This window comes from Enterobacter cloacae complex sp. SHL020 (assembly GCF_049236945.1).
GTDB lineage: Bacteria > Pseudomonadota > Gammaproteobacteria > Enterobacterales > Enterobacteriaceae > Enterobacter > Enterobacter dykesii.
In genome coordinates, this window is the sequence record NZ_JBMKJF010000010.1 from 1 (window position 1) to 55671 (window position 55671).

The 55671-nt window shown below is 57.2% G+C and carries 60 protein-coding genes and 1 pseudogene (1 of these 61 only partly in view); 26 read left to right on the forward strand and 35 right to left on the reverse strand.

The window, feature by feature from the left end:
- The 16 genes from ACOTZB_RS19165 to ACOTZB_RS19240 form a co-directional block, all read right to left on the reverse strand.
- Nucleotides 1-619 (reverse strand): phage tail protein (locus ACOTZB_RS19165; RefSeq protein WP_421628187.1); only part of this gene is annotated, 619 nt, incomplete at its 3' end.
- A complete protein-coding gene (locus tag ACOTZB_RS19170) occupies nt 616-1224 on the reverse strand; it encodes a phage tail protein I (protein ID WP_421628189.1) in 609 nt (202 codons plus the stop codon). The genes ACOTZB_RS19170 and ACOTZB_RS19165, both read right to left, overlap by 4 nt.
- Complete coding sequence (locus ACOTZB_RS19175; protein ID WP_421628190.1) at nt 1217-2125, reverse strand: baseplate assembly protein; 909 nt, start codon at nt 2123-2125, stop codon at nt 1217-1219. Before ACOTZB_RS19175 ends, ACOTZB_RS19170 begins: the two co-directional genes overlap by 8 nt.
- Before the next feature lie 5 nt (nt 2126-2130).
- Nucleotides 2131-2481 (reverse strand): GPW/gp25 family protein, encoded by a 351-nt coding sequence (locus ACOTZB_RS19180; protein WP_033146688.1) that lies wholly within the window; start codon nt 2479-2481, stop codon nt 2131-2133.
- Nucleotides 2478-3119 (reverse strand): phage baseplate assembly protein V, encoded by a 642-nt coding sequence (locus ACOTZB_RS19185; RefSeq protein WP_421628192.1) that lies wholly within the window; start codon nt 3117-3119, stop codon nt 2478-2480. The genes ACOTZB_RS19180 and ACOTZB_RS19185 overlap by 4 nt, the downstream gene beginning before the upstream one ends.
- A gap of 112 nt (nt 3120-3231) precedes the next feature.
- Complete coding sequence (locus tag ACOTZB_RS19190) at nt 3232-3699, reverse strand: phage tail protein (RefSeq protein WP_421628194.1); 468 nt, start codon at nt 3697-3699, stop codon at nt 3232-3234.
- Complete coding sequence (lysC, locus tag ACOTZB_RS19195) at nt 3662-3907, reverse strand: Rz1-like lysis system protein LysC (protein WP_421628196.1); 246 nt, start codon at nt 3905-3907, stop codon at nt 3662-3664. Before lysC ends, ACOTZB_RS19190 begins: the two co-directional genes overlap by 38 nt.
- Nucleotides 3795-4220, reverse strand: a complete 426-nt coding sequence (gene lysB / locus ACOTZB_RS19200; protein ID WP_421628197.1) for an Rz-like lysis system protein LysB — start codon at nt 4218-4220, stop codon at nt 3795-3797. Before lysB ends, lysC begins: the two co-directional genes overlap by 113 nt.
- Nucleotides 4217-4726 (reverse strand): lysozyme, encoded by a 510-nt coding sequence (locus ACOTZB_RS19205; protein WP_421628199.1) that lies wholly within the window; start codon nt 4724-4726, stop codon nt 4217-4219. The genes lysB and ACOTZB_RS19205 overlap by 4 nt, the downstream gene beginning before the upstream one ends.
- A complete protein-coding gene (locus ACOTZB_RS19210; RefSeq protein WP_029741404.1) occupies nt 4710-4931 on the reverse strand; it encodes an HP1 family phage holin in 222 nt (73 codons plus the stop codon). The genes ACOTZB_RS19205 and ACOTZB_RS19210 overlap by 17 nt, the downstream gene beginning before the upstream one ends.
- Entirely contained in the window at nt 4922-5125 is a 204-nt protein-coding gene (locus ACOTZB_RS19215; RefSeq protein WP_047652781.1) for a tail protein X, read from the reverse strand. The genes ACOTZB_RS19210 and ACOTZB_RS19215 overlap by 10 nt, the downstream gene beginning before the upstream one ends.
- 179 nt (nt 5126-5304) lie before the next feature.
- Nucleotides 5305-5745 (reverse strand): DinI-like family protein, encoded by a 441-nt coding sequence (locus ACOTZB_RS19220; RefSeq protein WP_033146693.1) that lies wholly within the window; start codon nt 5743-5745, stop codon nt 5305-5307.
- Nucleotides 5746-5854: 109 nt separating this feature from the next.
- Nucleotides 5855-8044 (reverse strand): replication endonuclease, encoded by a 2190-nt coding sequence (locus ACOTZB_RS19225; RefSeq protein WP_421628201.1) that lies wholly within the window; start codon nt 8042-8044, stop codon nt 5855-5857.
- A gap of 1 nt (nt 8045) precedes the next feature.
- Nucleotides 8046-8267, reverse strand: a complete 222-nt coding sequence (locus ACOTZB_RS19230) for a TraR/DksA family transcriptional regulator (RefSeq protein ID WP_023309251.1) — start codon at nt 8265-8267, stop codon at nt 8046-8048.
- Nucleotides 8267-8494, reverse strand: coding sequence for a DUF2732 family protein (locus ACOTZB_RS19235; RefSeq protein ID WP_029741400.1), 228 nt, complete (start codon nt 8492-8494; stop codon nt 8267-8269). Before ACOTZB_RS19235 ends, ACOTZB_RS19230 begins: the two co-directional genes overlap by 1 nt.
- 68 nt (nt 8495-8562) lie before the next feature.
- A complete protein-coding gene (locus ACOTZB_RS19240; RefSeq protein ID WP_421628202.1) occupies nt 8563-8901 on the reverse strand; it encodes a DUF5347 domain-containing protein in 339 nt (112 codons plus the stop codon).
- Nucleotides 8902-9129: 228 nt separating this feature from the next.
- Here ACOTZB_RS19240 and ACOTZB_RS19245 point away from each other — a divergent pair, with 228 nt between their 5' ends.
- From ACOTZB_RS19245 to ACOTZB_RS19265, 5 genes and pseudogenes are all read left to right on the forward strand, one after another.
- On the forward strand, nt 9130-9705 hold the full coding sequence (locus ACOTZB_RS19245) for a phage repressor protein CI (protein ID WP_421628204.1): 576 nt from the start codon (nt 9130-9132) through the stop codon (nt 9703-9705).
- Between the two features lie 484 nt (nt 9706-10189).
- A pseudogene (locus tag ACOTZB_RS19250) lies at nt 10190-10680 on the forward strand (Hcp family type VI secretion system effector).
- An 11-nt stretch (nt 10681-10691) separates the two neighbouring features.
- Nucleotides 10692-11162, forward strand: coding sequence for a L,D-transpeptidase family protein (locus ACOTZB_RS19255; RefSeq protein ID WP_421628205.1), 471 nt, complete (start codon nt 10692-10694; stop codon nt 11160-11162).
- Nucleotides 11159-11593 carry a hypothetical protein gene (locus ACOTZB_RS19260; protein WP_421628206.1) on the forward strand — a complete coding sequence of 145 codons (435 nt, stop codon included), beginning with the start codon at nt 11159-11161 and terminating at the stop codon, nt 11591-11593. The genes ACOTZB_RS19255 and ACOTZB_RS19260 overlap by 4 nt, the downstream gene beginning before the upstream one ends.
- Before the next feature lie 205 nt (nt 11594-11798).
- Nucleotides 11799-12968 carry a DNA repair protein gene (locus ACOTZB_RS19265; RefSeq protein WP_421628207.1) on the forward strand — a complete coding sequence of 390 codons (1170 nt, stop codon included), beginning with the start codon at nt 11799-11801 and terminating at the stop codon, nt 12966-12968.
- Here the strand turns inward: ACOTZB_RS19265 and ACOTZB_RS19270 are convergent, their stop codons facing one another.
- Complete coding sequence (locus tag ACOTZB_RS19270; protein ID WP_421628209.1) at nt 12969-13733, reverse strand: siderophore-interacting protein; 765 nt, start codon at nt 13731-13733, stop codon at nt 12969-12971.
- A 147-nt stretch (nt 13734-13880) separates the two neighbouring features.
- On the opposite strand from ACOTZB_RS19270, the gene ACOTZB_RS19275 reads away from it, so the two are divergent.
- Complete coding sequence (locus tag ACOTZB_RS19275) at nt 13881-14375, forward strand: PadR family transcriptional regulator (RefSeq protein ID WP_421628211.1); 495 nt, start codon at nt 13881-13883, stop codon at nt 14373-14375.
- Here the strand turns inward: ACOTZB_RS19275 and ACOTZB_RS19280 are convergent.
- Both ACOTZB_RS19280 and ACOTZB_RS19285 read right to left on the reverse strand, forming a co-directional pair.
- Complete coding sequence (locus ACOTZB_RS19280) at nt 14372-15931, reverse strand: methyl-accepting chemotaxis protein (RefSeq protein WP_421628212.1); 1560 nt, start codon at nt 15929-15931, stop codon at nt 14372-14374. The two genes, ACOTZB_RS19275 and ACOTZB_RS19280, sit on opposite strands and share 4 nt — an antisense overlap.
- 336 nt (nt 15932-16267) lie before the next feature.
- Nucleotides 16268-17788: a methyl-accepting chemotaxis protein gene (locus ACOTZB_RS19285; protein ID WP_193805608.1), complete on the reverse strand. Its 1521-nt coding sequence runs from the start codon at nt 17786-17788 to the stop codon at nt 16268-16270.
- Nucleotides 17789-18223: 435 nt separating this feature from the next.
- On the opposite strand from ACOTZB_RS19285, the gene ygjG reads away from it, so the two are divergent.
- Complete coding sequence (gene ygjG / locus ACOTZB_RS19290) at nt 18224-19603, forward strand: putrescine aminotransferase (protein ID WP_023309267.1); 1380 nt, start codon at nt 18224-18226, stop codon at nt 19601-19603.
- Nucleotides 19604-19683: 80 nt separating this feature from the next.
- On the opposite strand, the gene lsrG is transcribed toward ygjG, so the two are convergent.
- From lsrG to lsrA, 6 genes are read right to left on the reverse strand one after another with little or no spacing between them, the layout of a single operon-like run.
- On the reverse strand, nt 19684-19977 hold the full coding sequence (lsrG, locus tag ACOTZB_RS19295) for a (4S)-4-hydroxy-5-phosphonooxypentane-2,3-dione isomerase (protein ID WP_023333521.1): 294 nt from the start codon (nt 19975-19977) through the stop codon (nt 19684-19686).
- Complete coding sequence (gene lsrF, locus ACOTZB_RS19300) at nt 19974-20861, reverse strand: 3-hydroxy-5-phosphonooxypentane-2,4-dione thiolase (RefSeq protein ID WP_421628215.1); 888 nt, start codon at nt 20859-20861, stop codon at nt 19974-19976. Before lsrF ends, lsrG begins: the two co-directional genes overlap by 4 nt.
- An 11-nt stretch (nt 20862-20872) precedes the next feature.
- The gene (gene lsrB, locus ACOTZB_RS19305) at nt 20873-21874 is read right to left on the reverse strand and encodes an autoinducer 2 ABC transporter substrate-binding protein LsrB (protein WP_023333523.1); all 1002 of its coding nucleotides are present in this window, start codon (nt 21872-21874) and stop codon (nt 20873-20875) included.
- Between the two features lies 1 nt (nt 21875).
- The gene (gene lsrD / locus ACOTZB_RS19310; RefSeq protein ID WP_421628216.1) at nt 21876-22853 is read right to left on the reverse strand and encodes an autoinducer 2 ABC transporter permease LsrD; all 978 of its coding nucleotides are present in this window, start codon (nt 22851-22853) and stop codon (nt 21876-21878) included.
- Nucleotides 22854-23885, reverse strand: a complete 1032-nt coding sequence (gene lsrC / locus ACOTZB_RS19315; protein WP_047652764.1) for an autoinducer 2 ABC transporter permease LsrC — start codon at nt 23883-23885, stop codon at nt 22854-22856.
- On the reverse strand, nt 23882-25369 hold the full coding sequence (lsrA, locus tag ACOTZB_RS19320; RefSeq protein ID WP_421628293.1) for an autoinducer 2 ABC transporter ATP-binding protein LsrA: 1488 nt from the start codon (nt 25367-25369) through the stop codon (nt 23882-23884). Before lsrA ends, lsrC begins: the two co-directional genes overlap by 4 nt.
- A gap of 215 nt (nt 25370-25584) precedes the next feature.
- On the opposite strand from lsrA, the gene lsrR reads away from it, so the two are divergent.
- The 3 genes from lsrR (at nt 25585) to ACOTZB_RS19335 (ending at nt 30383) form a co-directional block, all read left to right on the forward strand.
- The gene (gene lsrR / locus ACOTZB_RS19325; RefSeq protein ID WP_010435856.1) at nt 25585-26553 is read left to right on the forward strand and encodes a transcriptional regulator LsrR; all 969 of its coding nucleotides are present in this window, start codon (nt 25585-25587) and stop codon (nt 26551-26553) included.
- A gap of 34 nt (nt 26554-26587) precedes the next feature.
- Nucleotides 26588-28183, forward strand: coding sequence for an autoinducer-2 kinase (gene lsrK / locus ACOTZB_RS19330; protein ID WP_421628217.1), 1596 nt, complete (start codon nt 26588-26590; stop codon nt 28181-28183).
- Between the two features lie 178 nt (nt 28184-28361).
- Entirely contained in the window at nt 28362-30383 is a 2022-nt protein-coding gene (locus ACOTZB_RS19335; RefSeq protein ID WP_421628219.1) for an FAD-dependent oxidoreductase, read from the forward strand.
- On the opposite strand, the gene rlmG is transcribed toward ACOTZB_RS19335, so the two are convergent.
- Nucleotides 30380-31516, reverse strand: coding sequence for a 23S rRNA (guanine(1835)-N(2))-methyltransferase RlmG (gene rlmG, locus ACOTZB_RS19340; RefSeq protein WP_337281249.1), 1137 nt, complete (start codon nt 31514-31516; stop codon nt 30380-30382). The genes ACOTZB_RS19335 and rlmG overlap by 4 nt on opposite strands.
- Before the next feature lie 83 nt (nt 31517-31599).
- Between rlmG and ACOTZB_RS19345 the strand changes: the two genes are divergently transcribed.
- The 4 genes from ACOTZB_RS19345 (at nt 31600) to sstT (ending at nt 35851) form a co-directional block, all read left to right on the forward strand.
- Nucleotides 31600-32103: a YgjP-like metallopeptidase domain-containing protein gene (locus ACOTZB_RS19345; RefSeq protein ID WP_126329223.1), complete on the forward strand. Its 504-nt coding sequence runs from the start codon at nt 31600-31602 to the stop codon at nt 32101-32103.
- 70 nt (nt 32104-32173) lie between these two features.
- Nucleotides 32174-33172 carry a Gfo/Idh/MocA family protein gene (locus tag ACOTZB_RS19350; RefSeq protein WP_211438634.1) on the forward strand — a complete coding sequence of 333 codons (999 nt, stop codon included), beginning with the start codon at nt 32174-32176 and terminating at the stop codon, nt 33170-33172.
- A 250-nt stretch (nt 33173-33422) separates the two neighbouring features.
- A complete protein-coding gene (locus ACOTZB_RS19355) occupies nt 33423-34391 on the forward strand; it encodes a TerC family protein (RefSeq protein ID WP_421628222.1) in 969 nt (322 codons plus the stop codon).
- A gap of 218 nt (nt 34392-34609) precedes the next feature.
- Nucleotides 34610-35851 (forward strand): serine/threonine transporter SstT, encoded by a 1242-nt coding sequence (sstT, locus tag ACOTZB_RS19360; RefSeq protein WP_047652756.1) that lies wholly within the window; start codon nt 34610-34612, stop codon nt 35849-35851.
- A 92-nt stretch (nt 35852-35943) separates the two neighbouring features.
- Here sstT and ACOTZB_RS19365 read toward each other — a convergent pair whose 3' ends face one another.
- Nucleotides 35944-37431: a UxaA family hydrolase gene (locus tag ACOTZB_RS19365; RefSeq protein WP_421628223.1), complete on the reverse strand. Its 1488-nt coding sequence runs from the start codon at nt 37429-37431 to the stop codon at nt 35944-35946.
- A gap of 17 nt (nt 37432-37448) precedes the next feature.
- Nucleotides 37449-38861, reverse strand: a complete 1413-nt coding sequence (gene uxaC, locus ACOTZB_RS19370) for a glucuronate isomerase (protein WP_421628225.1) — start codon at nt 38859-38861, stop codon at nt 37449-37451.
- A gap of 475 nt (nt 38862-39336) precedes the next feature.
- On the opposite strand from uxaC, the gene ACOTZB_RS19375 reads away from it, so the two are divergent.
- The 11 genes from ACOTZB_RS19375 (at nt 39337) to ACOTZB_RS19425 (ending at nt 46636) form a co-directional block, all read left to right on the forward strand.
- A complete protein-coding gene (locus ACOTZB_RS19375) occupies nt 39337-40635 on the forward strand; it encodes an MFS transporter (protein WP_023309287.1) in 1299 nt (432 codons plus the stop codon).
- Nucleotides 40636-40750: 115 nt separating this feature from the next.
- On the forward strand, nt 40751-41527 hold the full coding sequence (exuR, locus tag ACOTZB_RS19380) for a transcriptional regulator ExuR (protein WP_023309288.1): 777 nt from the start codon (nt 40751-40753) through the stop codon (nt 41525-41527).
- A 344-nt stretch (nt 41528-41871) separates the two neighbouring features.
- Nucleotides 41872-42534: a DedA family general envelope maintenance protein YqjA gene (yqjA, locus tag ACOTZB_RS19385; RefSeq protein WP_023309289.1), complete on the forward strand. Its 663-nt coding sequence runs from the start codon at nt 41872-41874 to the stop codon at nt 42532-42534.
- 2 nt (nt 42535-42536) lie between these two features.
- Nucleotides 42537-42920, forward strand: a complete 384-nt coding sequence (gene mzrA, locus ACOTZB_RS19390; RefSeq protein ID WP_048974671.1) for an EnvZ/OmpR regulon moderator MzrA — start codon at nt 42537-42539, stop codon at nt 42918-42920.
- A gap of 142 nt (nt 42921-43062) precedes the next feature.
- The gene (locus ACOTZB_RS19395; protein ID WP_008503142.1) at nt 43063-43431 is read left to right on the forward strand and encodes a DUF1090 domain-containing protein; all 369 of its coding nucleotides are present in this window, start codon (nt 43063-43065) and stop codon (nt 43429-43431) included.
- A gap of 31 nt (nt 43432-43462) precedes the next feature.
- Complete coding sequence (locus ACOTZB_RS19400; protein ID WP_008503141.1) at nt 43463-43768, forward strand: DUF883 family protein; 306 nt, start codon at nt 43463-43465, stop codon at nt 43766-43768.
- A gap of 1 nt (nt 43769) precedes the next feature.
- Complete coding sequence (locus ACOTZB_RS19405; protein ID WP_014885329.1) at nt 43770-44168, forward strand: phage holin family protein; 399 nt, start codon at nt 43770-43772, stop codon at nt 44166-44168.
- Nucleotides 44165-44461: a YqjK-like family protein gene (locus ACOTZB_RS19410; RefSeq protein WP_014885330.1), complete on the forward strand. Its 297-nt coding sequence runs from the start codon at nt 44165-44167 to the stop codon at nt 44459-44461. Before ACOTZB_RS19405 ends, ACOTZB_RS19410 begins: the two co-directional genes overlap by 4 nt.
- A 252-nt stretch (nt 44462-44713) precedes the next feature.
- Nucleotides 44714-45106 carry a DoxX family protein gene (locus ACOTZB_RS19415; protein WP_023294633.1) on the forward strand — a complete coding sequence of 131 codons (393 nt, stop codon included), beginning with the start codon at nt 44714-44716 and terminating at the stop codon, nt 45104-45106.
- A gap of 71 nt (nt 45107-45177) precedes the next feature.
- Nucleotides 45178-46164, forward strand: coding sequence for a glutathione S-transferase family protein (locus ACOTZB_RS19420; RefSeq protein ID WP_257831597.1), 987 nt, complete (start codon nt 45178-45180; stop codon nt 46162-46164).
- Between the two features lie 106 nt (nt 46165-46270).
- Complete coding sequence (locus tag ACOTZB_RS19425; protein ID WP_023615581.1) at nt 46271-46636, forward strand: DUF805 domain-containing protein; 366 nt, start codon at nt 46271-46273, stop codon at nt 46634-46636.
- A 41-nt stretch (nt 46637-46677) separates the two neighbouring features.
- On the opposite strand, the gene yhaJ is transcribed toward ACOTZB_RS19425, so the two are convergent.
- A complete protein-coding gene (gene yhaJ, locus ACOTZB_RS19430) occupies nt 46678-47580 on the reverse strand; it encodes a DNA-binding transcriptional regulator YhaJ (protein ID WP_008503135.1) in 903 nt (300 codons plus the stop codon).
- A gap of 104 nt (nt 47581-47684) precedes the next feature.
- On the opposite strand from yhaJ, the gene ACOTZB_RS19435 reads away from it, so the two are divergent.
- Nucleotides 47685-48386 (forward strand): pirin family protein, encoded by a 702-nt coding sequence (locus ACOTZB_RS19435; RefSeq protein WP_023309295.1) that lies wholly within the window; start codon nt 47685-47687, stop codon nt 48384-48386.
- A gap of 90 nt (nt 48387-48476) precedes the next feature.
- Here ACOTZB_RS19435 and ACOTZB_RS19440 read toward each other — a convergent pair whose 3' ends face one another.
- The 6 genes from ACOTZB_RS19440 to tdcA form a co-directional block, all read right to left on the reverse strand.
- Nucleotides 48477-48887 (reverse strand): Spy/CpxP family protein refolding chaperone, encoded by a 411-nt coding sequence (locus ACOTZB_RS19440; protein WP_023309296.1) that lies wholly within the window; start codon nt 48885-48887, stop codon nt 48477-48479.
- Nucleotides 48888-49036: 149 nt separating this feature from the next.
- Nucleotides 49037-51331: a formate C-acetyltransferase gene (gene pflB / locus ACOTZB_RS19445; protein WP_421628230.1), complete on the reverse strand. Its 2295-nt coding sequence runs from the start codon at nt 51329-51331 to the stop codon at nt 49037-49039.
- Nucleotides 51332-51346: 15 nt separating this feature from the next.
- The gene (gene tdcD / locus ACOTZB_RS19450; protein WP_421628295.1) at nt 51347-52555 is read right to left on the reverse strand and encodes a propionate kinase; all 1209 of its coding nucleotides are present in this window, start codon (nt 52553-52555) and stop codon (nt 51347-51349) included.
- Between the two features lie 30 nt (nt 52556-52585).
- Nucleotides 52586-53917 carry a threonine/serine transporter TdcC gene (tdcC, locus tag ACOTZB_RS19455; RefSeq protein ID WP_029739656.1) on the reverse strand — a complete coding sequence of 444 codons (1332 nt, stop codon included), beginning with the start codon at nt 53915-53917 and terminating at the stop codon, nt 52586-52588.
- A 9-nt stretch (nt 53918-53926) separates the two neighbouring features.
- Nucleotides 53927-54916: a bifunctional threonine ammonia-lyase/L-serine ammonia-lyase TdcB gene (gene tdcB / locus ACOTZB_RS19460; protein WP_193805586.1), complete on the reverse strand. Its 990-nt coding sequence runs from the start codon at nt 54914-54916 to the stop codon at nt 53927-53929.
- Nucleotides 54917-55016: 100 nt separating this feature from the next.
- Nucleotides 55017-55671, reverse strand: the 3' portion of a protein-coding gene (gene tdcA, locus ACOTZB_RS19465; RefSeq protein WP_047652748.1) for a transcriptional regulator TdcA. It continues 266 nt past the right edge of the window; the window shows 655 of its 921 coding nt (coding positions 267-921); its start codon lies beyond the right edge, outside the window; the stop codon is at nt 55017-55019.

Consider the following 55671-nt stretch of genomic DNA (forward strand, 5'->3'; position numbering starts at 1 on the left):
CTCCCAAACCAAGGTTTTTGAGAACCTCAGCGCTTAACCCCGCATCGGCAATTTCTTTTAACGCATTGGCGATTAAAGGGTACTGTTTATGCGGATTATCAGCAGCAATATGCTTTTTCATCTGATCATCAGCGTAGCCCTTTACCTCAATAACTTTATCGTCAACGTACTGACGCGTTGCCAGCACAACTGATGGATCAATTTTCAGAGAAATTGACGATGTGCTCGACACAATAAGAATCATGCGGATGGTCTGCGTGCGGCCACTGCCTTCCTGCAGCTGAGGCTTATATGTCTCCGGGCAGTTAGCCACGGCGATCAGAATGCCGTCTTCGTCATAGAGACCGATCTCTCGGATCCAGAAACCGCCCTCATTCTCGGGAATAATCTGTTCAGCGATGATCTGGCTGGTATTGTTTGGGTCAACAGCGAGCAGGTTCAGCGGCGCTATGCGTTTTTGGTTGACGAGCTTCGTCTGCGCCGGGTCTGGGGTTGGCAACGTTCCGTTGGCGTCGCCTACCGCCATTTGCGTCAGGTTGAGTTGCGTACCAAGTGCCGTCGCGTTAGCTAGCCGCGCAGCGCCCTGATTCGTCAGTATGGCAAAATATTTTGCGGTCATGCGTTCACTCTCAGGTTATCAATCAAATGGATGGCCGAGGCCGGGTAATAATCACCACCGACAATAAGTTCCTCAGTGGTATAGGGGTAAACAGCCAGCGCATCGCCGTGATAGCATCCTGCGCCAACATAAAACTCTCCCATTGAGCTCAGGCTGATAGCCAGCCCGGTCATATGTCTACTTGCCGGTTTGGCATCCTCAATGAGCCGTTCAAGCTCCTGATACATTTCGTCAGTGATGCCTTTATCAAGTACTCCGACAACCAGACGGAACGTGCCAGGCTCCTCACCGAGCTGCCACCACTCGCGCACCTCAATCAAGAAACCAAGCGGTTCCACCACACGACGCAATGCGCTGATGGTTCCTTTGTGCTGATGGACGAAAAATGAGGACATAATGACGCTGCGTTTGGTGCTCTCCGGCCACGCCTCATCCCAACGGTCTACCGACAGCGCCCATGCCAGGTAGGGAAGTAAATTCACCGGGCACGCGCTGGGGTTCCATAACGTGCGTAGCGGTACCGGCACACGCTCAATATTCGAGAGCGCAGCGGCAGCAGCGATTTCCAGCGGTGAGGACCCAACGGGTAATAGCCTTTCACTCATCCGACCCCCCGATCGCTATCTGATACGAGGTACAGTTCGAGGCCTGCGACTTACTCAGTACAATGTCAGAGTGGGGAGATTCCAGTTCAACGCGCTGCACGCCTTCAACGTGAAGTGCTGCATAAATGGCCGACAGGCGGATATCGCGTCCAAGGCGATGCTGTGCGCTGATATAATTTTGCAGCCTTTGCTCTGCAGCCTGCCTGATGGGTTCAGACTCTGGTCCGGGATAAACGTAGAGCGTTGCGTTTATCTTGTAAGGCACAATTTCTGCTGACTGGACCGTTACACGATCGCCGACCGGGCGGACGGTTTCAGCGTTAAGCGCTTTTTCAACAACCGCCAGTAGTTCAGGACGAGCGGTACCATCACCCTCACGGGATAACACCGAAATCGTCACGTATGCGGGCTGAGGGCTTTCAACCGAAACATCAGCGACCCGCCCGTCAGCACTTCGACCATGATATTCATAGGCTCCAACCGGCCCCGCGACGCTCAATCCTTCAAATGCCTGCTGCGCACGCAGCCGCAGGTCGGCATCAGACTCCATGACGGTAGCCGTCGGCGGAATGGTAGTGTCATCGCCCGGGGTGATGGTCAGGCGTTCGGTATTATTGTTTCCCGCAATAACGTCCAGATCGTGACCGGAAGAATAGGCCAGCGTCACGGCCAGCGCAGCCTCATTAACCCGCTGGCGCCAGATGACTTCCTGGTAGGCGTTCTCCTGCAGGAGCTTCACAATCGGCTCGGATTCCAGCGTCAGCGTCCGTGCAATCGCCTCTCGCTCCTCTTTCGGATAGAGGGAGACAAAGGTGGCCTTTCGTTCTGCCAACAGCGTTTCATAATCCACCTCCTCCACGACATCAGGCGCGGCGAGCTGGCTCAGATCAACAATAGCCATAGCGTTTAACTCAGTGAAATGGTGATAGAAAAGGATTGTCCGGATGTCGGGCGCGTGCCGGTGATATCGACATACAACGTCCCGTCGTTTTCCGAACGCTCGAAAGTGATGGCCGTCAGGCTTATTCGCGGCTCCCATTTCTGGATGGCGGAATAACAGGCGGCCATGATTTGCAGACGCAGCGCCGGGCTCTGCGGCCTGTCGATCATCGCCGCCAGCAGCGAGCCGTAATCCCGGCGCATGACCCGCGAGCCAATCGGCGTGACCAGAATGTCGCGCACGCTTTGCCGGATGTGTTCCGCCTCTGAAAGGCTAAGCCCGGTCTGCCTGTTCATTCCCCTGTAACGCACCGTCATTGTGTCCCCTTAGTCCAGCTTCCGCCGCTTTGCACACCGCCGTGCGCGTGGTTATCCACCTGCACCCCGTTGGAGGTGAATTTGCCGCCGGAATGCTCAATATTTCCGGCCATCACACCGCCCTTCTGCACTTCAAGAGAGGCGGTAATTAACCTGTTGGTACACACCACTTCAGGCGTATCCAGCGTGATGCGGGACGTTGACGTCACCCTCACCTCCGGCACGGTGGCGGTCAGCGATTCAGAGGCGGTAATGTCGGCCGTTTTAATGCCTGCAACCGTCAGCGCCCCGCTACCGGGTTCGTACTCGATGACCGCCCCGTCAGGAAACGAGACGTGGAACGCGTCAGGTGACCCGGACGGCGCCGGATGGTCGTCAGAGAAAATGCCGGGCAGCACAAAGGCGGTATCAAGCTCGCCGCCGATGGCCAGCAGCAGCACCTGCTCTCCCTCGGAAGGGGCCCACCACACGCGCGAACGTCCCGCGCGACAGGTGAGCCAGTTCAGCCAGGTGGTTTTCATCCCGCCGGTCTGGACACGACAAAGCCCTCTGTTGAGGTCAACATCGGTCACAACACCGATACGAATAAGATTGCGGATCGCGCGAGCGATGCCGTTCATGGAAGTTAATGTATTCATGAGAAGAGAATGCCGTTCAGGAGGAACGGCAGCAACGAGACGGGGTTTTCTGCGGGATGATACAACAAGCGGTCCAGACGGCAGGCGCCAGGCGGCCTTCAGCGCGGGGAAATTAGTCCTCCCACTGGCTGACGAGCTCGCCGTTGACGTACAGCGCCTTCGGCCGCGTGACGGGCTCCGGCAGCGGCGGCTCGGGGGAATACGTCGCGTGCAGAACACCCCGTTCCTTGGAAACAAGAATGCGCTCGGTTAATTGCATGCTGATGCTGATATCCATCGTATCGTCATCGTTTGAGACGATAGCGAAGCTGTATCCGTTTTTGCGTCCGTCATCGAGGGTAAAAATATCCGGCTGGTTTTCCCGCAGCCAGGCCAGCACCGGGACAAAAAATCCCTCGCTGTCGCCGGTGAAGCCGCTGACCTTCGCGTTCAGCGCATACCGTTTTTCAAAGGAGAGCGAGGAGGCCAGGCGGGCGTCTATATTGCCGCTGCCGACCGACATCTGCAGGCGCTCCGGGTTGGCATTCAGCTGGGGGATCGCGTCAATTAATGCCTGACGCAGGCTCTTGAGTTTGTGCATCGAGTTTATCCTGACAGTCTTTGATGGTTTCAACCTGCAGCGCGCAGGCGATAAGGGCGTATTCCAGCCTGCGAATATCCGCGCTGAGATCGCCGTTAGTGGCGGACTCGCTTCCCGGCATCGGGCAGCGGCTCACCTTCGGGCAGGCGTTGTAAACAATGGGCTGCGGAGGCGCAGGCGGTGCGGGTGTGCAGCCTGCGGACAGCATCAGGCAGCTGAGCGGTATACCAGCGGCGTAACGCTTCATTTTCATTGAGTAATCTCCCGATAGTCGCTTCCCGTCTTGCCCTCTCCTCGCCCGCGGTAACAAGCTCCTCACGGAGCCTGACCTGGGCGTTTTCATTTGCTTTGGCCATCCGCTGCGACAGGGACAGCTGCTGGTTAAGCGTGGCAAGGGCCGTTTTTTGCTCGCTGGCGACCCGGTTGGCCGTGGCTAAGGAACGGGACAGGTTCAGGTTGTCATGACGAAACCACAGCGCGATGGCCAGCAGTCCGGCCAGCGCCAGCATGAGCGTTCTCATGGCAGCCCCTTCATGCACCAGGCCTTCTCGCGGACGCGACGGTTTTCCAGCCCGGCATTTTTGACGCCGTTGACGTACACCCAGCGGATAAGCTGCCCGCATGCCTGCGGCCACTGTTTACGTTTGATAAAGGACACCAGCGTCGAACGGCAGGCAGCGCCTGCGCCGACATTAAAGGTAAAACTCACCAGCGCGTCATAGACCCGGGGCGGCATCTCCACCGGTGCACACGCCGCCAGACGCCGCTCAACGTTGAGCACATCAGCGACCAGATTTACCGCAGCCTCACGCTCGGTAATGTCCCGCGTCGGCAAAACGTTTGCCGTGTGGCCAATGCCGGACGTCCATACGCCGGCGCTACACCGGTAGGGCGAGAGGCGACATCCTTCGAGATCGGCAATCAACGCCAATCCTTCCGGGGACGTTTTCAGTAATCGAAAGTCAGGCATCAGCACCGCCAGGGCCAGCACGCCGGCGACGCTGCAACGCTTAATGATTGAGTTCACGAATGCTCTTCTTATCGAGGCCAAGAGACTGGAGATAGCGCCAGGTTTTTCGCTTAAACCAGTAATTCGTTAATGCGGTAAAAATGGCGCACAGACTCCCCACGTACAGCGCGACTTTTTCAGGAGACATCGCCCCGAACCAGGCCAGCGCCACGGCCAGCCAGTAGGCGATAAACGTGGTGATTTTCTCCAGGCTCAGTCCCATAGGTTTATGGATTCTTTTGTGGGGGCGCTATTTACCTCCGGCATCTCTACCGGCGTGCCGTGAGGCAAGATAACGCCTAACTCCGCGAGGCCAGGATTGGCCTTCAGAACGGCTTCAACGACGCCAGCCGTGCGCCCATAAAAGCGGGCGCAAACGGCATCAAGCGTGTCCCCCTGCATTGCATAGATTTTCATCAGACGCTCCCAACATCCGGTTTCCAGGTACTGTAGAGTTTCCCGGGCCAGCAGGCTTTTCGCTATCGCTGAGAGATGGACAATCGCGGGCACAACAGATCGTCCGCGCGCAGCGAAGCGTGGGTCAACGAAAGCGCAAAATCTGAATGAGGGTGTGGCGTTCGGGTAATAACGCTGGGCTAGCGCCAGCTCTCGTCTTCCCAGACTTCCCGGAGGATAGCGTCCAGCGCCTCGCGATCGGCTTCTTTTTCAAGCCCCTGGAGCTCGACCCCCGTCACCGATCCGATTTTCACGTTCACCCGCGATGACGGAAACAGGGAGCGTATTCTGCGGGTCAATTCGCACTGAAATGCCTCAACGACGGCATGATCGATCTGCTGATCTTTATCGAGAGTAATGTTCACCCGAACGTTGCCCTCTTTTTTGATTCGTTCCGGAACAGGCGATGCTGAGAACACAACGGTAAATGCGTTGTTCTTGATTAAATTTCCCCGCGCAATCTCAGCAATCAAATTCAGGGCAATCTCACGATCTCTTTCCTGACACGTTCCTTCCGTCGTCAGTCGCGCAATCAGCTCGACTCGTTCAATCATGACCTGCTCGTTCAACTCTCTGTCCACACAACCTCCACCACGAGATACTGTATAAACATACAGTAGCACGTATTCATAAAAAGAGTGAAGCGAAAAATCAGAACCCTTCACGGTATGTGCATGATATGGATGGAGATTAGCGGGTTCTCTGAGCGAAGAGATCCGTTAAATACCCAATACGTTCAAGGATTTTCCGCGCCTTTTGCTGGTAAGAACACGGTGCCGGAAATAGCGATCCGTCAGCTGCGCCCCTGCACCATTTATCGTTAAAGCGGCTGATGCCTCCCGCCATCAGATGCAGGGCTTCTGCCCGGCTGATGGCTATCCCGGTAGCGAGCCCTATCTCATCGATCACCTTCTCCGGTACCCCGTTCTGCGGGTCGCTCGCGTAGACGACGGACGCTGTAGCGCCAGGGCGGATGAATTTGATGCGTTCGGTTAACGCCCGCCTCGCACGCCGGCTAAGAGATTGAGAAAGATCGGTCAGCGTACAGTTATTGACAGAACTCCGAGAGGAGACAGGCACGTTCTTAATATCCGCGGCCCGCTTGGGGACAATTTTCCACTGCGTGAGTCGGGTTACAATCGGGCTGCCCGCGCCAACGGCGGAATCGTACACGCCGCGGATGCGGACCCTTTCCTCGCCGTACTGGTTAAACCCGGCGCGCGGCTCATACAGCGTGCGCACCTGTAAATCATCGCGACGTACAAACGGCCCGCCCTGCGCAGTAACGTAACCCGCCCAGTCCCCGGCGTCGGCAGCATCATGGACGGCGGCAAATTCAACGCTCAGACCGCGCGCGGCATCGGTATCCGCCAGACGTCGCAGCTCGCGGTAGACCGTTACCGGCGCGCCGCCGATGAACTGAAACTGGCGAATGTGCCAGCGTCCCGCCCAGGCCGACACGGCGGACGCTGTCTCCTTCAGCAGCCCGCCGCTTTCGTTATCGGTCTCGCCATCGAGCGCATAGCCGTCGATATTCTTTGAGATGTATTTGGCGATATAGCCGGTAGCGCTGCCTTTCTGAGGATCGATCGCGTCCGCGTGAAAGCGCGCCTGTCTGGCGCTTTCGCTCTGCAGCTCAACGGCATCCTCCTGCCGGGCATAATCCCCGATAATCCGGCGAACGCATTCGACGTCTTCCGGCAGCATAAACATCAGCATGTGCCAGTGGGGCGTACCGTCGTGATGGGGTTCCGCAACGCGGATACCAAAGATACGGCGCCCGTCCCGGTGCAGTTTTGCCCGGATACGCGCCCACAGGCGGGTAAAGTAGATTTGCGTATCCGCCGGGCTGGCCCCGTTCCACTTCGCGTTGGGGAAGCCTGATTTCAGCGTCGCGTGATACTGCGCGGGCGCGGTTAAGGTATAGAACTCGCCCACGTAGCCCAGCGCCTCACAGATATTTTCAAACCCGCGGATGCGGGTCATCAGTTCACAGCGACGTATCGCCGGGTTGGCCACCGAGCTGTCGTATTTTTCAATCAGGCTGATGCGGTTGCCCTCTTCATCTTCCAGCTCCATGCCCTTGAGAAATTCGCGCGTGCGGCGCTTCTGCTCGCGCCACTCGGTCACGCAGCGTTTGCTCGCATACGCCGCTCTCCGTTTGCTGACGTTGCCGAGGGCAATCTGCAGATGTTCGCGCCAGGCAGCCGCGACACGACGCAGGCGCCCGCGCCACCACGCCTCGGAAAACAAGCGGATCACCGCCGCGGCAACGTCATCTTTGTTGAAAAACGTCTTCGACACCCGCTCCCAGTGCGGAGGCGACACGTTGAACTGCCGGGCGATCAGTCCTGCGCGCTGATACCAGACGTACAGCGTCTGGTATTCGCCCATTTCAGCATCGTTAATATTCGCCAGCTCGCCGCGAATAAAGCTGGCGATATCTGCGGCCAGCAGGTCGATGTCCGCGCGGGACATATCCGGAAGGCGGTTATAGCGGGCAACCAGTTCGACCATCCGCGAGGCGAGGTATTGCAGAAGCTGAGTGTCGAAATGGCCGTCGAACACGGCCCTGGAGGCCTCGTCGTGCAGGCCTGTGCAGGCATAGCGATCGGAGACCCGCCGCAGGCGAGGTAACATCCTTTTGCAGAAGCGGATCAAAAAGGCGTTAGCCTGCGGGCTGCCCCGATGCTGTTCGAGGACGTCAACCGTGCGCCAAATTTCGAAGCGTACGCACTCAGGCTGCTGTGAGAGGGAAATTCTTGCCTGCTGCAGCGCCGCGAAAAGGCGATCGCGGCGCTGCTGTTGGGCATGGGTGAGATAAGGGCTGGCAACGGCCAACCGTGGGGCATTCCACGGATAAGCAAATGACGTAGCCAACTTATCCTCCCCGGACGTGTTTATTTTTCATCTCTGCAATCTCCTGGCAGGTTACGCACAGGGCTACGCCGGGCACCGCTATGCGGCGCGCCTCCGGTATCGGGGCCTCGCAGTCCTCGCAGAGGAAACGCGAAGGCGATACGGGTCGTCTGCGGGCGCGATTAATGTACCGCTCTCTGTCTTCCTGCTCGCGCGCCTGCGCAAGATCGATAAAATCGGCCATCAGTGCAGCTCCTGGGATTCGCGCTCGTAGCGGGCCGCCTCATGGCACAGCAGTTCGGCAACATCTTCTCCGCTCATGCCGGTTTTGTAGATATGGCTCGCCAGGGCCTCCAGACGAAGGGAGACCGCGAGGGCTCGCGCGCATCGTTCCTCTGTTTTTGCCTCTGCCAGCAGGCGCTTCAGTTCTTCACTTCCGGTTGGATAAGGGCGGTTTTCACTGTTTCGCATCACGCGTTCTCCTTAAATTCAGGCAAAAGGATGCCCGGCGGGTTTACGCCATTAGGTTTCTGGTTGGGTTATATCGGCATGGTCAGCCGTTCAGGGAATAAACTCACAACAGCACGAAAATGGTTCATGGCGTTAATCAGCGCCCTTTTCTCCTGTGTGGTTAGTTCACCGAGCTCGCACTCATGACGGGCGACGGGCAATCTCGCCAGGAAAAAGAGGGCGGCCAGCGCCCTGCTGTTCTCCTCAAAACAGGGATCGCGCCTATCGCGCATGTCTGCCATAAACCGCGCCAGCTCTTTTCCGCTATCGCTCCCGTATCGGGCGCGCAGTTCAGCGACGTGGTTAAGCCCGCTAAGACGCGCCCCCACGCTTAGTGGAACCCTTGCACGGGCAGCTTCTATCGCCATATCTCGCCTCGCGTAAATTCATGCACGCTAGTGCGCTGAAATCGGGCAGAGCACGGTTTTTTTCCGCCGTTTGATGATTGCGATTTCAGATGCCATGCTGCATGATTCCCATTTTGATAATGTCTGCAATCACTAGCCTCTGTTTGCCAACGTCTGCCGCTGATTGCCCGAATTTGCAATGATACTAATACCCAAATGAGTATTAGTAAACACCCAAAGGAATATATTTTGATTTTAGATTCTCAAGTGAATAATGAAGAGTTACTCGATAGAATCTGTCAGGTATATGGTTTCACCCAGAAAATCCAGCTGGCCCGGCACTTTAGTATCGCCGCCAGCTCGCTTCAGAACCGCTACGCGCGCGGTACCGTCTCTTACGACTTTGCGGTTCAGTGCGCGCTGGACACCGGTGCCAGCCTTCGCTGGCTGATGACCGGACAAGGAGCACAGTTTGAAGGTAACCCCGCGCCGGGCGATCCGGTTTCGGTTTCCACATTCACACTGAGTGATGGAAGGCTGGAAGAAAATACCACTTTGAGTATCGACTCTGGTTTCTTTAGCAAACCGCTGGCTCGCGGCATCGCCGTTCGGGCGGAGGGGAAGCTGCACTTTATTGAAAAAGAAGCATCGTTAACCGACGGCCTGTGGCTGGTTGAGATTGAAGGCACCGCCAGCATCCGCGACCTCACGCTGCTGCCGGGTAAAAAACTCCACGTGGCGGGCGGCAAGGTTCCGTTTGAATGCGGTATCGACGAGATAAAAACGGTGGGTCGCGTGGTGGGGATTTACAGCGAGGTTAATTGAGGGTGGGTCGTGAGAATCCTACCGGCGGTTGGATTTGAGAGCGCTATCCAAACCAATGACCAATTTTCGTAACTGCTATGAGAGTGTAAACGCCACAACATACACGTGAATTATAGGGTTATCTTGAAGGCATGAGCGTAGTTAATATTAACAAACAGAAAGTAGCAACATGGTTGAAGACATTCCCGGGTGCATTGAATGACTTAGGAGATGTCCCCAATATCAAGCGAGACAAATAGCGTTTTAAATAACATCCCGGCCTAATGGCCGGGTTAACATATCTGCTGTTTACGTTTAAACATTAGCGAGCCAGGCTTTCGTTAAACATTAACAGAGAGCGCAATACATTCGCCAGTCTAATAAAAACAACATTCCTCATACCATAAATTAATTACCGTATCCTAAAAAAAGAAAAAAGTTACAAATTAAAAAAAGATAATAATGTAACGTATAAATAATTTACAAGCCATTTGGAAACCAACTCATGCCAATTCCAGCTCATTTATTTCTGAAAGACGACGGCGGCGACCCATCAAAGGGTCATCTGATGTACAAAATCGCGAAGGCAGTATTGAAGTGATCACCTTTTCGCATGGCCTGCATATCCCTGTAGACGATAATACAGGAAAACAAACAGGAACACGTGTACACGGTGCTTTTACTATCGGGAAAGAGTTTGATAGCGCCTCGACCTACCTGTACAAAGCCGTATCTACCGGGCAGCTTCTGAAATCAGCGGAGATGAAATGGTACCGTATAAACGATGCAGGTCTGGAAGAGGAATATTTCAATATGTTTTTGGAAAACGTCAAAGTCGTTTCGGTTACACCGGTAATGGCGAACTGTAAAGATCCGCACACCCAGCATCTTAACCATATGGAAATCGTTGAACTACGCTACGAGAAAATCACCTGGAAATTTGTCGATGGCAATCTCATTCACTCTGATTCATGGAATGAAAGAACTACAGCCTAGCGGAGGCATTTATGGCCAGACTTACTTTTGATGGTTGTGCCCATATGCTTTCATTGCTAGGTAGTGATGGCTCTATTGTTGACACGTGGACCGCTTATAATAACGTCGATCGCAGAGCCACATTCAAACACATTAGTAACGGCACATATCAGATACAGGATAAATCAAAGCCACATTTACACCCAGGCGATAGTGAAGATGGTTCGTATGGGACTTATGGAATCATTCGATTTAGCTATCCTGGACACCCGGGAGTAGGTGTACATTCAGGTCAGGCGCATAGCCGTTATAAACCGGGGCCAGAACATCCGACGATGGGATGCATTCGAACTACTGATGAGGCGATGAAGAAAATAAAAGAGCACATGGCCAAATCCTCCCTTTCAACCATCACCGTATCAAATAACAGCGCCTGCTCGGCCATGAGTGCGACGCAGAAATTTGAAAATATCTATATCCCACCGGGAATGAACTTGATATGAAAACGATGCAGTTGTTTTTGATTATGTTAGTGATATCGCGCGTGGCTTATGCAAATGACTGTACTTCTGTTGAAGAAATGGACAGGGCAGATAACGCAGCCTCTGTCATTCAGGACTGGCAAGGCGTCCATTCTTTTTACAAAAATTACAGACAGTGTGATGAGGGATATATCGCAGAAGGGATATCAGCGACTATTGTCGGGCTGTTAGCCAACAACTGGAAGACCTCCCATCAACTCATGCAGCTATCTGTAAACGATCGCGCTTTTGAGTCATGGATGATTAATCACATCGATACTACCACGAACGATCGCGAGCTCGATAAAGTCGTGAGAAACACCGTGGATAGCTGTCCGGAAGGCGCTAAAGCGTTCTGCAATAAGATTGAGAATGCCGCACAAGGCGCGTTGAAGGAACTACAAAGCCAATAGCCAAGCGTGGTTTCACAGGTAGAGCAGGAAACGGAGCTATCCTCCCCCTCCACCTTACAGGCTCCAGCTCACTTCCCCACCTCACAAACTGCAAAACTAAAGAAATCCCCCATCGCGCCGATCATCATCCGTGTGTATTATTTCCTGTAGCTTTTACAACAACTAACCTTAACTCAAATACTTAAGCGCCAAAGCGAAAGGCATCATGAGCACACCGATCAAACGGCTAGAAATCATTAAAAATGCCATTGAACTGGAAGATGACGACATCATCCAAAGCCAGCTGACACGGCTGAAAAATGAAGCGTTTGACGATGAGCTACAGGCAATCGTCGTGGCGCTTGAAAAGAAGAACTACACCGCTGCGATGGCGGCAATTACCGCCTGGCTTCAGGGCCAGCGCGCCGTGACCCAGTGGCGCGATCCTCAGGTGGCCGCCAGCAAGCTGGAGCTGAAGGCGCTGGAAGAGCGTCTGCGCGATCTGATTGACCGCCGCAACGCCCGGGTGCAACAGCTTGATGAGTTCAACGATCTCTATTTTTCTCGCCTCGGGCCGCTGATGCAGCAGATCCTCGCCCTGCGTAAAACCCTGGCCGAGCTAAACCTGCGCCGTCAGCAGGCGGAAGCGCGTCGTCGCGAGGAAGATTACCGTCGCTGCCAGCGCTATATGGCGCAGGCGGTAGAGGTGCTGGCAACGCTCACCCAGCGCTGGCGCGATCTCCCGGCCGACTCCGTGCAGGCCGCTGAGGCGCGCAAGCATCTTGAACAGCAAAGCAATCTGATTGCCAACCTGCTGTCCGAAGCGCTGGAGCTGGAGAGCGGCTTAACGCGCGAAGAGGAGCCTGCGCGTCAGGCGCGCGACGACGCTAACGAAGAGTATGAAAAATATCGCGAGCAGCATCACGATGCCGAAGTGCGGCTGCGCAAGGGTAAGGATCTTTCGGAAGAGGATCGGAACGAGCTGAAGCGTCTCTGGCGGCAGGCGAGCAAGCTCTGCCACCCGGATCTGGTGGCGGACGATCTGAAAGAGGAAGCTAACGCGATGATGGTCCAGCTCAACCAGGCGAAGCAGCGTGGTGACGTTAAAACCATTCGCTCACTGGTGGCCCGCCTGCAGCAGGGCTTTGAGCCATTGATGGCAAGCGACAGGCTGAACGATCTGGAACGTATCCGCAAAAAAATGGCGCAGGTTCGCGAGCAGATAGACATTTTAGTGAACGAGCTGGCAGAGCTGGAGAAAGAGGAGTCCTGGCTTCTGGTCTCGTCGCTCAACAATATGGAAGCGTACTTCGCTCAGCAGGAGAAAGCGCTGCACGAGGTCCGCGCCTCGCTCGAACATCAGGTGAGCGAAGCGCAGCTGGATTCCGCCGCCTGATTATTTGGCGTGCCAGTATGCGCTGGCACGCACCAGTTGTGGGTCAATCGCGTCGGTTTCAAACTGACGGCTCAGCGTCTTCACCACCTTCCCTTCCCCGGTCAGCCAGATGAAGTAGTCTTCCCCTGGAACGGTCAGCGCCGCCAGATGGTCCGCTACCGCCTGCTCGCTGTGGCCTACAACCCAGGTGATGTTGAATTCGCTCAGGTGCGCCAGATAGTCCTTATAAGAGTCGTCCCCAACCGTCACTACCGCATGAATTTCCGGGCGAACCGGCAGTTTAGCAATGCTCTCTAAGCGTCGACGCAGCGCGGGCATGCCGGACTCGTCGCACACGTACAGCTGCCAGGCGTAATCTTCCGGCACCACCAGCGAACCGCGCGGGCCGCCGATGGTCAGCCTGTCCCCCGCTTTCGCCTCGACCGCCCAGCGGCTGGCAACGCCGCCGTCATGAATGAAGAAATCGAGTACCAGCTCTTGATTTTCCTCATCGTACAGAGGCGTATAGTCGCGCGCCTGAGGACGTACGCCGTCGCCCCAGTCGATGCCTTCATCGGTGACCACCGGCGGTACAAACACCGCACCCGGGGCCGGGAAAAAGACTTTGGTATGGTCGTCGAAACCGCGGGAGCTAAAGCCCTCCAGCGCCTCGCCGCCTAAAACAATGCGCTGGAAACCCACGCTGGCGCGCTCGACGCGGAGCACCGTCAGCTCGCGAAAGCGCAGGTCATTACGAACACGCTGTGGGTAACGGGTAGATGCCATTTTTAGCCCCTTCTCTGGTGAATACGATATATCTAAATCAATTTTCAAATGATAATGATTACTAATAAGGAAAAATGCAAGATCTTTTAGATTGCATCTGAATATATCTTAGATATAGTTTAGATATATCAAATTGAAGGAAGTATTATGCGACACGAACACGAGGGCGGCGGGCGCCGACCGCGATTTTTCGGCCACGGCGATCTGCGGCTGGTGATTCTGGATATCCTGACCCGCAGCGCGAGCCACGGCTACGAGCTGATCAAAGAGATCGAGAATCTGACTCAGGGGAATTACACCCCGAGCCCCGGAGTGATCTACCCGACCCTGGATTATCTTCAGGATCAGACGTTTATCACCATTACGGAAGAAGAGAACGGTCGTAAGACGATTAGGATTAACGCTGAAGGACAACGCTGGCTGGACGAGAACCGGGAGCAGCTGGAACAGATACAGGCACGTATCAAAGCGCGTTCCGTCGGTTTTCAGCTGCGCAAAAACCCGCAGATGAAGCGGGCGCTGGATAACTTCAAAGCGGTGTTAGACCTGAAGGTGAATCAGGGAGAGCTCAGCGACGCGCAGCTCAAGCAGATTATCGGCGTGATTGACCGCGCGGCGCTCGAGATCTCCCAGCTGGATTAAGCCGGAGCGTGCTCGGTCACGCGGAAGACGCGTACCAGCTCTTTCAGGTGCATCGCCTGTTCGTTAAGGGATGCTGCTGCAGCCACAGACTCCTCGACCAGCGCGGAGTTCTGCTGGGTGGTAGCATCAATCAGGCCAATCGCGCTGTTAATCTGCGAGATACCTTCCGTCTGCTCGTGGCTTGCCTGGCGGATTTCGCGCAGGATCACGTCCATCTCCTCCACGTTACCGACCATCCCGTTAATCAGCCCACTCGCTTTTTCAACCAGGTTCATCCCGTCCTGGGTCTGGCTGGTAGAGCTCTCAATCAGCTCGCGGATTTCGCTGGCAGACGACGCGCTCTTCTGGGCAAGCTGGCGAACTTCACCCGCCACCACCGCAAAGCCGCGACCGTGCTCGCCGGCGCGCGCCGCTTCCACCGCCGCGTTCAGCGCCAGAATATTGGTCTGGAAAGCAATGGCGTCGATCAGGTCGATAATGTCGGACATCCGGTTCGACGTCTCGTTAATCAGGCGCATTTTGCTGGTCACCTGCTTCATCATCTCGCCGTTGTTTTTAACCACCGTGGCCGCATCCGCCGAGAGGTTGGTCGCTTCCCCGGTATGCGAGGCGGTATTTTTCACCGTCGCGGTGATCTGCTCCATCGAGGCGGCGGTCTGTTCTACAGAACTTGCCTGCTCTTCCGTGCGCGCGGCCAGATCCTGGTTCCCGGCGACTATCTGCGCGGCTGCGCTGGAGATATTCTCCGAGCCGGTTTGCACCTGCTGCACGATGTCCAGCAGCCGCGTTTTCATCTCCATCAGCGCATGCAGCAGCAGACCCGTTTCGTCTTTACCGTGTGGCGTGATGCTGCCCGTCAGATCGCCCTCAGAAATGGCTTTTGCAAAATGCACCGCCTCGCCGAGCGGACGAGTGATAGCGCGCACAATAAACCAGCCGATCATGCTGCCTGCCGCAACGCTAAAGAGCGTGAGCAGGATCAGCAGCAGACGGTTAGACCTGAAATCCCCTTCCACCTGCGCGCCAGCGCTTTGCATCTCGCTGTTTTGAATGGTAATCAGCTCCTTCACCTTCGCTTTATAAGCCTGCTGCACGGCGAGGGTGGTGGTCATCATCTCCTGAATAGCACCCGCACGATTGTTGTTCTGCACCGCCTGCAAAATGCGGTAGCGCGAGTCCAGATACTGCTGGCGCACGCTGCGGATTTCCGCCAGCACCTGCTGAGACTTTTGATCCTGCAGCGCGTTGTTCAGCTCGCCCAGGATCACCGTGATGTGCTCGCTGATCTCTTTCAGGCGCTGCTGAGATTGCCCCGTATAGGTGCCCTGCTCGTCCAGCAGCATCAGCTGTTGAGTGCTAATAAATTCCTGGAAGTTATCGATTAACTGGTTCGCTTTTACCGTGGTCGGATAATCGCTGGTAATAATCGATTGCATCCCGTTATTAGCCCGGTTCAGGCTTATCAGAGACAGGCTCGCGCTGAGCGCCATCAGGACAATAAAGAACCCAAACGCCAGAAATAATTTCGTGCCGATCTTTACGTCATGTAAGAACATATTTTCTCCATCGATGTGATTATTTCTCAGACGATCGCTGTTATCGGTAACGATTTCGCTAACTTTATGAGTTTGATCGTTTTTTTATTTCATAACCGTCGCAATGGATAGGTATAGGCTATTAATATTGCTCCATCGATCGTTACCAGACCACCGGAGGGGTATTTTTCGAAATAGCGTTCTGGATAACTGACTTAGGCAGGGATAAATAACTGAGGTACTTTCTTTAGTTATTTAATATTAAATTAACAATAAAATACATTAATAGTCACAACCAGAAAATAAAAAGCCGTTTATTCCTTACGAAATAAACGGCTTTTTTAGAACATTACTGACTCAATGAAGCACAGTTACCGCATCCTTAAGGCGTCCGGCGCGGTGCTTCACCATCGCAGAAATGTGGGCGCTCTCTTCGACCAGGTCGGCGTTTTTCTGCGTGATGCTGTCGAGTTCGGCCACCGCGCGGGTCAACTCTGACAGCCCGGTTGCCTGCTCGGAGGTCGCGTGGCTGATCTGGGCGATAAGCTGCGTCACGTTTTTCACCTGCTCGACAATATCATCCATCGTGCGACCTGCGGCGTGAACCTGCTCAGAGCCGGACTGCACCTTGCTGGCGCTGGCATCAATGAGTTTACGAATATCATTGGCGGCACTGGCGCTTCGGCTGGCGAGATGGCGCACTTCGCCCGCGACCACGGCAAAACCTTTTCCCTGCTCTCCTGCCCTTGCCGCTTCAACCGCCGCGTTCAGCGCCAGAATATTGGTCTGGAAAGCGATATCGTTAATCAGGGAGGTAATCGAGCCAATTCGCTGCGTGCTGTCGGCTATGTCATCCATGGTTTTGACAACGGTCTGCATCGCGTTGCCCCCTTTCGTCGCCGCGCTGCTCGCGGCCACGGAGAGTTTATCCACCTCGGCGGCGGTTTCAGAGTTACTCTGAACGGAAGCGGCCATCTGGTTCATTGTCGCGACGGTCTGCTGCACGTTCGCCACGGTCTGACGCGTGCGATCGTTCAGGTCTTCATTTCCCTGCGCCAGCCTGTCGCTGCCGTCACGGACGCTTACCACCTGGCTCGACACGTCATTGATTAACCAGCGGCACATCAGGCCCAACTGCCCGACCGCGCGCAGCGTCAGCCCCAGCTCGTCGCTGCGTTTCAGATGCTGCACGCTGTTGCGCTCACCGGTTGCGACCTTCAGGGCCTGTCGCGCCACATTCTCTACCGGGCGGACAATCTGCAGCTCAAACAGCAGTGTCCCCAGCAGCATGACCAGAGCGGCTGCGGCGAGCGGCATCCACCCGGCGGAGGTCGCGATCAGCGTGGCGGCGAGAACGGCAAAAAGCGCCGCCATCACGCTGCGCACGCGCCAGCGCAGCGGCATAGCCGGCAGTTTGCCCAGCCAGCCTTTTCCAACCACCAGCCCTTTATGAATACGTTTCTTACAGCTTCCGTCGTTCAGCGCCCGGTAGAGCGGCTCCACGGCGGCAATCTCTTCCGCTGTGGCTTTGGTGCGAATGGACATATAGCCTGTCACCTGCCCCTGGCGCACCATCGGCACCGCATTCGCACGCACCCAGTAGTGGTCACCGTTTTTGCGCCGGTTTTTGACAATTCCGCTCCACGGCTCGCCCTGCTGCAGCGTGTACCACATATCGGCAAACGCGGCTTTTGGCATATCGGGGTGGCGCACCATATTGTGCGGCTGGCCCGTCAGCTCATCGAGCTGGTAGCCGCTCACCTGCACAAAGGTGTCGTTGGCGTGTGTGATGTAGCTGTGGACGTCTGTGGTAGACATTAAGGTGGTGTCATCGTCCAGAGGATATTCATTCTGGGTGACATAGGTTGGAGAGGACATCGTGGGCATCCCTTGCAGGTTATTTAAATGTTAATTTTGTGGGTCAATGTTTTTTCGGCGGTAAACAATTTATCTTTAGTTGTTAAACTTGATGAAGATCGCAGATTTCACTTAAACCATACTTTTTGTACGATTTTATAATTCATTGATTTCAAATACTTTCGCAAAGAAATTACCTATAAAGCATGACCAGTTAATGCCCACTTAAGTCGCAGCGAATGCACTTCTTTAGTGCAGCTGCGCTTTTCCGCCCTCATTTATCCTCTCTTCCCTGTACCGCTAAATCCCGTTTCGGTTGCTCCGGCATGATTAAATATTGTGCAACATTATTTTAACCTGGCGTTTATCCCGATTTTCGTTAAGTCATCTGAAGTGGCGTAATCCCTGCAATACTTAAACCAGTATCATGTGATACGCGATCCCCGGGAGCACATTTTGAACAGGTTACCTTCCAGCGCCTCGGCTCTTGCCTGTACCGCGCACGCACTGAATCTCATTGAGAAGCGAACGCTCGATCATGAGGAGATGAAACAACTTAACCGAGAGGTCATCGATTACTTTAAAGAGCACGTCAATCCAGGTTTTCTGGAGTATCGCAAATCTGTTACCGCCGGCGGGGATTACGGAGCCGTAGAGTGGCAAGCGGGGAGTCTTAACACGCTTGTCGACACCCAGGGACAGGAGTTTATCGATTGCCTGGGTGGTTTTGGTATCTTCAACGTGGGGCACCGTAATCCAGTTGTGGTTTCCGCCGTACAGAATCAACTTGCGAAACAACCTCTCCATAGCCAGGAACTGCTCGACCCGCTTCGCGCCATGCTCGCGAAAACGCTGGCGGCCTTAACGCCCGGCAAACTGAAGTACAGCTTCTTTAGCAACAGCGGCACGGAATCGGTCGAAGCGGCGATTAAACTCGCCAAAGCGTACCAGTCGCCGCGCGGGAAATTCACCTTTATCGCCACCAGCGGCGCGTTCCACGGTAAATCTCTGGGCGCACTGTCTGCTACCGCCAAATCCACCTTCCGCAAACCGTTTATGCCGCTGCTGCCGGGCTTCCGCCACGTGCCGTTCGGCGACATTAACGCCATGCGCACCGTGCTGAGTGAATGCCGTAAAACCGGCGATGACGTGGCGGCGGTGATCCTGGAGCCGATTCAGGGTGAAGGCGGCGTGATCCTCCCTCCGCAGGGCTACCTGCCTGCCGTGCGTCAGCTGTGCGATGAGTTTGGCGCGCTGCTGATCCTCGACGAAGTCCAGACCGGGATGGGGCGCACCGGCAAGATGTTTGCCTGCGAGCATGAAAACGTGCAGCCGGACATCCTGTGCCTGGCGAAGGCGCTCGGCGGCGGCGTGATGCCGATTGGCGCAACGGTGGCTACCGAAGAGGTCTTCTCGGTGCTGTTCGACAACCCGTTCCTGCATACCACCACCTTTGGCGGTAACCCGCTGGCCTGTGCGGCCGCGCTGGCAACTATCAACGTGCTGCTGGAGCAAAACCTGCCCGCGCAGGCGGAGCAGAAAGGCGACATGCTGCTGGACGGCTTCCGTCAGCTAGGCCGGGAGTATCCGGACCTGGTGCAGGATGCGCGTGGCAAAGGGATGCTGATGGCAATTGAGTTTGTCGATAACGAAACCGGCTACAGCTTCGCGAGCGAGATGTTCCGCCAGCGGGTGCTGGTGGCCGGGACGCTCAACAACTCGAAAACCATCCGCATTGAACCTCCGCTGACGCTGACGATTGAGCAGTGCGAGCAGGTGCTGAAAGCGGCGCGTAAAGCGCTGGCAGCTCTGCGAATAAGTGTGGAAGAGGCGTAATTCCTCGCGGTCATGAAAAACGCCGGGTGGCGCTACGCTTACCCGGCCTACAAAATCAACACAACCTCTTACCCGTACAGCTACTCCGGCAACAACCCAACAAAACTGCGTTTCTTACGCGGCTCCGACATCAGCTCTTCAAGCCTATCCACGCACGCCAGATAGTGCGGCGTTTGCTTGTGCGCCAGCACCGCCTCCTCGTCTTTATAGGCCTCGTAGATAAAGAACCGGGTTTTCACACGCGGGTCCTGCAATACGTCAAAGCGCAGGTTTCCCGGCTCCTTGATTGCCCCCTCGTGGTTGGCGCGAAACACCTCCAGAAACTCGTCCACCCGCTCGGGCTTGATGTTGATCTCCACCAGCGTCACGTTCATTTTGCTTCTCCCTGTTTCTCTTCCTGCCAGAACTGGAACGCATCGCGGGCGTTCCAGTTCTCGTGAACCACTTTCTTCACAGCCTTCAGCATGGCGAGCGGCGCGCTGGACTGGAAAATGTTGCGCCCCATGTCCACGCCGGACGCGCCCTGGTCAATCGCGCGCCAGCACATCTCCAGCGCCTCGTGCTCCGGCAGCTTTTTGCCCCCGGCGATCACAATCGGCACCGGACAGCTGGCGGTCACTTTTTCAAAGCCCTCGTCCACGTAGTAGGTTTTGACGAACTGCGCCCCCATTTCGGCGGCGATGCGGCTGGCGAGCGAGAAATAGCGCGCGTCGCGCGCCATCTCTTTCCCTACGCCCGTCACCGCCAGCGTCGGCATGCCGTAGCGCGCGCCCGCGTCCACCAGCTTGATGATGTTGTTGATCGACTGGTGCTCAAACTCGCTGCCGATATACACCTGCGCCGCCACCGCGCAGACGTTCAGGCGCAGCGCGTCCTCCATCGCCACCGCCACGCACTCGTTCGACAGCTCACCCAGAATCGAGTTACCGCCCGAGGCGCGCAGCACCACCGGTTTGTTCGTGGCGGCTGGCACCTGGCTTCTCAGGATACCGCGGGTGCACATCAGCACGTCGGTTTCGCTAAACAGCGGCGCGATGGAGAGATCGATACGCTCAAGGCCGGTGGTCGGCCCCTGAAAGTAGCCGTGGTCAAAGGCCAGCATCACCGTGCGGTTGCTCTGCGGGTTGAAGATGCGTGCCAGGCGGGACTGCATGCCCCAGTCCAGCGAGCCGCAGCCCTTCAAAGTGAAAGGCACATTCTGCTGCGGCGTGCCGATGCCAAAATCCTTGCCGTCTTTGATGTCGTCTAAATCAGCCATTTGCTCCCCCGTCAGAAATCGTATTTGCTGATGTTCTCTTTGGTGAACACCACGCGCTCCGGCAGCAGCACGATGCCGTTGCCCTTCGCCTCATACTGGTAGCCCTGCACGCTGTTCGGCTCGACCTTCAGCGCGCCGATATTTTTGACGTCCACGCTGTCGCCGACGTTAAGATCGCCTTTTTTCAGCAGGCGATCGGCGACATTGACCGCAATTTTGCCCTGTTGTACGACATCCCACAGGCCGAAGGCTTTTACCGTGCCGCGCTCAACGTACGGACGCATCACGTTCGGCGTGCTGAAGCCGACAATCGCCACCCCTTCCCGCTTCAGGTTTTCCGCCGCCTGCGCAGCTGCCGGCAGCGCGTTGGCGTCCGGGGCGATGATCGCATCCAGATCCGGATACGCTTTTAAGATCCCTTCGGCGGTTTGCAGAGATTTGGTGGCATCGTTATAGCCAAATTGGGTCGTCACGACCTGCCACTGGGGGTGATCTTTCTCGATTTTGGCCTTCGCCTCTTTCACCCACTGGTTCTGGTCGGTTACGGTCGGGCTTGAGTAGAAGAACGCCACTTTAGCGTTCGGTTTGGTCACCTGTTTGCCCGCCATCTCCACCAGCAGACCGCCCAGCTGCTCCGGCGTCCCCTGGTTAATATAGATGCTGCGGCACTCCGGTTTGGTGTCGGAATCCCAGGTCAGGACCTTGACGCCGCGCTGCATCGCGCGCTTGAGCGCCGGGCAGAGGCCGTCCGGCGATACGGCGGAGACGATAATGGCGTTATAGCCCTGGTTAACGAAGTTATTGATGAGCTGCACCTGGCCAGAGACGCTCGGCTCGGTCGGGCCGTCGTAGGTCACGTCCACGCCGAGGTCTTTCCCCGCCTCTTTCGCGCCGTTGCCGCCGCTGGTGAAGAAGCCCACGCCCACCAGCTTCGGGATAAAGGCAATGCGGTCCGCCGCCTGCGCCGAAGCGAAGCTGAGGGCCATTGCCAGGACGAACAGTTTTGTTTTCATCTTACGCTCCGGATAGTTTTCTAAAGAGAGATCGCACCCATTCGCGGTGCAGACTCAGCGAACGCCCCATCACCACCACAACCAGCAGCGCCCCTGACAGCGCGCTCGATACCTGGTTGGGGATGCCGACCATCTGTAAACCCTGCTGCAGGTAGCCCACCAGCAGCGCCGCCAGCGCGGTACCCACAACCGAACCTGAACCGCCGTAGATATTCGCCCCGCCGAGCACGGCGGCGGTGAGCGCAGGCATCAGCAGATCGCGGCCCAGATCAGAACGCGCCGAGCCGAAGTAGGAGACCATCACCAGCGCAGCAATGGCCGAGGCCACGCCCACCAGGCCGTACAGCGCGTAGGGCATGCCGTTCACCGACAGCGCCGCATAGTGCGCCGCGCGAGGATTCTGGCCGATTAAAAACAGATGACGGCCAAAGCGCCCGCGGTGGGTAATCAGCCAGAAGAAGACGGTAATCACCGCGAACAGCACCAGCGGGATCGGCAGACCCAGCACCGTGAGGTTAGCGAACGCCGTGAAGCTGTCCGGGAAGCCGCCGATGCCCTCGTAGCCCGTCGCCCCCGCCATGCCGGAGAGCAACAGCGCGCCGCCGCCGTAGAGGTAGAGCGTGCCGAGTGTGATAACCAAAGGACTGATGCCGGTGTAGTGGATCAGCGCGGCATTAAATAATCCGCACAGCAGGCCGAGCAGCAGCGTCAGCGGAATAGCGACCGCCATTGGCCACCCGGACTGCATCATCACGCCCAGCGCGATGGCGCACAGGCCGATGGTTGAGCCGAGGGAGATGTCGATCCCGCCGCTGATGATCACAAGCGTAAGCGGCAGCGCCACGATGCCAATGCAGATAAAATCGCTGGTGCTGAACAGCAGCATGTTAATGTCGAGCATGCGCGGGTTGATGGCGCCAAAGAGCAGGATCTCCAGCACCAGCAAAATCAGCAGCGTGCTTTCCCAGTTAAGCCTCATTTACGCCACCTCTTTTTTGCGTTTGGGAAACGGGGTGACGTGCTTTCCCCCTCTGTTACCCGGCTGGAAGCGACCGTACTTCAGCGCCCGCTGATGGCGCGCCAGAGCCTGACGCAGACGTCCGTCGAGCACCAGCACACCCAGCAGCACCAAGCCGGCAATAAAATCGTTCCACCACGCCGGGAGCCTGAACAGCACCAGCACGGTATCGATTTGCGTCAGGAAGAAGGCGCCCAGCAGCGCGCCAATCAGCGTGCCCGTGCCACCCAGCAGCGAAATACCGCCGAGCACGCAGGCGGCGATGGCCTTCATCTCCAGCCCGCTGCCGGTCTGGTTGGGCACAAAGCCAATCTGCGCGGCAAAGACGATCCCGGCGCAGGCCGCCAGCATGCCGTTCAGGGTAAAGGCGAGCATCCGCGTGCGGTTCACCGCCACGCCCAGCTGGCGCGCGGCGGCGAGGTTATCCCCCACCGCGTAGAAATCACGCCCGAACGCGGTGCGCGAGAGCGTCCACGCGCCCGTGACCGCGATAATCAACACCAGCATGCCGAGCGGCGAAATGCCGATGGCGGCAGGCTCAGAGAGGGATTTCAACCCAGGCGGCAGCCCCTCAATCCACTTTCCGCCCGTCCAGAGCAGCATCGCGCCGCGGTACAGCCCCAGCGTGCCGAGGGTGGCGACAATTGCCGGAATGCGCAGCCCTACCACCAGAAAACCGTTGAACGCACCGGCCAGCGCGCCAATAGACAGCGCGAAGAGAATGGAAACGGGCAGGCTGTAGCCGCTGTTCAGCGCCACGCCGACGGCAATGGCGGACAGCCCGACGGTTGAGCCGACGGACACGTCGATATTGCGGGTCAGCATTACCAGCGCCGCGCCGATGGCCAGCAGGATCAGGATCTGCGAGCTGGCGAAAATCATCCCCAGCGTCTGCAGGCTGAAGTAGGACGGATTCAGCGCCACCAGCACGGCGAACAGCGCCAGAATGGCGAGAAACGCGCTCAGCTCGCGGTTTTTGAGTAAGGTCTTCATGATTGGCCTCCAAACGCCAGCGCCATCATTTTGTCGAGGCTGACGGCGTGGCGCGACAGCTCGCCGCTGAGCACGCCCTGATGCATCACCAGCACCCGGTCCGCAAGGCCCGGAAACTCGTCAAGATCGCTTGAGATCATCAGCACCGCCACGTTCTGCGCCGCCACGCTTTTTATCAGCTGGTAGATATCGGCGCGCGCAGAGACGTCCACCCCGCGCGTGGGTTCATCGACAATCAGCAGCAGCGGATTGGCCTCCAGGCAGCGCGCCAGCAGCACCTTCTGCTGGTTGCCGCCGGAGAGCGTGCGCACGGTTTGATCCGCATGGTTGAGCTTGATCCCCAGCGCCCGGTGGTAGCGCTCCACCACCGCAGACTCCCGCTTGCGCTGCTGCCAGAGAGACGGCTCGTTCAGCGCCACGGTATTCCAGCGGATCGGCGCGTCAAGGAACAGGCCTGACACCTGCCTGTCTTCCGGCAGGTAGACCAGCCCTTTTTCCAGGCGTGAACTTACCGGATCGTCGGTGATCTCCTGGTTTTCCAGCCAGACGCGCCCACCGCGTACCGGCCGCAGGCCGTAGAGCGTTTCCGCAAACTCGGTGCGTCCGGATCCCACCAGCCCGGCCAGGCCGACAATCTCCCCGGCGTAGATCTCAAGGCTGAGATCGATAAACCCTTCCCCGGTGAGATCGTCAACGCGCAGCACCGGAAAATCCTGCGGCTGGGTGCGGCGGTTGCCCGGCAGCGCCAGCCACAGCTTTTGCGTATCGCTGAGGGATTTCTCCCGGCTTACCGGCGTCATGGCGGCGATCAGGGCGCTGTCATCAAACTGCGCGGTTTCGCCGCTCAGCACCACCGCGCCGTCGCGCATCACCGAGACGTGGCTCGAAAGCATGCGAATTTCCGGCAGCTTGTGCGAGATAAAGACAATCCCGACGCCGAGCGCCTGCAGGGCGCGGATCTGGCGGAACAGCCGCTCGGTTTCGCCGGGCGTGAGGGAGGCCGTGGGTTCGTCGAGGATCAGGATCCTCGCGTTGCGCATCAGACCGCGCAGGATCTCCACCATCTGCTGGTCCGCCACCTCCAGGGTGCTGGCAGCGGCGTCGAGGTTAAGCTGGCACTGTAGCTGCTGGAGCTTCTCCGCCAGCCGCTTTTCCAGATCGCGTTCGCGCGGCAGGCGAAACAGGATATTTTCCCGCACCGTCAGGTTGGGGAACAGCAGCGGCTCCTGCGGCACCAGATAAATGCCTAACCCGTGCGCCTGAGCGGGCGTGAGGCGCGCATATGACTGCCCCTCGACGGAAAGTTCACCGCTGTCCGGCGTTTCCACCCCGGCGATGATCTTCATCAGCGTCGATTTTCCCGCGCCGTTTCCGCCCATCAGCGCGTGCACCTGGCCCGCAAGCAGCGTGAAATCTATGCCTTTTAGAACCGGCACGCCTGAGAACTGCTTGCTGATATTCCGCGCGTCGAGAAGTGAGGTCATCATCGCTCCGCTATTGAACAAATGATTTTTAGATTTAATAATGTTCAAAAGCGTAGACGGTGAACTATATTTACAACCGTGCAGGGATCACAGTTTTATCGATTGAGATACAGATAAACCAGAAACGATCTAAAAGATCCGTTTTGTCGCGTGGCTCACATTTTCCCTTCGCGCCATCACGAACATATGATCTAAATTTTTATAAGAGTTCAATTATGAGCGATAAACGCACTGCGGAAGAAGGACGGTTTGCCGGGCTGGCACTGGCGGAAGAGGAACTCGTGGCGCGCGTGGCCTGGTGCTACTACCACGACGGATTAACCCAGAACGACATCGGCGAGCGGCTCGGGCTGCCGCGCCTGAAGATCTCCCGCCTGCTGGAAAAAGGCCGTCAGTCCGGGGTGATCCGCGTGCAGATCAACTCCCGCTACGAGGGATGTCTGGCGCTGGAGACCGAGCTACAGCAGCGTTTTGGCCTGAAGCTGGTGCGCGTGATGCCAGCGTTAAATACGCCGCCGATGAACGTGCGGCTGGGCATTGGCGCGGCGCAGTCGCTGATGGGCGTACTGGAGCCCGGCCAGCTGCTGGCGGTGGGGTTTGGTGAAACCACCATGAGCAGCCTGCAGCACCTGAGCGGTTTTATCAGCTCGCAGCAGATCCGCCTGGTGACGCTCTCCGGCGGCGTCGGGCCGTATATGACCGGTATCGGCCAGCTGGACGCGGCCTGCAGCGTCAGCATGATCCCCGCCCCGCTTCGCGTGTCATCCGCAGAGGTGGCTGGGATCTTAAAACGTGAAACCAGCGTGCGGGACGTGATCCTCGCCGCCACCGCCGCCGACGTCGCGGTGGTCGGCATTGGTTCAGTGAACCAGCGCCGTGACGCCACGATACTGCGCTCCGGCTATATCAGCGAAGGTGAACAGCTGATGTACGCCCGCAAAGGGGCGGTCGGCGACATTCTCGGCTATTTCCTCAATGCCGAGGGCGAGTGCGTCGAGGAGCTGGAGATCCACAAAGAACTGCTGGGCGTCACGCTCGATGAACTGGCGCAGCTGCCCACCATCGTTGGCGTGGCCGGAGGGGAAGAGAAAGCCGATGCGATTTATGCCGCACTGAAGGGTCGCCGTATCAATGGCCTGGTGACGGAGGAGACGACAGCCCGCGCGGTGCTGGCCCTGACGTAACGGGCAGGCCCTGCGCTAACAACGAGGCAAGCTCATGAGTTACCTTTTAGCGTTAGATGCAGGGACAGGCAGCGTTCGCGCCGTTATTTTCGATTTACAGGGCAACCAGATTGCCGTCGGCCAGGCCGAGTGGAAGCACCTGAGCGTGGAGAACGTGCCGGGGTCGATGGAATTCGACCTCGAGACCAACTGGCAGCTGGCCTGCCGGTGCATTCATCAGGCGCTGGAGCGCGCGCGCCTGAGCGCGGCGGATATTCAGTCCGTCGCCTGCTGCTCGATGCGCGAAGGGATCGTGCTGTACGACCGCAACGGCGAGGCCATCTGGGCCTGCGCCAACGTCGACGCCCGCGCCAGCCGCGAGGTGGCCGAACTCAAAGAGATCCACGACGACCGTTTTGAATCCGAAGTGTATGAGGTTTCCGGCCAGACGCTGGCGCTGAGCGCCATGCCGCGCCTGCTGTGGCTGGCGCACCATCGTCCGGATATTTACCGCAAGGCCGCGACCATCACCATGATCAGCGACTGGCTGGCGGCGAAGCTCTCCGGCGAGCTGGCGGTCGACCCGTCTAACGCGGGCACCACCGGCATGCTGGATCTCTTCTCCCGCGACTGGCGTCCGGCGCTGCTCGACATGGCCGGGCTGCGCGCCGATATCCTCTCCCCGGTGAAAGAGACTGGCACCGTGCTGGGCGCGATTACCAAAGAGGCCGCGCAGCAGAGCGGCCTGCGCGAAGGCACCCCGGTGGTGATGGGCGGCGGCGACGTGCAGCTGGGCTGCCTGGGGCTGGGCGTGGTTCGCGCCGGGCAAACCGCGGTGCTGGGCGGCACCTTCTGGCAGCAGGTGGTCAACCTGCCGCGGGTGCGCACCGACCCCGACATGAACATTCGCGTGAATCCGCACGTTATTCCCGGCATGGCGCAGGCGGAGTCGATCAGCTTCTTCACAGGGCTGACCATGCGCTGGTTCCGCGACGCCTTCTGCGCCGAGGAAAAGCTGATTGCCGAGCGGATGGGGATGGACACTTATTCCCTGCTGGAAGAGATGGCCAGCCGCGTGCCGGCGGGCTCCCACGGGGTGATGCCGATCTTCTCCGACGCGATGCATTTCAAGCAGTGGTACCACGCCGCGCCGTCGTTTATTAACCTCTCCATCGACCCGGAAAAGTGCAACAAAGCGACGCTGTTCCGCGCCCTTGAGGAGAACGCGGCGATCGTCTCGGCCTGCAACCTGGCGCAGATCTCGCGCTTCTCCGGCGTGACGTTTGAAAGCCTGGTGTTTGCGGGCGGCGGGGCCAAAGGCGCCCTGTGGAGCCAAATTTTAAGCGACGTCACCGGGCTGCCGGTGCGCGTGCCGGAAGTGAAAGAGGCGACGGCGCTCGGCTGCGCGATTGCCGCAGGCGCGGGCGCGGGGCTGTTTGCGGATATGGCCTCGACGGGCGAGCGCCTGGTGAAGTGGAGCCGCGAGTTCACACCGAACCCGCAACACCGCGAGCTGTACGACAGCATGATGCAGAAGTGGCAGGCGGTATATGCCGACCAGCTCGGGCTGGTGGACAGCGGGCTGACGACGTCGATGTGGCAGGCACCGGGGCTAGTGCGGACATCCCCCTCACCCCGGCCCTCTCCCTGAGGGAGAGGGAGATTGAGTCCCCTCTCCCCATGGGAGAGGGTTAGGGAGAGGGCATCAGGCCACACCAATATTTGAATCCCATCACAATCACTGCATTCGCCTTTTCCCTTTTACTCCCCGCTGGCTAAATTAGTAACTCATCCGACCACATAACAATAATTTTACACTGGAAGAGACTATGAGCCGCTACCCGTCGTTATTCGCCCCTCTCGATCTGGGGTTCACTACCCTCAAAAACCGCGTGCTGATGGGCTCGATGCACACCGGGCTGGAGGAGCATCCGGACGGGGCCGAGCGTCTGGCGGCCTTCTATGCCGAACGCGCCCGCCACGGGGTGGCGCTGATTGTCACCGGCGGAGTGGCCCCTGCTCCTTCCGGCGTGGGGATGGAGGGCGGCGCGGTCCTGAACGATGCGTCACAGCTGCCGCACCACCGCATTGTGACCGACGCGGTCCACCGCGAGGGCGGCAAAATCGCCCTGCAAATCCTGCATACCGGACGCTACAGCTATCAGCCGAACCTGGTCGCGCCGTCGGCCATTCAGGCGCCGATCAACCGCTTTAAGCCTCACGCCCTCAGCCACGATGAGATCCTGGCGCTGATCGACGACTTTGCCCGCTGCGCGGCGCTGGCGCGAGAGGCAGGCTACGACGGCGTTGAGGTGATGGGCTCAGAAGGCTATCTGATTAACGAGTTTCTCGCCGCCCGCACCAACCAGCGCGATGACGAATGGGGCGGCGACTATGTCCGCCGGATGCGCTTTGCGGTGGAGGTGGTGCGCGCGGTGCGCGAACGTGCGGGCGCGGACTTTATTATCGTCTTCCGTCTCTCGATGCTCGATCTGGTAGAGGGCGGCGGCACGTTCGACGAGACCGTGCAGCTGGCGCAGGCGATTGAAGCCGCAGGCGCCACCATTATCAACACCGGCATCGGCTGGCACGAGGCGCGCATCCCGACCATCGCCACGCCGGTGCCGCGCGCGGCATTCAGCTGGGTAACGCGCAGGCTGAAGGGCAAAGTCTCTGTTCCGCTGGTCACCACTAACCGCATTAACGATCCGCAGGTGGCGGACGATGTGATTTCGCGAGGCGACGCCGATATGGTGTCGATGGCGCGTCCGTTCCTGGCGGATGCCGAACTGCTCTCCAAAGCGCAAAGCGGCCGTGCGGATGAGATCAACACCTGCATCGGCTGTAACCAGGCCTGTCTGGATCAGATCTTCATCGGCAAGGTCACCTCTTGCCTGGTTAACCCGCGCGCCTGCCATGAAACCAAAATGCCGATCGTTCCGGCGGTCAATAAAAAGCGCCTGGCCGTGGTGGGCGCAGGCCCGGCGGGGCTGGCGTTTGCGGTGAATGCCGCCTCGCGAGGCCACAGCGTGACGCTGTTTGATGCGCTGGCGGAGATTGGCGGGCAGTTTAATATCGCCAAACAGATCCCCGGCAAAGAGGAGTTCTATGAAACCCTGCGCTACTATCGCCGGATGATCGAGCTGACTGGCGTCGAGCTGCGGCTTAATCAGTTTGTCAGCGCGGCGGATCTGATCGGTTTTGACGAGGTGATCCTGGCGAGCGGGATCGTCCCGCGCACGCCTGCGATCGAGGGTATCGATCATCCGAAGGTATTGAGCTATCTCGACGTGCTGCGTGACAAAGCGCCGGTCGGCGAGAAGGTGGCGATTATCGGCTGCGGCGGGATCGGCTTTGATACCGCCATGTACTTAAGCCAGCCGGGCGAGGCCACCAGCCAGAACATTGCCGAGTTTTGCGTGGAATGGGGTATCGACACCAGCCTGAGCCAGTCCGGCGGGCTACGCCCGGAAGGGCCGCAGCTGCCGAAAAGCCCGCGCCAGATCGTGATGCTCCAGCGTAAGGCCAGCAAGCCGGGCGAAGGGCTGGGCAAAACCACGGGATGGATCCACCGTGCCACCCTGCTCTCTCGCGGGGTGAAGATGATACCGGCGGTCAGCTACCAGAAGATCGACGACGAGGGGCTGCACGTCACGATCGGCGGCGAACCGCAGCTGCTGCGCGTGGATCATGTCATTTTATGTGCCGGGCAGGAGCCGAAGCGCGATCTGGCGGACCCGCTGCGCGAAGCCGGTAAAACGGTGCATCTGATTGGCGGGTGCGACGTGGCGATGGAGCTGGATGCGCGACGCGCAATTGCGCAGGGCACCCAGCTTGCACTGATGATTTAGCGACGACGACCCAGCTTCACGGATTTCAGCACCACGAATTTATTGTTGGTGGCAATCGTGGTGCAGTTGCCGAAAATCTTCTTCAGCTTGTGGAAGTAGTCCAGGTGGCGGTTCGCCACGATGTACAGCTCGCCGTTGATTTTCAGGCAGCGGCGCGCGTGGTGGAACATCTCCCACGCGACGTTATCCGTCAGGGCGTGCTTCTGGTGGAACGGCGGGTTGCAGAACACGGCGTTGAAGCGGAAAGGCTCTACGCCCGACAGCGCGTTGTTGATCATAAACTCGCAGCGGTCCAGCGCTTCCGGCATGTTGGTTTCCACGTTCAGACGGCTGGAGGCCACCGCCATCGGCGACTCGTCGCTGAACACCACGCTGGCGTCCGGGTTCTTCGCCAGCAGCGTGAGGCCAATCACGCCGTTACCGCAGCCCAGATCGACAATCTCACCTTCCAGATTTTCCGGCAGATGTTCCATAAAGAAACGCGCCCCGATATCCAGCCCGGTGCGGGAGAAGACGTTCGCATGGTTGTGGATGGTCCAGTCGGTGCCTTCCAGCTTCCAGCTCAGGGTTTCCGGCGCGTCGGCCAGCTCCGGCGCGCTGAAGGTGCAGTTGATCAGGCGCGCTTTTTTCCAGGCCAGCGTGGTGGTGGTTGGGCCGAGGACCTTCTCGAACAGCTCCAGCGTCGAGGTATGAATATCGCGCGCTTTAGCACCCGCGATGATGCGCGTTTCCGGCGTCACCACTTTACGCAGGGCGCGCAGCTGTTGCTCCAGCAGCGCCATGGTTTTTGGTACTTTGATCAGCACCACGCCCGGCGCCTGCGGGTAATCCGCGGTGCTGTCGAGGAACTTCACGCTGGACTCTTCGAGGTCGTTATGGCGCAGGTTTTCACGCGTCGCCAGCTCGCTCAGGTAGGAATCGCCGATGCTGTACGGCGTGTGCTCCGCCAGGGCGCAGCCCAGCGCGCCAAAGGCGTCATTCAGGATCAAAACCGGGCCGCGGATTTCAGTCTCATCCAACTGCTGCAGCAGATATTCATCCGCCGCTTCCCACGCCATGAGCGGGTTAACGTCGTCCGTTTCCGGGAAACGTTTAAGGTTGAGTGAACGGAAACCGTTGTCTAAGTGGCTCATCGGCCCTCCTGAATGGTAAAATTTGGCGTATCCCTGAAAAGGGTGCGTGAGTATACCCGTTTTCGCAATAATTTGGGCTTTTGATGAACCAACTTACTTATCTCCAGGGCTATCCGGAGCATTTACTGTCTCAGGTTCGCAACCTGATTGCCGAGCAGAAGCTCGGCGCGGTGCTGGAAAAACGCTATCCCGGCACGCATGATTTCGCGACCGATAAGGCCCTCTGGCAGTATACGCAGGATCTGAAAAGCCGGTATCTGAAGAGCGCGCCGCCGATCAACAAGGTGATGTACGATAACAAGATCCACGTTCTGAAAAACGCGCTCGGCCTGCACACCGCCATCTCCCGCGTACAGGGCGGCAAGCTGAAAGCGAAGGCCGAAATCCGCGTCGCGACGGTTTTCCGTAACGCACCGGAAGCCTTTCTGCGGATGATCGTGGTGCACGAACTGGCGCACCTTAAGGAGAAAGAGCACGACAAAGCGTTCTACTCTCTGTGCTGCCACATGGAGCCGCAGTACCACCAGCTGGAGTTTGATACTCGTCTGTGGCTTACGCATTTATCGTTAAATGGTAATGCGGAATAGCGCACGCGAATTGTCATGATGACGTGCTACAGTGGCTAAAGGTTCCCCGCTACGGAGTACGTAAACGTTTATGATACGTTTCGCAGTCATTGGAACGAACTGGATCACGCGCCAGTTCGTCGACGCCGCCCACGAAACCGGCAAACTGAAACTTACCGCAGTCTATTCCCGCAGCCTTGAGCAGGCGCAGAGTTTTGCCAACGATTACCTCGTTGAGCATCTCTTCACCTCGCTTGATGAGATGGCGCAAAGCGACGCCATTGACGCGGTGTATATCGCCAGCCCGAACTCCCTGCACTTCCCGCAAACGAAGCTGTTCCTCAGCCATAAAAAGCATGTGATTTGCGAGAAGCCGCTGGCGTCAAATATTGAGGAAGTGGAAGCGGCTATTGCGCTTGCCCGCGAAAACCAGGTGGTGCTGTTCGAAGCGTTCAAAACCGCCAGCCTGCCGAATTTCCTGCTGCTGCAGCAGTCGCTGCCGAAAATTGGCAAAGTGCGTAAAGCCTTTATCAACTACTGCCAGTACTCGTCGCGCTACCAGCGCTATCTGGACGGCGAGAATCCGAACACCTTTAACCCGGCGTTTTCGAACGGCTCGATTATGGATATCGGTTTCTATTGTCTGGCCTCTGCCGTGGCCCTGTGGGGCGAACCGCACGGCGTCAGCGCCACCGCCAGCCTGCTGGAAAGCGGCGTGGATGCGCACGGTGTAGCGGTGCTGGATTACGGTGATTTCAGCGTCACGCTGCAGCACTCCAAGGTGAGCGATTCCGTGCTGCCGAGCGAAATTCAGGGCGAAGCGGGCTCGCTGGTTATCGAGAAGATCTCCGAGTGCCAGAAAGTGAGCTTTGTGCCGCGCGGCGGCAAAGCGCAGGAGCTGACGCAGCCTCAGCATATTAACACTATGCTCTATGAGGCAGAGGTCTTCGCCCGTCTGGTGGAAGACAACGAAGTGAATCACCCTGGCCTCGCGGTGAGCCGCACCACGGCGAAACTGCAAACGGAGATCCGCCGTCAGACAGGCGTGGTATTCCCGGCAGACGGCGTGAGCGCGGAAGCTATCGCGTAAAGCTGTGTAATGAAACGGCGCAGACCATTGACGAAACCGATGGTCTGACATATTTTGTTACCTGCAAAGGGGAGTAACTTCTTCGCCGGTGGATCGTCATTACGATGCGTTAAACACGCATCCGGTCGCCGGGCAACCTTCGTGGTTGTAAGTGAGACCTTGCCGGGAGGCGAGGTCTATGCATAAAAAGCTAACGGCTATCGTCTTCTGACCATGGCCGTTTTTGTTTTTTATGTGTAAGGAAAATAGTATGCATTCTGTCGGCACTCCAATGTTGTGGGGCGGATTCGCGGTTGTCGTGCTCATCATGCTGGCGATCGACCTCTTTTTGCAGGGCCGTCGCGGCGCGCACGGCATGACCATGAAGCAGGCCGCCGCCTGGTCGCTGGTCTGGGTTACCCTCTCCCTGCTGTTCTGTGCTGTTTTCTGGTGGTACCTGGCCTCGACCGAAGGCCGCGCAGTGGCCGACCCGCAGGCGCTCGCCTTCCTCACCGGTTATCTGATTGAAAAAGCCCTGGCGGTTGATAACGTCTTCGTCTGGCTGATGCTGTTCAGCTACTTTGCCGTGCCTGCTGCCCTGCAGCGACGCGTGCTGGTGTACGGCGTGCTGGGCGCGATTATCCTGCGTACCATCATGATCTTCGCCGGCAGCTGGCTGATTACCCAGTTCGAATGGCTGCTGTACGTCTTCGGCGCGTTTCTGCTGTTCACCGGTGTCAAAATGGCGCTGGCGAAAGAAGACGGCTCCGCGATTGGCGATCGCCCGCTGGTGAAGTGGATCCGCGGTCATCTGCGCATGACTGACAAGATTGAGAGCGAGCACTTCTTCGTGCGCAAGAACGGCCTGCTGTTTGCCACTCCGCTGCTGCTGGTACTGATTCTGGTTGAGTTGAGCGACGTGATTTTCGCGGTGGACAGCATTCCAGCGATCTTCGCGGTGACCACCGACCCGTTCATCGTCCTGACGTCTAACCTCTTCGCCATCCTCGGCCTGCGTGCGATGTACTTCCTGCTGGCAGGCGCGGCGGAGCGCTTCTCAATGCTGAAGTACGGTCTGTCGGTGATCCTGGTGTTTATCGGTATCAAGATGCTGATTGTTGATTTCTACCATATCCCGATCGCCATTTCGCTCGGCGTGGTGTTTGGCATTCTGATCGTGACGCTGATTATCAATACCTGGGTTAACCGCCAGCACGATAAGAAGCAGCAGGTGGAGTAATCCCCCTCACCCCGGCCCTCTCCCACAGGGAGAGGGTGAACACACTTTTGTAACGCAGCAGTTAAAAAATATGATGCAACACGTAAAATCCAGCATTTTACGCTTCCTTCCATTCGCGCATTCCCTATACTCGACCAGGCAAACATTTACTTACATCCGGACATAAATGTGACTAAGAGCACATCAGGATGGAACGCAATTTCACTCAGGAAAAACGTATGAGCACACAATCAAGCGGTCTGTTCGCGCGCCTGGCGCAGGGCAGCCTCGTTAAACAAATTCTGGTCGGGCTGGTGCTGGGTATTCTGCTGGCGATGGTGTCAAAACCTGCGGCGGAGGCCACAGGGCTGCTCGGTACCCTTTTCGTTGGCGCACTGAAGGCCGTGGCGCCGGTACTGGTTCTGATGCTGGTCATGGCGTCGATTGCCAACCACCAGCACGGACAAAAAACCAACATTCGCCCCATTCTGTTCCTTTATCTGCTGGGAACCTTCTCGGCTGCCTTAACGGCCGTGGTGTTTAGCTTCCTGTTCCCGTCCACGCTGCACCTGACCAGCGCGGCCGGTGACATCACGCCGCCATCCGGGATTGTCGAAGTGCTGCGCGGACTGCTGATGAGCATGGTTTCTAACCCCATCACCGCGCTGATGAGCGGAAACTACATTGGCATCCTGGTCTGGGCGATTGGTCTGGGCTTCGCGCTGCGTCACGGTAACGACACCACGAAAAACCTGGTCAACGATCTGTCCAACGCCGTCACCTTTATGGTGAAGCTGGTGATTCGCTTTGCGCCAATCGGCATTTTCGGGCTGGTCTCCTCTACGCTTGCAACCACCGGTTTCGACGCGCTGTGGGGCTATGCGCAGCTGCTGGTTGTGCTGGTCGGCTGTATGCTGCTGGTGGCGCTGGTGATTAACCCGCTGCTGGTGTTCTGGCAGATCCGCCGCAACCCTTATCCGCTGGTGCTCACCTGTCTGCGCGAGAGCGGCGTGTATGCCTTCTTCACCCGCAGCTCTGCGGCGAACATTCCGGTGAACATGGCGCTGGCGGAGAAGCTGAACCTGGACCGCGATACCTATTCCGTATCGATCCCGCTGGGTGCAACCGTGAACATGGCGGGCGCGGCAATCACCATTACCGTGCTGACCCTGGCGGCGGTGCATACGCTGGGTATTCCGGTGGATCTGCCAACCGCGCTGCTGCTGAGCGTCGTGGCGTCGCTGTGTGCCTGTGGTGCATCCGGCGTGGCGGGCGGTTCGCTACTGCTGATCCCGCTGGCGTGTAATATGTTCGGCATCCCGAACGAGGTTGCAATGCAGGTCGTGGCCGTCGGCTTTATCATCGGCGTACTGCAGGACTCCTGCGAAACCGCGCTGAACTCCTCTACCGACGTGCTGTTTACCGCAGCGGCCTGTCAGGCGGAAGACGCGCGTTTAGCGAAGAACGCCCTGCGAGGTTAACAGCAAAACGGCAACCCTGAGGTTGCCGTTTTTAGTGTTTGTAGCCTCTCTCCGTGGGAGAGGCTCAGGGTGAGGGCATCTGGCCGCACCGATTAAAGCGTCACACCACTCTTAAAGATCGCCAGCTCGCGGAAGTCGTTCTTCTCGTTACAGGTCTGCTTGCCGTTAGCAAATTCCACGATAGTGTCCACGAACTCCGTCAGCAGCTGCGGCATGGCTTTGCCGTGAATCAGCTGTCCCGCATTAAAGTCGATCCAGTGCTTTTTCTTTGCCGCCAGCTCGCTGTTGGTGGCGATTTTCACCGTCGGCACAAAACCGCCGTACGGCGTGCCGCGACCGGTACTGAACAGCACCATATGGCAGCCGGCACCCGCCAGCGCGCTGGTGGCGACCGCATCGTTGCCCGGTGCGCTCAGCAGGTTCAGACCGTGCGTTTTCAGGCGCTCGCCGTAGCGCAGAACGTCGACCACCTGGCTCGCGCCCGCTTTCTGGGTGCAGCCGAGGGATTTCTCTTCCAGCGTGGTGATCCCGCCCGCTTTATTGCCCGGCGACGGGTTCTCGTAAATCGGCTGATTGTGGGCGATGAAGTACTGTTTAAAGTCGTTCACCATGGTGACGGTCTTCTCAAAGGTCTCTTCGTCGCGGCAGTGGCTCATCAGAATACGCTCCGCGCCGAACATTTCAGGCACTTCGGTCAGCACCGTCGTGCCGCCGTTGGCAATCACGTAATCCGAGAAGCGGCCCAGCATCGGGTTGGCGGTAATACCGGAAAGGCCATCAGACCCGCCGCACTCCAGCCCAAACTTCAGCTCGCTCAGCTTGCCCGGCTCGCGCCTGTCGTGACGCATCACCTCATAAAGCTGGTGAAGCTGTTCAACGCCCGCTTCCACTTCGTCGTCCTGATGCTGGCACACTATAAAGTGCACGCGCTGAGGGTCAAACTCACCCAGCGTCTCGCGGAAAGCGTCCACCTGGTTGTTCTCGCAGCCGAGGCCGATCACCAGCACCGCGCCCGCGTTCGGGTGACGCACCATGTTTTGCAGCATGGTGCGGGTGTTAATGTGGTCGTCACCGAGCTGCGAGCAGCCGTAGGTGTGGCTGAACAGATGCACGCCGTCAGTCCCTTCGGCGTTGTTTGTCTCTTTCAGAAAACGCGTCTGGATCTGACGCGCGATGCCGTTGACGCAGCCGACGGTCGGGAGGATCCACAGCTCGTTGCGGATCCCCACGTCACCGTTGGCGCGACGGTAGATCTGCACCTCACGATCCGCCGCCTGACGCTCTTCCGCGGGTAAATCAGGTTGATAGCTGTACTCGTCCAGATCGCTCAGATTGGTGCGGGTATTGTGTGAGTGAATGTATTCACCCGGCGCAATATCCGCCAGCGCATGGCCGATGGGCAAACCGTACTTCACCACGTTCTCCCCTTTCGCAATGGGGATCAGGGCAAACTTGTGTCCACGAACGATCGCCTGACGCAGGGTGACGCTCTGGTTATCAACGGTCACCACGTCGCCTTCAGCGAGATCCGTCAGCGCGACGGCCACGTTATCCAGCGAATGGATTTTGATGTATTGCATATCAACCTCAAACGGCCTTAGTTCAGTTCAATGGCGAAGTAGTCACGCGCATTGTTAAAGCAGATGTTTCTCACCATTTCGCCCAACAGCTGGATATCCGCTGGCGCTTCGCCCGCGTGTACCCAGCGGCCAATCATCTGGCACAGAATGCGGCGGAAATATTCATGACGGGTATAGGACAGGAAGCTGCGGCTGTCGGTCAGCATGCCGACAAAGCGGCTCAGCAGACCCAGCTGGGCAAGCTGCGTCATCTGACGCTCCATGCCGTCTTTCTGATCGTTAAACCACCAGCCGGAACCGAACTGCATCTTGCCCGGCATCCCTTCGCCCTGGAAGTTGCCGACCATGGTACCCAGCACTTCGTTATCGCGCGGGTTCAGGCAGTACAGGATGGTTTTAGGCAGCAGATTTTGTTCGTTCTGTTTGCTCAGCAGTTTTGACAGCTCTTCCGCCAGCGGACGGTCGTTGATGGAGTCGAAGCCTACGTCAGCACCGATCAGTTTGAACTGGCGCTGGTTGTTATTGCGCAGCGCGCCAATATGGTACTGCTGTACCCAGCCGCGACGCGCGTATTCCGCACCGAGGAATACCAGCACCGCCGTTTTGAACTGCGCCACTTCGTGCTCGCTTAAGACTTCGCCAGAGAGACGACGCGCCAGAATGCTGTCCAGCTCGGCTTCGTTTGATTCCGCAAACAGCACCACGTCCAGCGCGTGGTCAGACACTTTACAGCCGTGCGCCGCGAAGTGATCCAGACGTTTGGTCAGCGCGGTTTGCAGATCGGTGAAACGACGGATGTCGGTATCCGACACTTCCGCCAGCTTCGCCATGTAGTCGGTGAAGGTGGCCTGCTCAATGTTGAAGGCTTTGTCCGGGCGCCAGCTTGGCAGCACTTTGATATCGAAAGAGGTGTCTTTCGCGACAACGGCGTGATGTTCCAGGGAGTCAATCGGATCGTCGGTGGTGCCCACCATCTTCACGTTCATCTGCTTCATGATGCCGCGCGCGGAGAAGTTATCCTGCGCCAGCAGCGCATTGCAGCGATCCCAGATTTCATCCGCGGTCGTTGGGGAGAGCAGCTTGCCGGTGATGCCAAACGGACGGCGGAGTTCAAGATGGGTCCAGTGGTAGAGCGGGTTGCCGATGGCGTGCGGAACGGTTTCCGCCCAGGCGTCAAACTTCTCGCGGTCGGTCGCATCGCCGGTACACAGGCGCTCAGCCACGCCGTTGGTGCGCATGGCGCGCCATTTGTAGTGGTCACCCTTCAGCCAGATGTCATACAGGTTTTTGAAGCGATAATTTTCGGCAACCTGCTGCGGCGGTAAATGGCAGTGGTAGTCGAAAATCGGCTGATCTTTTGCATAGTCGTGGTAAAGGCGGCGAGCAAATTCGGTATCTAACAGAAAATCTTCGGTCATAAACGGCGTCATTATCGTCTTCCTCATTACGGGAGCGCAGAAAGCGTATGTTCATATGCTGCAAAGTTATCACACCAATTTCCACCAACCGAAGCTTTTTTCGTGAGTGAGATCAATAAACGCCAACAAATAAATTACCCTCAATGGAGTAAACCCTTCTGTAGACCGCGCCAATTCTGGCTTTGCGCGCGAAGATTAATGTCCCCACAAAGAATCATACATTTGTGATGTCACTCACCTTTTAAAGTTGTATGACAAGTTATCTTTTCGCCGTCGCAAACACTCAGCCGACGGAATGCATTACCGGTGTGAGAGACATCGGGTTTAACGGTACGGATACCGACTTATGCACGCTTACTTATGGCAAGGTTCGGGCCGTTCCGGGACATGCTCCTGGTTACGCCCCTCCCGTTACACAACTGCTCCCGGAAACGGTTGAGAGGTTGCCGTGCTCTGGCGCGGAAATAACATAACGATGAGGTTTTAGATGCGTAAAATTAAAGGGTTACGTTGGTATATGATCGCACTGGTGACGTTAGGCACCGTGCTGGGCTACCTGACGCGTAACACCGTGGCAGCAGCAGCGCCAACGTTGATGGAAGAGCTGCATATCTCCACGCAGCAATACTCCTACATCATCGCCGCCTATTCCGCGGCTTATACCATCATGCAGCCTGTTGCTGGCTATGTGCTGGATATTCTCGGTACCAAAATCGGTTATGCCTTCTTCGCCATCGCCTGGGCGGTGTTCTGCGGCGCAACCGCGCTGGCAGGCAGCTGGGGTGGACTGGCGCTGGCGCGCGGTGCGGTCGGTGCGGCAGAAGCCGCGATGATCCCGGCGGGTCTGAAGGCCAGCTCCGAGTGGTTCCCGGCGAAAGAGCGTTCCATTGCGGTCGGCTACTTCAACGTGGGCTCGTCCATCGGGGCGATGATAGCGCCGCCGCTGGTGGTGTGGGCCATCGTGATGCACAGCTGGCAGATGGCGTTCATCATCTCAGGCGTGCTGAGCTTTGCCTGGGCGATGGCGTGGCTGGTTTTCTATAAACACCCGCGCGATCAGAAAAAGCTCTCTGAAGAAGAACGCGAATACATCATTGGCGGTCAGGAAGCGCAGCATCAGACCAACAACGGCAAAAAAATGACCGTCTGGCAGATCCTGGGCACCCGTCAGTTCTGGGGTATCGCTCTGCCGCGTTTCCTGGCTGAACCAGCCTGGGGGACCTTTAACGCGTGGATCCCGCTGTTCATGTTTAAAGTCTACGGCTTTAACCTGAAAGAGATCGCGATGTTCGCCTGGATGCCCATGCTGTTCGCTGACCTGGGCTGTATCGTGGGCGGCTACCTGCCACCGCTGTTCCAGCGCTGGTTTGGCGTGAATCTGATCGTTTCCCGTAAGATGGTGGTGACCATGGGCGCGCTGCTGATGATTGGCCCGGGCATGATTGGCCTGTTCACCAGCCCGTATGTCGCCATTGCCCTGCTGTGCATCGGTGGCTTTGCTCACCAGTCCCTGTCCGGGGCGCTGATAACGCTCTCGTCTGACGTCTTTGGTCGTAACGAAGTGGCAACCGCCAACGGCCTGACCGGCATGGCCGCCTGGACCGCGAGCACCATGTTTGCACTGGTGGTCGGCGCGCTGGCGGATACCATCGGCTTCAGCCCGCTGTTCGCGGTGCTGGCGATCTTCGACCTGATGGGTGCGGTGGTTATCTGGACGGTGCTGAAAAGCAAATCGGCAGAGGAACTGGCGAAAGAGTCCCTCGGGAAACCGGCGACGCAGAGTTAGCGAAAATACGTTTCGCCGAAGCCGCCTCCGGGCGGCTTTTTTAATGGCAAAATCTGGAGAGTGGCACGCAAAAGTGGTATAACAAATCATCTGCCGTACCCTGCCTGGAGCGCATATGGAAATCACCGAACCACGTCGTTTGTATCAACAACTTGCTGCGGAGCTAAAAGATCGCATCGAGCAAGGAGTCTATCTTGTCGGTGATAAACTTCCCGCCGAGCGCTTTATCGCGGATGAAAAAAGCGTGAGCCGCACGGTGGTGCGTGAAGCAATTATCATGCTGGAAGTGGAAGGCTACGTTGAGGTGCGCAAAGGCTCCGGCATTCACGTGATTTCTAATCTGCCGAAACACTCTCCCGTCGCGGATGAAAGTCTTGAATTCGCCAGCTATGGTCCGTTTGAGCTGCTCCAGGCTCGCCAGCTGATCGAAAGCAATATTGCTGAGTTTGCGGCGACGCAGGTGACCAAGCAGGACATCATGAAGCTGATGGAAATCCAGGAGAATGCCCGTAAGGAAAAATGTTTCCGCGATTCAGAGTGGGATCTTCAGTTCCACGTTCAGGTCGCCCTGGCAACCCAAAATACGGCCCTGGCGGCAATCGTAGAAAAAATGTGGACTCAGCGCGTTCACAACCCGTACTGGAAAAAACTGCACGACCATATCGATTCCCGTACCGTCGACAACTGGTGCGACGATCACGACCAAATCCTTAAGGCCCTGATTCGTAAAGATCCGCATGCCGCCAAGCTGGCGATGTGGCAGCACCTGGAAAACACCAAGCAGATGCTGTTCAACGAAACCAGCGATGACTTCGAATTTAACGCTGACCGCTATCTTTTTGCCGATAATCCTGTTGTTCATCTCGATACGGCGTCCAGTGCCGCAAAATAGATGACCTTTCTGCTGGCAGGCGCTACGTCGCGCCTTCCGGCTTCAGTGGGTAAGCAAAACATATATAGTGTCAGCCTTTGTAAATCCCCTCGCTCACTTCCTGGGCTTACGCCAAAATCAACTCACGCCTGCAAAATCTGTGACGCAGAACGTTGGGCTTTGTTACAATTGGATTCAATTCCTTATTTTGTAAGTTAGTGCTTGCTAACCAGCCAATTAACAGGGAACAGTGTTGGCCACACCGCAATGTGTCCGCGAGCGACCATAATGAAATCACAACAATGTCGCCGTGCTGTTTGTCCCGGATAACAGGCGTGACGTTAACCGATTTCCAGGAACACTGAATGGAACTTTTGACCCAACTACTGCATGCCCTCTGGGCGCAGGATTTTGAAACGCTGGCCAACCCTTCCATGATTGGCATGCTCTATTTCGTCTTGTTTATGATCCTGTTCCTTGAGAACGGTTTGCTGCCTGCAGCCTTCCTGCCCGGTGACAGTTTGCTGGTGCTTGTCGGCGTGCTGTGCGCCAAAGGGGCGATGGCGTTTCCACACACCATTTTATTACTGACCGTTGCGGCCAGCCTCGGCTGCTGGGTGAGCTATATCCAGGGACGATGGCTGGGCAATACCCGGATCGTCCAGAACTGGCTCTCGCACCTGCCTGCCCATTATCACCAGCGGGCGCACCACCTTTTCCACAAGCACGGGCTTTCCGCACTGCTGATTGGCCGCTTTATCGCGTTTGTACGCACCCTGTTGCCGACCATTGCCGGTCTGTCGGGGCTGAGCAGCGCGCGCTTCCAGTTCTTTAACTGGATGAGCGGCCTGTTATGGGTGCTTATTCTGACGACGCTCGGCTATGCGCTGGGTAAAACCCCGGTCTTCATGAAATATGAAGACCAGCTGATGTCCTGCCTGATGCTGCTGCCCGTTGTGCTGTTGGTCTTCGGCCTGATTGGCTCACTGGTCGTGCTGTGGAAAAAGAAATACGGAGCCAGAGGCTAACGATGGCTATCTCACCGCTCGCCCTGCGCCGTTTTGCCGTTGCCGTGATTACGCTGATCGTCCTCAGCGCCATGCTGCTTGCATGGAGCGCGCTTTCGCATCAGGAATCGACGCTGGCCATCCGCCCGGTAAACCAGGGCGCCAGCGTGCCTGACGGTTTTTCCGTCTGGCATCATCTGGATGCGAACGGGATCCGCTTTAAGAGCATTACCCCGCAGGACGATGTTTTACTGATCAAGTTTGATTCCCGTGCGCAAAGTGCCGCCGCGAAAGTGGTTCTCGACCGTACGTTGCCGCACGGGTATATCATTGCCCAGCAGGAAGATGAGAGCCAGCCTGCAGCCTGGCTCTCATTGATTCGCGATACGTCGCATCGGTTCGGATAACTTCCAGGATTCCGAATCTTTTCACTCACTTTGGTGAATCCCCCGTTTACTTACTATGCTTAAGTACGCGGAGCACCCCTCAATGTACTCCGCATAACTTTGGATAGCGGCTTATGCCGCCACACAATGGAAGGTTTCGATAATGAAATTCCGCATGACTCTGGCTCTGGCCCTTTTTTCTTTAAGCACAGCATCCTTCGCAAACTCTCTCTGTCAGGAGAAAGAACAGGATATTCAGCGTGAGATCGGTTATGCCGAAAAGCATAACAATCAGCACCGTGTTGATGGTCTTAAAAAAGCGCTTAGCGAAGTGAAAGCGAACTGTTCAGACAGCAAGCTTCGTGCCGACCACCAGAAAAAAATCGCTGAACAGAAGGACGAGATAGCCGAGCGCCGTCGCGACCTGCAGGAAGCGAAAGAGAAAGGGGATGCGGAAAAAATTGCCAAGCGCGAGAAGAAGTTGAAAGAAGCGCAGGATGACCTGAAAGCGCTGGAAGCTCGCGATTATTGAGTTAACGGAAATCTCAACAGGAGAGAGAATCATGTCAAAAGATACGACGTCTGAACATCTGCGCGCTGAACTGAAATCCCTGGCCGATACCCTTGAAGAGGTGCTGAACTCCTCTGCTGACAAGTCAAAAGAAGAGGTCAGCAAGCTGCGCAGCAAGGCGGAGCAGGCGCTGAAAGAGAGCCGCTATCGCCTGGGTGAAACCGGTGATGCGCTGGCGAAACAGACCCGCGAAGCGGCTGCCCGCGCGGACGAATATGTGCGTGATAATCCATGGACGGGTGTAGGGATTGGTGCCGCAGTGGGTGTGGTACTGGGTGTCCTTCTGACGCGTCGCTGATATGGAAGATCCTCGTCACGCACAAGGGCCTGCTAACAACGTCCTCGGCATCGGCCAGCGTATTTTAACGACGCTGGTCGGGATTGCCGAAACGCGCGTCCGGCTGGCAGTGGTCGAGCTGGAAGAGGAGAAAGCGAACCTCTTCCAGATGCTGCTGATGCTCGGACTGACCATGCTCTTCGCCGCGTTTGGTCTGATGAGCCTGATGGTGTTAATCATCTGGGCCATTGACCCGCAGTATCGTCTTAACGCGATGATTGCCACCACCGTCGTTCTGCTGGTCGCAGCGTTGATAGGCGGTATCTGGACGCTGCGTAAAGCGCGCAAGTCCACTTTCCTGCGCCATACGCGTCAGGAGCTGGCGAACGATCGCGCTCTGCTGGAGGATGACAAGCCGTGAGCGATAAAGCGGAACGTCAGAAGCGAAAAGCGTACCTGTTAAGTCAGATCCAGCAGCAACGGCTGGATCTGTCTGCCAGCCGCCGCGACTGGATTGACGCGACGCGACGGTTTGACCGCGGCTGGAACACCTTCCTGAGCCTGCGCTCATGGGCGCTGGTCGGCAGCAGCGTGATGGCTATCTGGACGGTTCGTCATCCAAATATGCTCATCCGCTGGGCACGCCGTGGATTCGGTGCCTGGAGCGCCTGGCGTCTGGTGAAAGCCACGTTGCGACAGCAGCAGCTGCGGTGATAAAAGCAAAACGGTAACTCAGGTTACCGTTTTTTGTTTTTGCGCCCTCTCCCCGTGGGAGAGGGTTGGGGTGAGGGCACCAGCGCGCACGCCCATTACTCAATATCTTTGAAGAAGATTGACAGTTTTCCTTGCTAACAATTACCACCCGCCCCGTTTATTATCCTCTCCATCGACAGCAACGCCGCGGTATCTACCCGGAATTGCAGACAAATAATGTTCAGCCGCTGATGTGGTTTCCTGGAGAGTAAAATGAAAAAATTAGAAGATGTTGGTGTACTGGTAGCGCGTATTCTGATGCCAATTCTGTTCATCGTGGCAGGTTGGGGAAAAATCACCGGTTATGCGGGTACCCAGCAGTATATGGAAGCCATGGGCGTTCCGGGGTTCCTGCTGCCGCTGACCATTCTTCTTGAGTTCGGCGGCGGCCTGGCGGTACTGTTCGGCTTCCTGACCCGTACCACCGCACTGTTTACCGCAGGCTTCACCCTGCTGACAGCGTTCATCTTCCACAGCAACTTTGCGGAAGGCGTGAACTCTCTGATGTTCATGAAAAACTTGACCATCGCGGGTGGCTTCCTGCTGCTGGCCGTCACTGGCCCGGGCGCATACAGCATCGACCGCGTTCTGAATAAGAAATGGTAAGCACGCTATACTGAATGAACACAAAGCGAGGAGACATCTCCTCGCTTTTGCTATCTGACGGAGGAGAAAAAATGGGACAACTCGTAGACGGCGTATGGCAGGATGTCTGGTATGACACCAAATCCACCGGAGGTCGCTTCAAGCGCTCAGTTTCGGCCTTCCGTAACTGGCTGACCGCCGACGGTGCGCCGGGCCCGAGCGGCGAAGGCGGCTTCGCGGCTGAGAAAGACCGTTATCATCTTTATGTTTCGCTTGCCTGCCCGTGGGCACACCGCACGCTGATTGTGCGCAAGCTTAAAGGTCTCGAAACCTTAATTCCGGTTTCGGTCGTGAACCCGCTGATGCTGGAAAACGGCTGGACGTTTGACAGTGATTTCCCCGCGGCGACCGGCGACGATCTTTACCACCACGATTTCCTTTACCAGCTCTATCTGCGCGCCGATCCTCACTACACCGGGCGCGTTACCGTGCCGGTGCTGTGGGACAAGAAAAACCAGACGATTGTCAGCAATGAGTCTGCGGAAATCATCCGCATGTTCAATACCGCCTTTGACGCGCACGGCGCCCGTGCCGGAGATTACTATCCGGTTGAGCTGCGTGAGAAAATTGACGAGCTGAACAGCTGGATTTACGACAACGTCAACAACGGCGTCTACAAGGCCGGTTTCGCCACCAGCCAGGAAGCGTATGACGAAGCGGTCGGAAAGGTGTTTGAATCGCTTGAGCGTCTCGAGCAGATCCTGGGCCAGCATCGCTACCTGACGGGCGATCGCCTTACGGAAGCGGATATTCGCCTGTGGACCACGCTGGTTCGCTTCGATCCGGTCTATGTCACCCACTTTAAGTGCGACAAGCACCGCATCAGCGATTACCTGAACCTGCACGGTTTCCTGCGCGACATCTATCAGATGCAAGGGATCGCCGAAACGGTCGACTTCGACCATATTCGCACCCACTATTTCCGCAGCCACAAAACCATCAACCCAACGGGCATTATCTCCATTGGGCCGTGGCAGGATCTGGATGAACCTCACGGGCGCGACGTCCGATTTGGCTAAATATTTAGGGCATCACCAGATGCCCTTTTTTAATTCACAATCTCCATCTATCCTTACCTCGATCGCTTAAAAAACAAGTGATTGACTGACTAATGAGGCAAGGAAAATGGACTGGTATTTAAAAGTACTGCGTAACTACATTGGATTTGGTGGCCGCGCCCGCCGCAAAGAGTACTGGATGTTCGTTCTGGTGAACTTCGTCCTGATTATGGTGCTGGGCATCGTGGATAAAATTCTTGGCTGGGAGCGGGCTGGCGGTGAAGGCGTACTGACCACCATCTATGGCCTGTTAGTCCTGCTGCCATCGTGGGCGGTACTGTTCCGTCGGCTGCACGATACCGATCGTTCGGCGTGGTGGTTGCTACTTCTGCTGATCCCGATTGTGGGCTGGATCGTGATTTTGATCTTCAACTGCCAGAGCGGGACGCCGGGCGAAAACCGCTTTGGTCCGGATCCTAAAATCGGCGCGTAAATTACTGCCCGGTGGCGCTTACGCTTACCGGGCCTGTACGCTTATTTGTTGTGGTGCGCAAAGAGCTTTGGAATTTCTCGCAGGCACCACGATTTGGCTTCGCCCATGCTGTCGCGACGCCACGCCATAATGATATCCACTTCGCTGGTGTACTCCGGGCTCACGACCCGCAGTCGCCCTTCCGCAATATCTTTTTCCACAAACGGGTACGGCATTGTCGCCACGCCCAGACCGGCCAGCAGCGCCTGCCTTTTATCTTCCAGCGAGGTCACCGTCAGGCGAGGCTGTTTATCCAGCAGCTGCACCGTCAGCACCGGACGCTCGCGCGCGGTATCCGCGACCGCCACTCCGCGATACTTCACGCGCGTCACTTCAGAGAGCGGCTCCGGCTCCTGATGAATCGGGTGGTTGGGTGCGGCAACGTAAACGTTCATCACGCTGTAGAGCTTGCGCGAGTTGATTTCCGACGATGAGCGGAAGTGCATGTCCGGGGCGATGACAATATCCGCCCTGCCCGTCTCCAAACGTTCCCACGCGCCTGCCAGCACCTCGGTGATGATGGACAGCTGCGTATTAGCCTTCGCCGCCAGGCGGTCCACCAGCGGGAACAGCGCTTCAGTCGGCACCAGCGCTTCGGTAACTAACGTCAGATGGGTTTCCCAGCCGCGCGCCAGCGCTTCGGCGTCCGTCGTGAGCTTGTCCGCCGCTTCCAGCAGCACGCGGCCGCGCTCCAGCAGCATTCGCCCCACGTTGGTGAATTTTGTTCGATGACCGGAGCGGTCAAACAGCACCACGTCCAGCTCTTCCTCCAGCTTCTGCATGGTGTAGCTTAGCGCAGACGGAACGCGCCCCAGTTCATCTGCCGCCGCCGCAAAACTGCCGCGCCGGTCAATCGCGTCCATGACGCGAAGCGCCTCAAGCGTCAATGCTCTCTCTTTAGCCATCTCGTTCTCATTCAGGAAATTTGAACATACCGGGCAGAATATCTGGCTAACAATGCAGCGTCCATACCTTTACCATTGTTTTAGTGTAAAGAGAGGTCAAGTTTATGATTACGACAAGAACAGCTAAACAGTGCGGACAAGCCGATTTCGGTTGGCTGCAGGCCCGCTACACCTTTTCCTTTGGACACTACTTTGACCCTAAACTCCTCGGTTACGCTTCATTGCGCGTGCTGAATCAGGAAGTGCTCGCCCCGGGCGCCTCCTTTCAGCCGCGTACGTACCCGAAAGTCGATATCCTGAACCTGATCCTGGAAGGCGAGGCAGAATACCGCGATAGCGAGGGCAATCATGTCCAGGCAAAGGCTGGCGAAGCGTTGTTAATTTCCACGCAGCCGGGCATCAGCTACAGCGAGCATAACCTCAGCAAAGATAAAACGCTGACCCGCATGCAGCTGTGGCTGGACGCCTGCCCCGAGCGGGAAAATCCGCTGGTACAGAAGTTAGATTTAACGGGCGATAAACAGCAGCTGATTGCATCACCGGACGGCAGTAAAGGTAGCCTGCAGCTGCGCCAGCAGGTGTGGCTGCATCACATCGAACTGAAGAAAGGTGAACAGGCGAGCTTCCAGCTTCATGGTCCGCGCGCCTATTTACAGTCTATTCACGGTACGGTACATGCGGTGACGCACACGGAAGAGAAAGAAGCGCTCACCTGCGGCGACGGGGCGTTTATTCGTGATGAAGCGAATATAACCCTGGTGGCGGATACGCCGCTTCGCGCGCTGCTGATTGATTTGCCTGTTTAGAAAATACTCACACTCTTACCCTCTCCCAATGGGAGAGGGAACCGATCGAGCCACGGCATAATCATCCGGCGCTGTTCACGACGTACGAAATCACTCTGCCAGCGCGTTAGCCATATCGGTTCTAATCTGCTTACGCTGTTCCGGCGTCAACACCTGGCTGACGTCGAAGTAATATTTCACGCGGTAATAGCGGGTCTGCTCTTCAATTTTGCTAAAGGCAGCAAGCTGGCTTTTCACCGTGCTTTCGTCCCATTTACCCGCCTGGAACATGTCGATCAGCGCGCCGTCCTTCACTCCCGTCATCGGGATCTTGCTGACATTTTGTTCCAGCTGCTTATGCAGATCTTCAATCTTTTTAACCTGCTCATTGCTGAGCTTCAGGTGCTGTACCAGCGGATCCTGCGAGGGAGACGGGGCAGCCTCAACGTTCGCGGCCTGTACCGTAAAACTGCACACTGCCAGCGAGGCGGCGACCAGCGCAATACGGGTCATTTTCATCATCTTACTGTCCTTACATGCTGTGATAGGGAAAAGCAGGCGTATTGTTTTTCAAGAGCGGATGAATATGTGTGAGTAATTATATAAACAATTTTGTATGTTAAGCGGGCAAAAAAATGCCCCCTGCGTTGAGGGGGCATGAGAGCTCACTTTTAGATAGATTGGGTAAACGTTCGCGAAATCACATCCTGCTGCTGCTCGCGCGTCAGGGCGTTAAAACGCACCGCATAGCCTGAAACGCGGATCGTCAGGTTCGGGTAATTCTCGGGATGCGCGATGGCATCGAGGAGCATTTCCCGGTTCATGACGTTGACGTTTAGATGCTGCCCACCCTCAATGGACGCTTCGTGATGGAAGTACCCGTCCAGCAGCCCCACCAGGTTGGTTTTGCGCACCAGCTCGTCCTTGCCCAGCGCCTGCGGCACGATGGAGAAGGTGTAGGAGATCCCGTCTTTCGCATAGGTGAACGGCAGCTTGGCCACCGACGTTAGCGAGGCCACGGCCCCTTTTCTGTCGCGGCCGTGCATCGGGTTCGCGCCTGGGGCAAACGGCGTGCCGCCGCGGCGTCCGTCCGGCGTGTTCCCGGTCTTCTGGCCGTACACCACGTTGGAGGTGATGGTCAGGATCGACTGGGTAGGCACCGCGTTGCGGTAGGTTGGCAGCGCCTGAATTTTCTTCATAAAGCGCTCCACCAGATCGCAGGCGATACTGTCCACGCGGTCGTCGTTATTGCCGTACTGCGGGTAGTCCCCTTCAATCACGAAATCGACCGCCAGACCGGTGTGGTCGCGCACCGGCTTCACCGTGGCGTATTTAATGGCCGACAGGGAATCCGCCGCCACCGACAGCCCGGCAATGCCGCAGGCCATGGTGCGATAGACGTCGCGGTCGTGCAGCGCCATCAGCGAGGCTTCGTAGCTGTACTTATCATGCATGTAGTGAATGAGGTTCAGGGCGCTGATGTACTGCACCGCCAGCCAGTCCATAAAGTGATCGAGGCTCGCCATCACGGTATCGTAATCCAGCACGTCGTCCAGCAGCGGCTCGGTTTTCGGGCCGACCTGGATCTTCAGCTTCTCGTCCACCCCACCGTTGATCGCGTACAGCAGCGTTTTGGCGAGGTTGGCGCGCGCGCCAAAGAACTGCATCTGCTTGCCGATCACCATCGGGCTGACGCAGCAGGCAATGGCGTAGTCGTCGCTGTTGAAGTCCGCACGCATCAGATCGTCGTTCTCATACTGCAGCGAAGAGGTGACGATCGAAACCTGCGCGGCGTATTTCTTGAACGCAATCGGCAGTTGTTCAGACCAGAGGATCGTCAGGTTCGGCTCCGGCGCAGGCCCCATGGTGTGCAGGGTATGCAGATAGCGGAAGCTATTTTTGGTCACCAGCGTGCGGCCGTCCAGCCCCATGCCGCCAATCACTTCCGTCGCCCAGATCGGATCGCCGGAGAAGAGCGTGTCGAACTCCGGCGTGCGCAGGAAGCGCACCATTCGGATCTTCATGATGAAGTGGTCGATCAGCTCCTGCGCTTGCACCTCATTCAGGCGCCCCGCCTGCATGTCGCGTTCAATGTAGATATCGAGGAACGAGGCCGTGCGCCCCAGCGACATCGCCCCGCCGTTCTGGGATTTCACCGCTGCCAGGTAGGCAAAATAGACCCACTGCACCGCTTCCTGAGCGCTCATCGCCGGACGCGAGATATCAAAGCCATAGCTGGCCGCCATCTGCTGGATCTGCAGCAGCGCGCGCCTGTGCTCCGCCAGCTCTTCACGCAGGCGGATCGTCGCCTCCAGATCTTCACCGCGCTCCAGCCTGCCCTGCAGATCGGCAAACTGCAGTTCGCGCTCGCGCACCAGATAAGCGATCCCATATAGCGCCACGCGGCGATAGTCGCCGATGATGCGTCCGCGCCCGTAGCCGTCCGGCAAGCCGGTCAGCACGCCGGATTTACGGCAGCGCATCATCTCCGGCGAATAGACGTCAAACACCCCCTGGTTGTGGGTTTTGCGCAGGTCAGTAAAAAGGTATTCGAACTGCGGATCCATCTCCCGGCCATAGGCTTCAAACGAGCTGCGGATCATGTTGATCCCGCCATAAGGATGCAGCGCGCGCTTAAGCGGCTTATCGGTTTGCAGGCCGACGATCGTCTCCAGATCCTGGTCGATGTAGCCCGGACCGTGGGCCGTAATGGTGGTGGCGATGTTGGTGTCAAAATCCACCGGGGCGTGGGTGGCATTCTCCTGGCGAATGCCGACCATTACCTTCTGCCACAGCGCCGTCGTTGCTGGCGTCGCCTGCGCGAGGAAAGCTTCATCGCCTTCATAAGGGGTGTAGTTATGCTGAATAAAATCGCGGACGTTGACGGCGTTTTTCCATTCTTCACCGCGAAACCCGGCCCATGCGTCGCTGTAGGGCGCGACGCCCGTATCGATTGTTACTTTCATGTGTTTCTCGCTTTATCAGGCGTATGCCGCGGCCGGGGTAACCTTTCCAAGACGGAGGGCGTCCAGCGCGATCATTTTTTCTTCGTTGGTAGGGATAACCGCGCAGGCCACGCGGGACGATTCGGTGGAGATCACGCGCTCTCCCGCGCTCCCCGGCAGGGCATTTTTGGCGTCGTCGAGGATGATGCCGAAGACTTTCAGATGTTCCGCCACCAGCGCGCGGACAAGCTTCGAATTTTCGCCAATGCCGCCGGTAAAGACCACCCCATCCAGGCGGTGCAGCGACGCCGCGTGTCCGGCGATATGACGCGCAATGCGGTGAACAAAGGTGTGTATTGCCAGCTGCGCACGCTCGTTGCCTTCGTGCCAGGCTTTCTCCAGCGTACGTAAATCGGAGGAGATACCGGAGATCCCCAGCAGCCCGGACTCTTTATTGACTACGCGCTCCAGATCCTCGAACGACTGGCCGGTCTGCTGGGCAATCCACGCCATCGCGCCGAAGTCCACATCGCCGCAGCGCGTCCCCATAACCAGCCCTTCCAGCGGCGTCATCCCCATCGAGGTGTCGACGCTTTCGCCGTTGCGCACCGCGCAGATGGACGCCCCGTTGCCGAGATGGGCAATCACCAGGCCGCTGTCATCGGGGGACAGCCCGAGAAGCGTATGCGCCTGCGCGGCCACGTAGCGGTGAGAGGTGCCGTGGAAGCCGTAGCGGCGCACGCCCAGCTCTTCAAAATAGCGGTACGGCAATCCGTACAGATACGCCTGTGGCGGCAGCGTCTGGTGGAAGCTGGTATCAAATACCGCCACCTGCTGCACGCCCGGGAACAGGCGCTCTGCGGCTTCCACGCCGCTCAGGTTGGCGTAGTTATGCAGTGGCGCCAGCGGGGAAACCTGTCGGATCTGCGCGATCGCCTCTTCCGTAATCAGGGTCGACTCGCTGAAGAGGTCGCCGCCGTGCGCAATGCGGTGGCCAATTAAGGCCACGCTGCTAATCAGGTTACGCTTCTCCAGCTCCAGGGCGATGGCAGCCAGCGCCCCTTCGTAGTCCTGGTGAGCCAGTCTGGCCGGCTCACCCCCGTTCACGGAAATAAAGGCCTTCTCGGTGTTGATCCCATCTGCAATGCCCGTCATCAGGGCATCGCAGCTGCTGGCGTCGAGCACCGAAAACTTAACAGAGGACGATCCGCAGTTAATAACCAGTACAACCGGAAACTCAATCATCATGTGACTCCGCTCTTCCTGAGCAATGGGTTAGAACAGTTTGTAAACGATATTCAGAATGGTCAGCAGGCCGACCGCGGTAACGAAGATGTTCTCGGTACGCCCTTTGTATTTCGCCAGCGCCGGCGCTTTGCGGATGGCGTACATCGGCAGCAGGCACAGCAGAGAGGCGATGATTGGTGCGCCCATGGCTTCAATAAGGTCCAGAATGTTCGGGTTGGCGTAGGCCACAACCCAGGTGGAGCCCATGATGAACACCATGCTGATGGTGTTCAGCTTGCCAACGGAGACTTTCTTCTTATCGCCCTTGTAGCCGAACTTGAGGATCAGGCCGTTCAGCCCTTCCAGCGTGCCCAGGTAGTGACCGAAGAAGGATTTGAAGATAGCGACCAGCGCGATGATGGAGGCACCGTATTCGAGCACCGTCGCGAACGTCGATTTGGTTCCTGACATGGACGCAAAGTGGTTCGCCAGGTAAGAGAGCACCGGAATGTTCTGCGCCTTAGCGTCCGCCATGTTCTGCGGAGAGAGCGTAAACAGGCAGCTAAAGGCGAAGAACATCACCACGGCCACCATCAGCAGGCTGGCGCGACCGATGATTTTGGAACATTTCTGCTCGGTGAACGCTTTCCCGAACTCCGGCTCGTACTCTTCGCGCTTGGATACCACAAACGAGGAGACGATAGGCGAGAAGTTGAAGGAGAAGACCATGATGGAGATACCCAGCCACACCGTGACCAGAATGCCGTCATGACCGGTGAAGGCGATATCGCTCAGGTTGACCTGGTCAATCACCGCCGAGTTCCAGTAAGGGATCAGCGACAGGGAAATCAGCACAAGGCTGGCGATAAACGGGAACACCAGGAAGCTCATGACCTTCACCATCAGGTCTTTACCAAACCAGATAACAAAGGCCATCAGCAGCAGCAGGAACAGCGCCACCACGCCGCGGTTCAGCGCAGGCAGCTGGAGCTGGTTTTCCCAGAAGGTCATAAAGGTGTTGGTAATGGTGACGCCGTAAATCCACAGCAGCGGGCAAATGGCGAAGAAGTAGAGGAAGGTGATCACCACCCCGCCGGTTTTACCAAAGTGCTCTTCCACCGTTTCGGTAATGTTGCCGGAGACGTTGCTGCCGGAGAGGCACAAACGCGCCAGCGCGCGGTGGCAGTAAAACGCAATCGGGAATGCGAGAACCAACATCAGCAGGATAGGGATCAATCCACCAAAACCTGCGCGAATGGGGAAGAACAGCACGCCTGCGCCAATGGCGGTACCAAACAGGCCAAGCGTCCAGGTGGTATCAGACTTACGCCAGGAGGACGTTTTTGTCTGGCCAACGATAATGCTTTCTGTGTTGCTCATAGGTCACCTTTATGCGTCAACGAAGCCGGTAATTTGGGAAACACGGGAGAGATCGATATTGCCGCCGGAAATAATGCAGACGGTTTTACGACCCTGAATATAGTGGTCAAGCTTGCCGCTTAATAACGCGGCACAGGCCAGCGCGCCGGCACCTTCCGTCACCACTTTATTTCGCTGAATAAGCGCGATCATGCTGTCGCGAATGTTGTCTTCGCTGACCAGCACAATGTCATCAACTAATTCCCGAACAATTTCGAAGGTTAATTTACCGGGACGAGAAACATCACAGCCGTCGGCCAGCGTGCCGGTAACGCGATGGCTCATTATTTCTCCGGCCTGATACGATGCCGCCATGCCGTGAACATTTTCTGACTGCACGCCGATGATATTAATGGTGGGGTTGATGGATTTAATTGCCGTCGCAATCCCGGCAATTAAACCGCCGCCGCCGATAGGCACAATAACGTTATCCACGTCGTATAAATCTTCGAGAATTTCCAGACCGATGGTGCCCTGCCCGGCGATCACTTTGGCATCGTCGTACGGCGGAATAAAAATACGCCCTTCCATCTCGACGATTTCGCTGACTTTGGCGATGGTGTCGTTGAAGTTCTCGCCGTGCAGCACGACTTCCGCCGAGTAGTCGCGCGTCGCGGCCACCTTAGACTTCGGCGCGCCCATCGGCATCACCACTTTGCCGTCGATGCCAAGCATGGCGCAGGAGAGAGACACCCCCTGCGCGTGGTTCCCCGCGGAGCAGGCGACAACGCCTTTGCGTTTTTCAGCGTCGGTCAGCGAGCTTAATTTGTTAAACGCGCCGCGGATCTTAAACGAGCCGGTACGCTGCATATTCTCAAACTTCAGGAATATTTCGCCCTTACAGCGTTCGCTGAGATAATTCGAGCGCGGCATACCGGTTTTATATATTTTTCCTGCCAGTCGTTTTCTGGCGTCCTGAATATCTTCAATCGTCACCGGGAGATCGTAGGTAATATGCATAATATCCTCGTTATAATAATTCATTATTCTCAGGCAAAGTCAGGGTATCAGAGCATCACAGAGATAAGCTCTGGGTGTTTTTAAAATCAATACTCATTATTCATCGTCGTCTTTCGATATTCATCGACGAATACTGTTTTGCCAGCTCAACTAATACTGACGCCGATTTTTTAATCCTGTAATTTTTTGACCACACGGCGGCATAACGCGCCACGGGTAATTTATCTTCCACGGGCAGCACAATAAACTGGTCAGAACCGAACGGGGCAATCATGTCGCGGGGAATAACCGTCAGATAATCGGCATTCAGCACAAGGTTATAAATGGTGACGACGGAATCGGTCTGGACGATGTTTTCGATGCTGATGTGGTTGTCTTGCAGAGTAGTCAGAAGTTCTTTGTAGTAGCCCATATCGGTTTGCGGCATCACCCACTGCTCGTGCGTGAGCGATGCCAGTGTCGTCGGGCCGGTGCACGTTCGCGTTTTGCTGGCGACCAGCACAAACTCGGACTCAAACAGCGGTTCGACGTGCAGATCCTGCAGCAGCATTTCATCGCTTAGCGTGCCAATGGCGAAATCCAGACGGCCGTCGCGAATGGCCGGAAGGAAAGAGGAGAGCTGGGCTTCATACATCGAGACGCGTGCTTTCGGGAATACTTCCTTGAATTTTTTGATCATCTCGGACAGGAAGGTAAAGCCGATCAGCGACGGGTAGCCAAAGGAGACGTCCATAACGGTGCTGAAACTCAGGCTG

Bases quoted from the DNA above. Each gene is read 5' to 3' on its own strand.
- ACOTZB_RS19170 (WP_421628189.1), bottom strand. From the start codon at position 1,224: ATGAGTGAAAGGCTATTACCCGTTGGGTCCTCACCGCTGGAAATCGCT.
- ACOTZB_RS19175 (WP_421628190.1), bottom strand. From the start codon at position 2,125: ATGGCTATTGTTGATCTGAGCCAGCTCGCCGCGCCTGATGTCGTGGAG.
- ACOTZB_RS19180 (WP_033146688.1), bottom strand. From the start codon at position 2,481: ATGACGGTGCGTTACAGGGGAATGAACAGGCAGACCGGGCTTAGCCTT.
- ACOTZB_RS19185 (WP_421628192.1), bottom strand. From the start codon at position 3,119: ATGAATACATTAACTTCCATGAACGGCATCGCTCGCGCGATCCGCAAT.
- ACOTZB_RS19190 (WP_421628194.1), bottom strand. From the start codon at position 3,699: ATGCACAAACTCAAGAGCCTGCGTCAGGCATTAATTGACGCGATCCCC.
- lysC (WP_421628196.1), bottom strand. From the start codon at position 3,907: ATGCTGTCCGCAGGCTGCACACCCGCACCGCCTGCGCCTCCGCAGCCC.
- lysB (WP_421628197.1), bottom strand. From the start codon at position 4,220: ATGAGAACGCTCATGCTGGCGCTGGCCGGACTGCTGGCCATCGCGCTG.
- ACOTZB_RS19210 (WP_029741404.1), bottom strand. From the start codon at position 4,931: ATGGGACTGAGCCTGGAGAAAATCACCACGTTTATCGCCTACTGGCTG.
- ACOTZB_RS19215 (WP_047652781.1), bottom strand. From the start codon at position 5,125: ATGAAAATCTATGCAATGCAGGGGGACACGCTTGATGCCGTTTGCGCC.
- ACOTZB_RS19230 (WP_023309251.1), bottom strand. From the start codon at position 8,267: ATGGCCGATTTTATCGATCTTGCGCAGGCGCGCGAGCAGGAAGACAGA.
- ACOTZB_RS19235 (WP_029741400.1), bottom strand. From the start codon at position 8,494: ATGCGAAACAGTGAAAACCGCCCTTATCCAACCGGAAGTGAAGAACTG.
- ACOTZB_RS19240 (WP_421628202.1), bottom strand. From the start codon at position 8,901: ATGGCGATAGAAGCTGCCCGTGCAAGGGTTCCACTAAGCGTGGGGGCG.
- ACOTZB_RS19255 (WP_421628205.1), top strand. From the start codon at position 10,692: ATGGCCAGACTTACTTTTGATGGTTGTGCCCATATGCTTTCATTGCTA.
- ACOTZB_RS19260 (WP_421628206.1), top strand. From the start codon at position 11,159: ATGAAAACGATGCAGTTGTTTTTGATTATGTTAGTGATATCGCGCGTG.
- ACOTZB_RS19265 (WP_421628207.1), top strand. From the start codon at position 11,799: ATGAGCACACCGATCAAACGGCTAGAAATCATTAAAAATGCCATTGAA.
- ACOTZB_RS19270 (WP_421628209.1), bottom strand. From the start codon at position 13,733: ATGGCATCTACCCGTTACCCACAGCGTGTTCGTAATGACCTGCGCTTT.
- ACOTZB_RS19275 (WP_421628211.1), top strand. From the start codon at position 13,881: ATGCGACACGAACACGAGGGCGGCGGGCGCCGACCGCGATTTTTCGGC.
- ACOTZB_RS19280 (WP_421628212.1), bottom strand. From the start codon at position 15,931: ATGTTCTTACATGACGTAAAGATCGGCACGAAATTATTTCTGGCGTTT.
- ACOTZB_RS19285 (WP_193805608.1), bottom strand. From the start codon at position 17,788: ATGTCCTCTCCAACCTATGTCACCCAGAATGAATATCCTCTGGACGAT.
- lsrG (WP_023333521.1), bottom strand. From the start codon at position 19,977: ATGAACGTGACGCTGGTGGAGATCAACATCAAGCCCGAGCGGGTGGAC.
- lsrF (WP_421628215.1), bottom strand. From the start codon at position 20,861: ATGGCTGATTTAGACGACATCAAAGACGGCAAGGATTTTGGCATCGGC.
- lsrB (WP_023333523.1), bottom strand. From the start codon at position 21,874: ATGAAAACAAAACTGTTCGTCCTGGCAATGGCCCTCAGCTTCGCTTCG.
- lsrD (WP_421628216.1), bottom strand. From the start codon at position 22,853: ATGAGGCTTAACTGGGAAAGCACGCTGCTGATTTTGCTGGTGCTGGAG.
- lsrC (WP_047652764.1), bottom strand. From the start codon at position 23,885: ATGAAGACCTTACTCAAAAACCGCGAGCTGAGCGCGTTTCTCGCCATT.
- lsrA (WP_421628293.1), bottom strand. From the start codon at position 25,369: ATGACCTCACTTCTCGACGCGCGGAATATCAGCAAGCAGTTCTCAGGC.
- lsrR (WP_010435856.1), top strand. From the start codon at position 25,585: ATGAGCGATAAACGCACTGCGGAAGAAGGACGGTTTGCCGGGCTGGCA.
- lsrK (WP_421628217.1), top strand. From the start codon at position 26,588: ATGAGTTACCTTTTAGCGTTAGATGCAGGGACAGGCAGCGTTCGCGCC.
- ACOTZB_RS19335 (WP_421628219.1), top strand. From the start codon at position 28,362: ATGAGCCGCTACCCGTCGTTATTCGCCCCTCTCGATCTGGGGTTCACT.
- rlmG (WP_337281249.1), bottom strand. From the start codon at position 31,516: ATGAGCCACTTAGACAACGGTTTCCGTTCACTCAACCTTAAACGTTTC.
- ACOTZB_RS19345 (WP_126329223.1), top strand. From the start codon at position 31,600: ATGAACCAACTTACTTATCTCCAGGGCTATCCGGAGCATTTACTGTCT.
- ACOTZB_RS19350 (WP_211438634.1), top strand. From the start codon at position 32,174: ATGATACGTTTCGCAGTCATTGGAACGAACTGGATCACGCGCCAGTTC.
- ACOTZB_RS19355 (WP_421628222.1), top strand. From the start codon at position 33,423: ATGCATTCTGTCGGCACTCCAATGTTGTGGGGCGGATTCGCGGTTGTC.
- sstT (WP_047652756.1), top strand. From the start codon at position 34,610: ATGAGCACACAATCAAGCGGTCTGTTCGCGCGCCTGGCGCAGGGCAGC.
- ACOTZB_RS19365 (WP_421628223.1), bottom strand. From the start codon at position 37,431: ATGCAATACATCAAAATCCATTCGCTGGATAACGTGGCCGTCGCGCTG.
- uxaC (WP_421628225.1), bottom strand. From the start codon at position 38,861: ATGACGCCGTTTATGACCGAAGATTTTCTGTTAGATACCGAATTTGCT.
- ACOTZB_RS19375 (WP_023309287.1), top strand. From the start codon at position 39,337: ATGCGTAAAATTAAAGGGTTACGTTGGTATATGATCGCACTGGTGACG.
- exuR (WP_023309288.1), top strand. From the start codon at position 40,751: ATGGAAATCACCGAACCACGTCGTTTGTATCAACAACTTGCTGCGGAG.
- yqjA (WP_023309289.1), top strand. From the start codon at position 41,872: ATGGAACTTTTGACCCAACTACTGCATGCCCTCTGGGCGCAGGATTTT.
- mzrA (WP_048974671.1), top strand. From the start codon at position 42,537: ATGGCTATCTCACCGCTCGCCCTGCGCCGTTTTGCCGTTGCCGTGATT.
- ACOTZB_RS19395 (WP_008503142.1), top strand. From the start codon at position 43,063: ATGAAATTCCGCATGACTCTGGCTCTGGCCCTTTTTTCTTTAAGCACA.
- ACOTZB_RS19400 (WP_008503141.1), top strand. From the start codon at position 43,463: ATGTCAAAAGATACGACGTCTGAACATCTGCGCGCTGAACTGAAATCC.
- ACOTZB_RS19405 (WP_014885329.1), top strand. From the start codon at position 43,770: ATGGAAGATCCTCGTCACGCACAAGGGCCTGCTAACAACGTCCTCGGC.
- ACOTZB_RS19415 (WP_023294633.1), top strand. From the start codon at position 44,714: ATGAAAAAATTAGAAGATGTTGGTGTACTGGTAGCGCGTATTCTGATG.
- ACOTZB_RS19420 (WP_257831597.1), top strand. From the start codon at position 45,178: ATGGGACAACTCGTAGACGGCGTATGGCAGGATGTCTGGTATGACACC.
- ACOTZB_RS19425 (WP_023615581.1), top strand. From the start codon at position 46,271: ATGGACTGGTATTTAAAAGTACTGCGTAACTACATTGGATTTGGTGGC.
- yhaJ (WP_008503135.1), bottom strand. From the start codon at position 47,580: ATGGCTAAAGAGAGAGCATTGACGCTTGAGGCGCTTCGCGTCATGGAC.
- ACOTZB_RS19435 (WP_023309295.1), top strand. From the start codon at position 47,685: ATGATTACGACAAGAACAGCTAAACAGTGCGGACAAGCCGATTTCGGT.
- ACOTZB_RS19440 (WP_023309296.1), bottom strand. From the start codon at position 48,887: ATGATGAAAATGACCCGTATTGCGCTGGTCGCCGCCTCGCTGGCAGTG.
- pflB (WP_421628230.1), bottom strand. From the start codon at position 51,331: ATGAAAGTAACAATCGATACGGGCGTCGCGCCCTACAGCGACGCATGG.
- tdcD (WP_421628295.1), bottom strand. From the start codon at position 52,555: ATGATTGAGTTTCCGGTTGTACTGGTTATTAACTGCGGATCGTCCTCT.
- tdcC (WP_029739656.1), bottom strand. From the start codon at position 53,917: ATGAGCAACACAGAAAGCATTATCGTTGGCCAGACAAAAACGTCCTCC.
- tdcB (WP_193805586.1), bottom strand. From the start codon at position 54,916: ATGCATATTACCTACGATCTCCCGGTGACGATTGAAGATATTCAGGAC.